Genomic DNA, 57451 nt, shown 5'->3' with positions numbered 1-57451 from the left:
ACCACCGTGCGGACCCTGGTCGACCAGGCGGACGACGCGTTCGCCGGGCGCACCTACCCGGAGCTCGTGGCCGACCGGGACGCCCGCCAACTCGCCGTTCTCCGGGCTCTTGCCGGGTCGTGAGTCTCGGCCTGCCAGTCCGGGCGCGCGCCGGCCACCTCCTCGCTGGCCTGCTGCGCAGCGGTCTGAGACCTTCCGTATCGCATATTTTACCTATAGGATTTGCCGGCAAGGCTGCTTCACTTGAAGGTCATGGGGTTCGGCTATGGGCTTGCTCGACCGCGTGCCGCCGCTCGGCGCGGACGCCTTCCGGGCGTTGATGCGCCGGCTGGCCGCGACGGTCACGGTGGTGACAGTGCCCGGCTCGCCGCCGGTGGGGTTCACCGCGACGTCGTTCACGTCGGTGTCGTTGCGGCCGCCGCTGGTGTCGTTCTGTTTGGACCGGGGCTCGTCCAGTTGGCCGACGGTGGAGCGCGCGGCGTACGTCGGTGTGCACCTGCTCGCCGACGGCCAGCACGAGGTGGCCAGGACGTTCGCCACCAGCGGTATCGACCGGTTCGCGGTGCATGGCGCTTGGCGGCTGGGGCCGTACGGGGTGCCGCTGCTGGACTCGCCGGCGGCGTGGCTGCTGTGCCGGGTGACGAGGCGGGTGCCGGCCGGTGACCACGCGATCGTGCTGGCCGAGCCGCTGCAGGGCCAGCACGATCGGGGTGGCGCTCCGCTCGTCTACCACATGGGCGGGTACTCGGCCGTCGGGCCGCCCTCGCAGCGGTCGGCGGCCTGATCCGCCGGTTCAGGGGGCCGGTGGTGGGCTCTGCCGGAATCGGGCGGTGACGGTGCGACCCTTGCGGAAGCTGGGTTTCCTGACGATCGGGCTCTTCGACGGTGCGGATCCGAGGCCCGGGCACGAGTCGACCTTGGAGGTCATCGAGCTGGGGGAGCGGCTCGGCTTCGACAGCGCCTGGGTGCGGCACCGGCACCTGCATTACGGCATCTCGTCGCCGGTGGCGGTGCTCGCGGCGGCTTCCCAGCGCACCAGCCGGATCGCGCTCGGCACCGCGGTGATCCCGCTCGGCTGGGAGAACCCGTTGCGGCTGGCTGAAGACCTCGCCACCGTCGACGTCCTCTGCGGCGGTCGGCTCAACCCGGGCGTCAGCGTCGGCCCGCCGATGCACTGGGAGCAGGTCAAGCAGACGCTGTACCCGGACACGGCAGACCACGAGGACTTCGGCTATGGACGGGTACGCCGGCTGCTGGAGCTGATCCGCGGCGAGCCGGCCGGGGGCTTTCGCGGGGTGGAGGGATTCGAGGTCTTCTCCGACCGCGTCCAGCCGCACTCGCCGGGTCTGGGCAGCCGGATGTGGTACGGCGGCGGAAGCTTGCGTTCGGCGGAGTGGGCCGGCGAGCACGGGATGAACTTTCTGACCAGCAATGTGGTCAGGGCCGAGGAGTCGGAAGACTTCGCCGCGATCCAGCTCTCCCACATCCAGGCGTTCCGGGCGCCGGAGCTCGAGTGGGCGGATGATCGCGGCTGAACGGCCGGACCTCATCGCGTGCCCGGCGAAGGCCGGGCGGGAGACGTGTGGGAAGTGGCTTCGACTACGGACAGAGGCCGCTGGCGACGCGCCCGAAGTCGATGGCGCGCCGCGAGGTCAGGAAGACCGTCGATGGCATACCCGTAATATTCCTACGGGCGATGTAGGAATAGCAACGAGTTTCCACTGTCTGGGATCTTGAACGGGTACGTTGGCCGTTGGCCCCCGCGGCTGTGTCGCGTGTGGCGGTGTCGCTGCCGCGGACGGGCGCGGAGCCGGGCGACGGTAAAGTGGCCGGGTCGGCCGGATGAATCGGTGGTACGTGATGATGGGCTCCGGATGGCGCTGAACGCGGCCGCTGCGCCGGCGTGGCGGGACGTGTCGGTCGACGGGTTCGCGGAGCGGATAGCGAGCCGGACCGCGTCGGGTATCGCGAACGAGGTGCGTAGCGAGATCCACGCCGGGCGGATCAGACCCGGCACCCGGCTGCCGGCGATCCGGGACGTCGCGCGGGCGCTGGAGGTGAGCCCGACCACCGTTCAGGAGGCGTGGAACCAGTTGACCCGGGCCGGCATGCTGCGCGCCTCCGGGCGGCGCGGCACGCTGGTGCTGCCGGTCGGGAGCCGGGTGGAGGTCCAGACGCCCAGCGGCGTGCTCTCCGTCGACCGTGCCGACGGCGAACCCGACCCGGCGCTGTTTCCGCCGCTGGAGCAGGCGGTCCTGGCCGGGGTGCGGTCGCCGGACCTGCACGCGTTCGACTTCGCGTTCGTGACGCCGGCGCTGCTGGGCGCGGTCCGGCGCACGTGGCCGTTCCGGGCTGAGGCGTGGACCACCGCGGACGGCGGCTGGCACGGCAACTTCCTGGGTGTGCAGGCGGTGCTCACAGCCGGCCGGCCGGTGGCGGTCGAGCAGCCGACGATGATGCGGACGCTGACGCTGCTCGACCACCTGAAGGTGCCGATGATCGGGGTCGACTGGGACGGCGAGGGGCCCAGCCCGGCGATGCTCCGCGCGGCGTTGCGGCGGGGCGCCCGAGCGTTCGTGTACCAGCCGAGGGGGCACGTGCCGACCGGGGGCCGGGTGACCGAGCAGCGGCTCGAGGAGTTGGCCGAGGTGCTGGCCCGCCACCCCGAGGTCCAGGTCTTCGAGGACGACACGCTCGGCCCCCTGCTCGCCGGGCGCGACCTGAGCCTCGGTGCGCTGCTTCCCGGGCAGGTGCTGCGGCAGCGCTCGTACTGCGCCGCCTTCGGTCTGGACCTGCGCACGTCGGTGCTGGCCGGGCCGGAGCACCTGGTGCGCGCGGTGAACCGGATCCGTGGCATGTCCGGCGTGTGGAACAGCCGGGTCCTGCAGGACGCACTCGCCCACCTGCTGCGCGACGGCGACACCCGCCGGCTCGTCGAGCGTGCGGGGCGCCGGTACCGGCGCCGCCGGACGGCGCTGGTCGCCGCCCTCGCCGACCGGGGCGTGCAGGTCGGTGGCGAGGACGGGCTGATCGTGTGGTTGCCGGTCGTCGACGAGGAGCGGGCGTTCACCGGGCTGGCGCACGCCGGGGTGGAGACCAGCATGGGCTCCACCAGCTGGATCAGCCCGCGGCGGCGGGAGCAGCACCTGCGGGTCGCGACCGGCCGGCTCGCCATCCAGACCCTGGAGATCGAGTACCTGGCCGACTCGCTGGCCCGTTTCGCCCGGGCCTGAGCCGCCACCGCGCCGGCGGCTACGCGTGCCAGGCCTCGGCGAGCAGCCGGATGGAGGAGTCGACGTCGTCCGGGTTGTGCGCCGCGGTCGTGACGATCAGCTCGTCCGCGCCGGTCAGCCGCCGCAGCGCTGCCAGCCGCGCGACGACGACCTCCGCCACCCCGGCGATGTGGGTGCTCGTCGGTCGGCGACCAGTGCCCGCTCCCGCTCGCCGCCGCTGCTGCCCAGCGCCCAGACCTCCACGTCGGCGGCGCCGCCGGGAAACGCCGAGGCCGGTGTCCCGTCGCCGGCGCGGTAGCGGCCGGCGAGCAGGCAGCGCAGCGCGGCAACCTGGTCCGGGTACGGCTCCGCCCGCGCCTCCGGCTGCTGCAGCAGCTCCTGCCGGCGCCGCACGGCGGGGGAGGCGGTGATCGCGCCGCGGTCGTAGGGCGCCGGTACGACGACGCCGTCGACGGTCCGGCCGGCCGTTCACCGCCCGCCGCGGCTCGGCGCCGGCCGGGATGTGCGCGAGGTCCAAGATGGACAGTGGTACGCGGGTCACGCGCCGCGTCCGTCACGGACGGCGCTCACCGCGGCGGCGAGCCGGCCGACGGCCTCCTCGATGCCGGCCTCCGGGATGTCGCTGAAGCCCAGGCGCAGGTACCGGTCGTGGTCGCGCCCGCCGGGTACGGCGAACGACGTGCCCCGCGAGAAGCCGGTGCCGTGCGCGGCGGCGGCGCGGTGCAGCGGTTCGAGGGTGACGGCCGGGTCGAGCAGCCGGGCCCAGACGAAGAACCCGCCGTCGGGCCGTTCGGCCTCGACCTGCCCGGCCAGGTGGGTGCGCAGGGCGGTGGCCAGCGCCGCGGCCCGGGCGCCGTGCAGCGCCGACAGGGCGGCCAGGATCCGGTCGAACGCGCCGGCCGGGCGTACGATGCCGAGGATCGCCGCCTGGGTGAACGTGGACGGGTGCTGGTCGGTACGGGCGCGGACGTTCAGCACCGGCTGGACGAGCCAGGGCGGCAGGACCAGCCAGCCGAGCCGCAGGCCGGGGCCGAGCGACTTCGAGAACGTGTTGATCCGCACGACGCGGTCGCTGCCGGCCGGCAGGTCCGGCTCGTCGGCGCCGGCGAACCGGGACGTGCGGTACGGGTTGTCGGAGAGCACCACGAAGCCGAACCGCTCGGCCAGGTCCACCAGCCGGGCGCGGGCGGCGGCGCCGAGCACCCCGCCGGTGGGGTTCTGGAAGTCGGCGACCGTGTAGACGGCCCGCGGCCGCAGCCCCCGCGCCAGCAGCTCGTCCAGCGCGCCGACGTCGAGGCCGTCCCGCCCGACCGGTACCGGCAGCGCGCCGGCGCCGGTGAGCTGGAGCACGCGCAGCGCGATGGGGAAGATCGGGTCGTCGGTGACGACGGTGTCGCCGGCGTCCAGGAGCACCTGCGTGACCAGCGACAGCGCGTGCAGGCCGCCGTTGGTGACGACGATCCGCGAAGGTTCGACCCCCTCGCGGTCCGCCAGCCAGGCGACCAGCTCGTCCAGGCCGCGGGGGCCGGAGTACCGCAGCGCCGGCGCGGCTCGTACCCCGTCGGCGAGCAGCCCGTCGATGCTGGCGCGCAGCGCCGCGGCCGGCAGCGCCTCGGTGGCGGGGTTGCCGCCGAGCAGTTCGACGGCGTCCGGGCGGCGGTCGCCGAGCACGCCCACGAACGCCTGGGGGTTGGTCAGTCTCGACGCGAGCTGGGACAGCCGGTCGTGGTCAGGGGCGGCCATGGGATGCTCCGTTCCTCGGGTGTGGGCGGGTCACGGCACACCGGCCACGCGCGCCCGGTCGGCCGTCCGCGCGAGGTGGTTGACCGCGAGGACGGACAGGACCACGACCAGGCACGGCAGCAGGCTGATCCACCACGCGGTGGCCAGGTAGCCGCGGCCGCCGGCGATGAGGCTGCCCCACTCGGGCGCCGGCGGCGGCGCGCCGAACCCGAGGAAGCCGAGCGACGAGATCGCCAGCATCGCGGTGCCGATGGTCGTGGTGGCCAGGACGATCGCCGGGCCGGCCGCGTTCGGGACGACGTGCCAGAGCACGATCGAGAAGCGCCGCGCGCCGACCACCGTGGCCGCCTCGACGTAGCCGGAGGCCCGGACCCGGAGGACCTCGGCGCGTACGACCCGGGCGAACCCCGGCATCGAGCCGATCCCGACCGCGCACGCGATCTTGGCGGTGCCCGGGCCCAGCGCGGCCACGATCACCAGCGAGAGCAGCAGGCTCGGCACGGCGAGCAGGACGTCGACGAGGCGCATGACCACCGCGTCGACCACGCCGCGGGCGAAGCCGGCCAGCAGGCCGAGGACGGATCCCAGGGCCAGCCCGATGAGTACCGCCGCCAGCGTCGACTGCAGCGACAGGGCGGTGCCGTGCACGACCCGGCTGTACAGGTCGCGGCCGAGCTCGTCGGTGCCGAACAGGTGCGCGGCGCTGGGCGGCTGGAGGCGGTCGGCCGGTACGACGCGCAGCGGGTCGTGGGTCGCCAGCGGTCCGGGTAGCACCGCCCAGGCGGCGACGAGCAGCATGAAGAGTACCGCGGTGGCGCGTCCGGGCAGCCGGACCGCGGCGCGCAGGGCCCGGCGCGGCCAGGCCCGGCGGGGCGCGAGGACGGCGGTGCTCACCGCGCCACCGCGATCCTGGGGTCGAGCAGTGGGTAGAGCAGGTCTACGGCCAGGTTCACCACGATGAAGACGCAGGCGCCCACGGTGACCACCCCCAGGATGACCGGCAGGTCCCGGGCCTGTACCGCGGAGAGCGCCACGCGCCCGAGCCCGGCGCGGGAGAAGACCGTCTCGACCACGATCGAGCCGCCGAACAGTTCGCCGGCGAGCAGACCGGCCATGGTGAACGCGGGCAGCAGCGCGTTGCGGACCACGTGGGCCAGGTGCACTCGTAGCCGCGAGAGGCCCTTGGCCAGGGCGATGTCGGCGTACTCGGCGGACCGCTCGGCCTCGATGCTCTTGGACAGCAGCTGCGCGATCAGCGCCGCCACCGGAAGGCTGAGCGCGAGCACGGGCAGCACGAGCGACTCGAACCCGGACGAGCCGAAGGCCGGCAGCAGCCCCCACTGGAAGGAGACCACCTGCAGCAGGACCAGACCGACGCAGAACGTGGGTACGGAGATGCCGACCGCCGGGACGGTGGCGAGCAGGTGGCGCGGCCCGCGCCGCGGGACGAGCGTGATGGCGACGGCGAGCGCGGCGCCGAGCAGCACGCCGACGAGCATGCCGAGCGCGGCGAGCGTCACCGTCGGGCCGATCGCCTCGCCGAGCATCCGGGCCACCGGGCGTCCAGTGTGGATGGACGTGCCGAGGTCACCGCGGAACACGCCGCCCAGCGCTCGCAGGTACTGCAGGTGCAGCGGCTGGTCGAGCCCGTAGCGGGCGCGGAACTCGGCGAGCGTGGCCGGGTCGACGCTGTTGGTGCTGTCGCTGCCGGCTGCCATGATCTCGGCCGCATCGCTGGGCAGCAGGAAGACGGCGAAGAACGTGAGCGTGTACGCGGCCCAGAGCACGAGGATCGCCTGGCCCACCCGGCGCAGCGCGTACCCGGTCACGGCGCGGCCGGCGGTGCGGTCGCGTACCGGTTCGCGGGCCGGGGCAGGCCGAGCCGCTCGCGCAGCGTGGGTCCGGCGGGCGGGGCGGCGGCGCCGCGCGAGCCCAGCGCGGCCCGCAGGGCGGCGACCGGATCGTCGCCGGCCGGGACGATGACGCCGTCGAGCGCCCCGGCCGCCGCCAGCCGCTCGACGGCACCGACAGTGCCGCCCGCGGGCAGTTCGCCGAGCACGCGGACCTGGTGGCGCGGCCGCCCGGACTCCGCCACCGCCTGCCCGGCCCGCCGCGCGACCGCGTCGCCCGGCGCCGCCGGGTCGACCGCGATGACCAGCACGTCGGCGTGGGCGGTCACGGCGCGGCTGCCCGAGGCGTCGGCGCGCACGGCCACCACCGGGTGCCCCTGCGGCGGGCGAGGCGTGATGGAGGGCCCGGCGATCGAAAACGCCGGCCCGGTGTAGTCGACCCGGTGCAGGCGCCGCCGGTCCAGGTACCGGCCGGTGCGCGCGTCGCGGATGACCGCGCCGTCCTCCCAGCTGTCCCAGAGCCGCCCGACCACGTCGACGACCTCGCCGGCCTCGTCCCACAGCTCCCGCTCCGGGCGGGGCGCGGCGCCGTGCAGCGCGGCCTGCGCCGCGGTGGGCGCGGTGAGCACCAGCCAGCCGGCCCGGCCGTCGCTGAGGTGGTCGAGGGTGGCGAGCCCGGACGAGATCAGCAAGGGCTCGCCGTAGGTCACCGCGGCGGCCGCGACCACCCCGATCCGCGACGTGGCGGCCGCGAGGCGGGCCGCGAGCATGACCGGGTCGGGCCCGACGCCCCGCCCGGCGGCGACGTAGCCGTCGTCGACGAGGACGAAGTCGGCGCCGGCGGCCTCCGCGGCCAGCGCCGCCCGCCGGTACCCAGCGACGTCCACAGTGGACGGTACCGTGGGGTCGTCCAGCCGCAGGCCCACCACGAACCGGTGTTCACCCATCGTGCCGCTCCGCTGCCGCCGTGGCGGCGATCCGTTTGCCGAAGCAGACGCTGACCACCGTGTCCCGCTCGTACGGGCCGAACGGCGGGATCCGCCGCCAGCCGAGCGACTCGTACAGACCGATCGCCTCCGGCTGGCGGATGCCGGTCTGCAGCACCAGCTCTTCGATGCCACGCTCGGCGGCGAGGCCCTCGATCGCGGATATCAGCGCGCGGGCGAGCCCTTGGCGCCGGTGGCCGGGGTCGACGACGACCCGCTTGACCTCGTGGTACCGGCCGACCGTGACCAGCGAGGCGGTCGCGACCGGCGCCACACCCTGGTATGCGACGAAGGTGGCCACCACGTCTTCCGCGCGCGGTGGCGTCACGCGCTGCGCGGACAGGTCGAGGCCCGCGTAGCGGGGCAGGATCTCCTGCGCCATCAAGGCCCGCAGGCGTACCGCGCCGGCGTCGTCCCACCCCACCTGGCGCACCGTGTAGCCGGCGGTCACGACGCCCACCGGTTCGCCGGATAGGAGACGCCGAGGTGGTCGCGGAGCGTGCGCCCCTCGTACTCGCGCCGGAAGATTCCCCGGTCCTGCAGGAGAGGGACGACCCACTGGTAGAAGCGGGTCAGCGCGCCCTGATACGGCGGCATGAGGACGAAGCCGTCGGCGCCCCGGGCCAGAAACCAGCGCTCCAGCTCGGCGGCCACCTGCTCGGCGGTGCCCACCAGCCGCCAGTGCCCGTACGAGGCCACCTCCAGGCCGACCAGCTGGCGTACGGTCCACCGCTCCTCGCGGGCGAGGTCGGCGAAGATCTGGAAGCGGCTGCGCCGGCGTTCGATGTCGCCGGCGGCGGGGAGCCGCTCCACCGGGATCGGCTCGTTGAACCCGATGTCGCTCAGGTCGATCCCGCCCAGCTGGTCGGCGAGGCGGGCGGTGGCGGTCGGTTGGTCGACGAGGTCGAGCAGGCTCTCCCGGATCTCCTCGGCGTCCGCCGCGCTGTCCCCGATGATCGGGCTGACCCCGGGCAGGATCGCGACGTCGGTGTCGGGCCGGCCGTGCCCGCGGGCCCGTGACTTGAGGTCGCGGTAGAACTGCTGGGCTTCGGCCAGCTCCCGCTGGGCGGTGAAGACCATGCTGGCGTGGCGGGCCGCGAGGTCCCGCCCGGCCGGTGACGAGCCGGCCTGCACGATCACCGGGCGGCCCTGCGGGGTACGGCGCACGTTCAGCGGCCCGGCGACCGCGAAGTGGGTGCCGGCGTGGTCGATCGGGTGGATCTTGTCGATGTCGGCGAAAACACCGGCTGCCCGGTCGTGCCGTACCGCGTCCTGCTCCCAGCTGTCCCACAGCTGCTCGACCACGTCGAGGAACTCGGCGGCCCGCTCGTACCGCCCGGCGTGGTCGGGCCACGGCCGGCGCCCGAAGTTCTGCTCGCCGACGCTGGACGTGACCGCGTTCCACCCGGCCCGTCCGCCGCTCAGGTGGTCCAGCGTCGCCACCTGGCGGGCCAGGTTGTACGGCTCGTGGAACGTGGTCGACGCGGTGGCGATCACCCCGATGTGGCTGGTCGCCCGGGCGATCGCCACCGCGGCGGTGAGCGGCTCGAAGTAGAGGTAGGGCGCCTGGACCCGGGTCAGGGCGCGGTTGGGCGCGGAGATGTCGGAGAGGAAGAACGCGTCGAACTTGGCGGCTTCGGTCTCCTGCGCCAGCGCGATGACGAGTTCCGGCGTGCCCCACTGCTCGGTACGGCTGTCGGGCCGCCGCCACGCGCCCTGGTGTACCCCGCCGACGCCGGCGGAGAGCGCGAGATGCAGCTGCCGTCCGCTCATCGGTCCAGCCAGGTGTCGTAGAAGACGAGCCGGGAGGAGGACTCGAAGCGCAGGCCGCGTACGGCGCCGCTGTGCGCGGCGACCTGGGAGAGCTCGTAGACGGGGATCGCGTACGCGCCGGCGATCAGCCGGTCCTGGATCTCGGCGCCGATCGCGGCCCGGGCGGTGGCGTCGGCGGTGGACCGCGCCCGCACGTAGAGCTGCTCCAGCGCGTCGTCGGTCAGCTTGGGTGAGGTCGCCGCCGCCGACGAGAACGCCGACCGCAGGATGTCCAGGTCCGGCCGGGTGAAGTTGCCGAACGTGAAGTTGACGGTGGGGTCCTGCGCCGCCTTGAGGTAGTCGGCGACGGCCAGCGGGCGCAGCTTCAGCTCGATGCCGAGGTCCTTGAGCTGCTGCTGCACCACTGCCAGAACGCTCTGGTTGGTGACCACGCTGGAGATGAAGACGACGTCGAGGCTGAGGCGCCTGCCGTCCTTGGCCCGGATCCCGTCGCCGCCCTTCGCCCAGCCGGCGTCGTCGAGCAGCTTGCCGGCGGCCGCCGGGTCGCTCTTCAACGCCGGCTGCTCGTCCTTGTACCCGGGCGTCGTCTTCGCCAGCACCGACGTGGCCGGCTGGTAGCTGCCGCTGAGCACGGCCGTCAGCTGGCTGCGGTCCAGGCCGGTCTGTATCGCCTTGCGGATCACCGGATCGGCGGCGAACGCCGAGGTCGGCTTCGGGAACAGGGTGTTGACCACACCCGGGTTGGCGCGGGCGAGGAGGCTGAACCCGCCGCTGCCGAACGAGGCCTCGTCGTCCGGCTGCACGTCGGTGACCGCGTCGAGCTGCCCGGACTGCAGGGCGCCCGTGCGTACGCTCGCTTCGCTGACGATGTCGAACTCGACGGAGTCCAGGTACGCCTCGTCGCGGTGCCGAGACACCTCCGAGGGCCACGCGTAGCCGGCCCGGCGGTTGAGGAGGGCCGACTGGTTCGCCGTGTACGACTCGAGGACGAACGGGCCGGTGCCGACGAGGTTGCCCGCCTGGCAGCGCTCCGCCGCGCTCTTCGCGACCGTGCCGGCCGACAGGATGCCGAGCTGCACGACCGAGGTGGCCTGCAGGAAGCCGGCGTTCGGCTGCTTGAAGTCGACCCGTACGGTGTGCGCGTCCAGTGCGGTGGTGCCCTGGTAGCCGGCCAGGTAGCCGGTCACCAGCGACGTGGCGGCGCCCAGGGTGACCACGGTGTCGAAGTTCTTCTTCACGACCTCCGCGGTCAGCGGCGACCCGTCGCTGAACGTCACGCCGTCGCGGAGCGTGAAGGTGAACTGGGTGGCGTCCGGGTTGACCGTCCACGAGGTGGCCAGCCAGGGCGCGGTCGCGCCGGTCTGCGGGTCCAGGTCGGTCAGGCTGTCGACGACCTGCCGGCTGATGTTGATCGACGAGGCGTTGCCGTTCTGCTGGGGGTCGAGGCAGCCCGGGTCGCCGGCGACGCCGATCTTCAGGGCGCCGCCGCGGCGTGGGGTGTCGCTCGCCGAGGACGAGGCGGCGCCGTCGCCGGACGAGCAGGCGACGAGGAGGGTGGCGGCGGCAGCCAGCCCGACGCCGGCTCTGGCGAGCGTCGAGGGTCTGCGGCGTTGGCCGGGACGTGAAGCGGTCACGCGCACGGTGGGTTCCTCACTGAAAGCGGGCCGGTCGCGAGCCGCGAGACTCCGATCGAACCTGTCTAACCTATCGGATTAATATGAAATTATGCCGGCCGAGGGGCCGAACATTTTTCGGGGGTTGTGGTCGAGTGTGCGGCGGGACGGTCCGCGCTGGCGAGCCCGCTCGGAACGGCGGGCACGGGCTCCGGCGCTAGCGACAGTGAGCGCCGCGCAGCCGACAGTCGCCCGTGGTCAGACGCGGGGCACACGGTCGGCTGATGGTCACGCGAGCGACGTTAGCCGAGCGATTTTCGTCGTGTCAACGACTCGCCCGGTGTCCTGGCCCACACGCGACCTGGTACGTAATTCGCCACTCTGGCAGCAATAGCTGTAACAAAGTTTCCGTCGCCGGTGTAACGAAGGGTCGCCGGGACGCGGGGTATCCTTCAGCGCATGCCCGACGCGCCCGCTGCCGGCGAGCCCGGATCGCCACGCCGCCAGATGCACCTGGCGGCGTTCGTCGAGGGCGTCAACCACACCACCGTGTGGCGCGACCCCGCGGCCGGCGACCAGATGGCCTTCGCCTCGTTCCGCCACGCCGCCCAGACCGCCGAGCGCGGCCTGTTCGACTTCTTCTTCCTCGGCCAGGGGCTGCGGATGCGCGAGCAGCGCGGAGAGCTCTTCGAGCTCGACATCGCCGGGCGCCCCGACTCCTTCGCGATGCTGGCGGCGCTGAGCGAGGTCACCGACCGGATCGGGCTGGCCGCCACGGTCAACACGACCTTCTACGAGCCGGCCGAGCTGGCCCGCTCCTTCGGCACGCTCGACCACCTCAGCGGCGGCCGAGCCGCGTGGAACGTCGTGACCTCCTCCGATGCCTTCACCGGCGGCAACTTCCGCCGTGGCGGCTACCTGCCCTACGCCGACCGGTACGTGCGGGCCCAGGAGGTGCTGGCGGCCTGCGCCGCGCTGTGGGCGCCCGCGCCGGCCGCGGCGAGCTTCACCGGCCGGTACGTCGGCCTGCGCGGCGAGCCCGCGATCCCGCCGCCGCCGCAGGGACGGCCGGTCCTCATCCAGGCGGGCGACTCACCCGACGGCCGGGACTTCGGGGTAGCCGTCGCCGACGTCGTCTTCTCCCGGCACAGCGGCCGCGACGAGGGCATCGCGTTCCGCCGCGACATCGACGCCCGCGCCACCGCGGCGGGCCGCGACCCGCGCTCGGTGCTGGTGCTGCCGATCGCCCGGATCGTGCTGGGCGAGACCGGGCGGGACGCCGCCGAGCGGGCCCGCGAGATCGGCTTCGCCCAGATCGGACCCGAGCGCGCGCTCTCCTTCGCCGAGCAGGTCTGGGGTCGGGACCTGCACGACTGGGACCCCGACGGCCCGCTTCCCGACGTCGAGCCGTACGTGCCGGACACGCCGGTCATGCAGGGCCGGGTCCAGTCCAAGGCCGATCCGCGCGCGACCGTCGCCGCGTGGCGGGCCCGGGCCGAGCGCGACGGGCACACGCTGCGCAGCCTCATGGTCGAGATCTACGCCCGCCCCACCTTCGTCGGCTCGCCGAAGGAGGTGGCGACCGAGATGGCGGCGCGGTTCGACGCCGGCGCCTGCGACGGCTACGTGCTCTCCACCCACCTCATGCCGACCGGGCTGGACGACGTCGTCGCCGAGGTGGTCCCGCTGCTGCAGCGCTCCGGCCACTTCCGGTCCAGCTACCCGGGCGGCACCCTGCGCGACCTGCTCTTCGCGGGCGCGGCATGAGCACGTCCCCGCTGCTGTCCATTGAGGACCTCCGCGTGCGGTACCGGGTCGACCCGGCGGTACCGGCCCTCGACGGCGTCGACCTCACCGTGGGCGAGGGCGAGGTCGTCGCGGTCGTCGGCGAGTCCGGGTCCGGCAAGTCCACGATGGCCCGCACCGTGCTCGGCCTGACCCTCCCGGCCGCCCACGTCTCGGGGCGGATCGCGTTTCAGGGCCGCGACCTGCTCCCGCTCGACGCCCGGCGGTGGCGGGAGGTCCGCGGCCGGGGGATCGGCCTCATCGCCCAGGATCCGCTCGCCGCGCTGAACCCGGTCATGCGGGTCGGCGACCAGGTGGCCGAGGCGCTGCTCGCGCAGCGGCTGGTCGACCGGCGCGGCGTGCGCCGCAAGGTGGTCGAGGCGCTCGCGGCGGCCGGGCTCGACGACCCGGAGCCGCTGGCCCGGCGCTACCCGCACGAGCTCTCCGGCGGCATGCGCCAGCGGGTCCTCATCGGCCTGATGATCGCCCTGCGGCCCCGGCTGATCGTCGCCGACGAGCCGACCAGCGCGCTCGACGTGACCGTCCAGCGCGTGATCCTCGACCAGATCACCGCGCTCAACGCCGGCGGCACCGGAGTGCTGTTGATCACCCACGACCTGGCGGTCGCCGCCGAGCGGGCCCACCGCGTCGTCGTGCTCCGCCACGGCCGGATGGTCGAGACCGGTCCCGCCGCCCAGGTCCTCGACCGGCCGGCGGCGGCGTACACCCGCGAGCTCGTCACCGCCCTGCCCGGCCTGACCTCCGCCCGCAAGGTACGCGCACCGGCCCGCACGGACGCCCCGATGCCGCTGCTCTGCGTCCGTGACCTGACGAAGGTGTACGGGCGAAAGCAGCGGGCCACCCGGGCGGTCGACGGGGTCAGCTTCGACGTGCACGCCGGCGAGACCGTCGCCGTCGTCGGCGAGTCCGGCTCGGGCAAGACCACGACCGCCCGGATGGTGCTGCGGCTGGCCGCCCCGACCGCCGGCCGCATCCTCTTCCAGGGCGCCGACATCACCACGCTCGGCGGGCGTGACCTGCGACGGACCCGCCGGCACATCCAGCTCGTCCACCAGGACCCCGCCTCGACGCTGGACCCCAGGTTTACCGTGGAGCGCTGCGTCGCCGAACCCCTGAAGGTCTTCACCTCCGGCACCGCCGCCGAGCGGCGCCGCACCGTCGCGCGGCTGCTCGACGAGGTGGCACTCGGGCCGGAGCTGCTGCGCCGCCGGTCGACCGAGCTCTCCGGCGGGCAGCGCCAGCGGGTGGCCATCGCCCGTGCGCTCGCCTGCCGGCCCGACCTGCTCGTCTGCGACGAGCCCGTCTCAGCCCTCGACGTGTCGGTGCAGTCGCAGATCCTCGACCTGCTCGTGCGCCTGCAGCAGGAGCTGTCGCTCAGCTACCTGTTCATCTCGCACGACCTGGCCGTGGTACGGCAGATCGCCCACCGCGTCGTCGTCATGCGCCACGGCCGGGTCGTCGAGACCGGCACCACCGAGCAGATCTTCGACGCCCCGCGGCACGACTACACCAAGGCGCTGCTGGCCGCGATACCCGGCCGGCCGGCGCACGCCGCCGCGCCGTAGCGCCGCGGCGGGCAGGTCAGCGGGACGGCAGGCCCAGGCGTGCGAGCGTCTGCCGCAGCCGGTGCCGCCCGGCCATGGACGCCGGGCCCCGGAGCCGGGCGAGCACCCGGTCGCTCCAGTTGCCCGGCAGCCCGTACCGGCTGTTGTAGGCCGACAGCCGCTCGTCGTACGCGGCGATGTGCGCGTCCGCGGCGTCGGCGTCGTACCACTCCCGGTGCAGCACCGCGGCCTGCGGCAGGCGGGGCTTGACGCCGGCGGCCTCGGCCGGGTCCGGTGCGCCGACGGCCAGCCCGAAGGCCGCCACCGCGTGCGGCGGCAGCCGCAGCTCGGCGGCGACCTCTTCCGGATGGTTGCGGACCGCGCCGACGAAGACTGTGCCGAGGCCGAGCGAGGCCGCCGCCACCACCGCGTTCTGGGCGGCCAGCGCCGCGTCGATGACGCCGAGGAGGGTGGTCTCCAGGTAGTCCGTGGCGGCGACCCTCGCACCCGCGCGTACGGCCAGCCGGTTGGCCCGGCTGAGGTCGGCGACCCACACCAGGAACAGCGGCGCCTGCGCGACGAAGGCCTGGTTGGCGGCGAGACCGGCCAGCCGGACCTTGCGGGCGTGGTCGCGGACGGCGACCACGCTCCAGGACTGGAGGTTAGCGGAGGTGGGCGCGGACTGCGCGGCCGCGACGAGCGCGGCCAGCTCGTCGTCGGTGACGTCCCGCGTGCCGAACCTGCGCACCGAGCGGTGTGCCAGCTGCAGGCTGATGACCTCGTTGAGGGCAGCGAGGACGGCTGCGGGGTCGCCGTAGCGGACCGCGGCGGACATCAGGCCGGCACCTTGTCGGCGAGCCGCCGGGGCCGGGGTAACGGGAGCCCGAGGCGGCCGCGGAGGGTGGGATGGGGGTACTCCCGCTGGAACAGCCCTCGTTCCTGCAGGATCGGCACCACCAGGGTGGCGAAGTTCTCCAGGTCTACGGCGGTGTCCGCGGGCATGACGGTGAACCCGTCCGCGGTGCCCGCCTCGAACCATGCCTGGAGGTCGTCGGCGACCTGTTCGGCGGAGCCGACGAGGAGCCGGTGCCCGGCACCGCCGGCGCCCCGCTGGATCAGGTCGCGGGGCGTGCGAGGGGCTTCGGCGATCAGCTCCCGGGTGGAGACGCTGAAGCCGGTGGAGAAGGCAGCGGCGGGGACGGTGTCGGGCAGGTCGCCGGCGGTGATCGGGTCGTCCGGGCCGAACACGCCGGCCGGCAGGCCGAGGTTGCGGGTGAGCATCGCGGTCAGCCGCTCGATCGGCAGGGTCGCGTAGAGCTGCCGCTCGCGCCCCCGGGCCTCCCGCTTGGTCGCCGCCACGAGCACGACCACGCCGAGTGAGACCTTGACGTCGTCGGGGTGGCGGCCGGCGGCGGCCGCGCGGCGGCGGATGTCGTCGCGGTACGCGACCGCCCTGGCCCGGGTCTGCGCCACGGTGAACACGACGTCGGCGAAGGCGGCGGCGAGCGTGAGCCCGCCGTCGGAGCCGCCGGCCTGCACGACGACCGGCCGCCCCTGCGGGCCGGCCGTGACCGGCAGCGGTCCGGCGACGGAGAAGAACTCGCCCCGATGGTCGATCCGGTGGATGCGCGACGGCTCCGCGTACCGGCCGCCGCGTTTGTCGGCCACGATCGCGTCGGGCTCCCAGCCGTCCCAGAGCCGGGTCACCACGTCGAGGAACTCGTACGCCCGCCGGTAGCGGGTCTCCTTGTCCGGGTGCTCGGTCAGGCCGAAGTTCGCGGCGGCCGCGGGCGTGCCGGTGGTGACGATGTTGACGGCGGCCCGGCCCTTGGTCACGTGGTCGAGGCTCTGGAAGCGCCGGGCCAGGTTGTACGGCGAGTTGTACGTCGTGGAGCTGGTTACGACGACGCCGAGGTGCGTGGTGATGGCGGCCAGGTGGCCGAGCAGCACGAGCGGATCCAGTCCGGTGCCCGGTGCGTCCTCGATCTCCCCGCGCAGGGCGGGACCGTCGCCGAGGAAGACCGCGTCGATCTTCGCGGCCTCGGCGATCCGGGCCAGCCGCTGAAAGTAGTCGATGTCCAGGTAGGCCAGTGGGTCGACGTGCGGCAGCCGCCACGCGTGCCGGAAGTGGCCGGGCGTCATCAGCGAGACGTTCAGGTGAAAGCGGGTCATCTCAGAGCACGATCTCACGCTGGGTCTGGTACGGGTAGTCGGTGCCGAACCTCTGCCACAACCCGTGGCTCATGCGGGATCGCCTCCACGGTTGCGGCGCAGCGCGGGCGGCTGCAGGGAAGGGGTGTCGCGCCCGGTGTCACGTTCCAGGAAGTGGGTGCCCGGGGCGACGATCTCGTCGATCCGGTCGAGGACGTCGTCGCCGAGCTCGACCGTGGCCGCCTTGAGGTACGCCTCCAGATGCTCCAGCGTGCGCGGGCCGATGATGACGCTGCTGACCGCCGGGTGGTTGAGCGCGAACCCCAGAGCGAGGTCGACGAGGGTCAGGCCGTTCTGCTCGGCGAGCCGGGCGAGCGCGTCGGCGGCGGCGAGCTTGCGCTGGTTGCGCTCCAGGGTGATGTCGAACCGGCCCGGGATCTGCTCGGCGCGCGCCGACCGCGGCTGCGGGCCGCCGATCCGGTACCCGCCGGAGAGCCAGCCGGCGGCCAGCGGGCCGTAGCTGATCACACCGACGCCGTACCGGCGCACGACCGGGAAGACCTCCCGCTCGACGGTGCGGACCAGCAGGGAGTACGGCAGCTGCTCGGTGTGCGGGGCGATCAGGCCGTGTTTCTCGGCCAGCCACTGCGCCTCGACGAGCTGGTGCGCGGGGAAGACGGACGTGCCGTAGTAGAGGATCTTGCCTTGGTGGATCAGGTCGTCGAGGGCCCGCAGCGTCTCCAGCAGGTCGGTGTGCGGGTCGGGCCGGTGTGCCTGGTACAGGTCGAGGTGGTCGGTGCCGAGCCGGCGCAGGCTCGCCTCCACGGCGCGTACGATCCAGCGCCGCGAGTTGCCGGCGTGCCGGGGGTCGTCGCCGATCTGGCCGTGAAACTTGCTGGCCAGGAAGACGTCGTCGCGGCGGCCCTTGAGCGCCTTGCCGAGGATCTCCTCCGACCCGCCCTGGCCGTAGACGTCGGCGGTGTCGATGGCGGTGATGCCGGCGTCGAGGGCGGCGTGGACGATCCGGATGCTCTCGCCCTCCTCCTGCCACCGGCCGAAGTTCATCGCGCCGAGCGTGAGCGGGGTGATCAGCACGCCGGTGCGGCCGAGCACGCGGTCGAGGTTGACGGTCATCGGGTCTCCTTCTCAGAACAGGCCGGTGGTCGGGGGCTCCTCGCCGGTCAGGTGGTACGCGCCCGCGACCGAAGCCTTCCACTGGCGCGGGTTGTGGTTGGCGACCGTGCGGGCGTTGCGCCAGTGCCGGTCGAAGCCGAGGTCGCGGTTGGTGATCGAGCCGCCGCCGACGTCGAAGAGCAGCTCGGCCGCGCGCAGTGCGGACTCGATGGCGATCACACCGGTCTGCGCGACGGTGACGGCGGCCGCCGCGCCGGCGGCCCGCGCCCGCGCCCCGGACAGGCCGCGCAGGCCTTCGAGGGCTTCGGCGGCGAGCAGCACCACCGAACGGGCGGCGTGCGCGCGGGCGGCGATCTGGCCGACCGTCTCGCGCACGTACGGGTCGTCGACGCTCCGGTCCGCGGTGCTGTGCTTGATCGGCCGTGCCTTCTCGCGCGCGAACCAGGTCGCGTCGTCGAGCACGGCGGCGGCGATACCGGCCTCGACCGCCGCCAGGTAGAGCTGGGCGAACGAGCCCAGCCACGGGCTGTCCACCGTGGACATGTCGCGCACCGCGACCTCGTCCGGGAAGGCGCGCACGTCGACCAGCCGGGTGGTCCCGCTCGCGGTCAGCCGCTGCCCGACCGCGTCGAAGTCGTCGAGCCGCTGTACGCCCTCGCGGTCGACCGGCACCGTGAAGCCGAGCACCGTGCCGTTCTCGTCCTTGGCCGAGCCGGAGAACCACGACGCGTACAGCGCCCCGGTCGAGTAGTACTTCTCGCCGTTGATCAGGTATCCGTCGCCGTCGCGCCGGATGGTGGTGTTGACCGATCCGCTGGCTCCTCCGGTGCGCTCGTTGCCGGTGCCGGCGAACAGGTCGCCGTCGCGCAACCGGCGCAGGGTCCGCTCCCGGTGCGGCAGGTCGGGACGGCTGGCCACCTGGTTGGCGGTGAGGAAGCTGCTGCGCAGCGCCTGGGCCACGTTGGAGTCGGCGCGGGCGACGGCGATGACCAGGTCGGCCACGTCGCGTACCGAGCCGCCGGCACCGCCGTCCGCCGTGGCGATGCCGACCAGCGTGATCCGCCGCTCGGCGAGCGCCCGGACCTCCTCGAAGGCGTACGCGCGGGCCTGCTCGCGCTCGCGGGCGCCGGCGGCCAGGCGCCGCAGGATCGGTGCGGCGGCGGCGCGGACACCGTCCACCGTGTACTCCGCGGCCTCGGCGCGGACCGCCTCCGCGGTCACGACAGCACCGCCGCGACCTCCGGCAGGCCGAACGCGGCCCGCAGCGTGGGTGGCGGGGCGGCGGGATCCGTCAGCCGGGGCACCAGCGCCCGCAGCGCGGCCACCACCGCCTCGACGTCACCGGCGGGGACGAGCTCGAAGCCGTCCAGCTGGTCTTCGCCGGCCCAGGCGCGCAGGTCGCCGGCGAGCGCGGCCGGGTCCGCCGCGGTGACCCGCACCCGGCCCAGCAGCGCCACGTCGCTTCGGGACCGGCCCGCGCGGCGCAGCGCCTCGGCCAGCGCGGTGTCCGCACCGGCCGCCCGCTCCCGGTCGACCACGACCACGTCGGCCGAGCGCGCGACCGCCGCGGCGTCGAGCGCGCCCAGGTCCGCGACGATGACCGGCCGCCCCTGTACCGACGACGGGCCGTCCAGCGGGCCGGCCACCCGGTAGAAGGCGCCCTCGTGGTCGACCGGGCGCAGCAGGTCCTGGTCGATGACGACTCCGGCGGCCTGGTCGCCGAGCAGGGCCGCCCGGGGGAAGGACTCCCACAGCCGGGTCAGCACCCAGGCGTACTCGGTCCAGCGCCGGACCGGGTCGGTCGCGGCGGGGTCCGGTACGGTCGCCTCGCTCACCTCGTCGCCCTCCCCGGCGCGCAGCGCCACACCGATCCGGCCGCCGGCGGCCCGGTCGAGGGAGAGCAGGCGGCGCGCGGCGTTGTACGGCGCGTTGCCGGTCGTCGGCACCTCGGCGACGTAGCCGAGGCCACTGTGGACGCCGGCCAGGTACGCGGCCACCACGGTCGGATCGAGGGTGTGGCCGGCGTCGACCAGGCGGATCGCGGCGACCCCGACCTCCTCGGCCACTGCCGCGACCGCCCCGGCGTGCGCGAGCGGCACCGGCCCGCCGACGGCGAGGGTGACCAGGACGGGTGTGCTCACGGGGCGGTCACCTCCAGTCGCGGAAGCGGCAGCCGCCCGCCGGCCGGCGCCGGGGGCAGGCCGAGCCCGAGGTGGTCGCGCAGGGTCGTGCCGGTGTAGTCGGTCCGGAACAGGCCCCGCCGGCGCAGCTCCGGTATCACGTGGTCGGCGAAGTCGTCGAAGCCCGAGGGCAGCACGTCCGGCATCACGTTGAACCCGTCCGCCGCGCCGGCCCGAAACCATGTCTCGATGTCGTCGGCGATCTGCTCCGGCGTACCCACCACTATCCGGTGCCCGCCGCCGCCGGAGAGCCGCTTCAACAGCTGCCCGAGCGTCGGCTTCTCCCGGTCGATGATCGCCTTGACGACCCGGTAGAACGTCTGCGATCCGCCCGCCTCGTCGGGGTCGACCAGCAGCTCGGCCGGGATCGGCTCGTCGTCGGAGAGCCCGTCGAGGGAGATGCCGAGCTGGCCGGCGAGCCGGCCGCGGGCGTACGCGTCGGGAAGCAGCTCGTCCAGCAGCTCCCGCCGGGCCCGGGCCTCCGCCGTGGTGCTGCCAACCACTGTGGACAGTCCAGGAAGGACGACGACCTCCTCGGGCCGCCGCCCGAACGCGACCGCGCCGTCGCGGATCCCGGTGCGGAACGCGCGGGCGTGGTCGAGGTCCTGGTCGGCCGAGAAGATCACCTCGCCGACCCGGGAGGCCAGCCGCCGGCCGTCGGTGGAGCCACCGGCCTGGACCACGACCGGCCGGCCCTGCGGCGAGGTGTGCGTGGTCCGCGCCGCCCAGGCGGCGACCACCTGCTCGGTGAACGCGGCGGCGCGCTGGTAGCGCAGCGCGTGCTCCGGCTCGCCGCCGCGGCCGAAGTTGCGCGCCGCGACCGGACCGGCGGTGGTCACCACGTTCCAGCCGAACCGGCCGCCGCTGACGTGGTCGAGGTCGCCGAGCCGGCGGGTCAGCTCGACCGGGTCGTTGTAGGACGAGGAGAGCGTCGCGATCAGGCCGATCCGCTCGGTCCGGGCGGCGATCCGGGCCAGCACCGTGGTCGGTTCCAGGTTGTTGCCGGTGCGGTGCCGGGTGCTCGGGTCGAGCGACGGGCCGTCGGCCAGGAAGACCGCGTCGAGCTTGGCCCGCTCGGCCTTCTCCGCGATGGCGGTGTAGTGCTCGACGGTGTAGCTGGCGGTGCCGTCGGTGCCGGGAAACCGCCACGAGCCGCCGAAGACGCCCGCGTTGAGGATGTTGACGTTGATGTGCAGTTGACGTGGCACAGGACCTCCTTAACCCGGGCCGGCCAGCGCCAGCCGGGTGCCCGGGATCGCGTCCAGCAGTTCCCGGGTGTACGGGTGCCGCGGCTCGCCGAACACCCGCTCGACCGGGCCGGTCTCCACCGCGACGCCGTCCTTCATCACCGTGACGTCGTCGGCGACCAGGCGTACGACGCCCAGGTCGTGGGTGACGAACACGTAGCTGAGCCCGTACCCGGCTTGCAGGTCGACCAGCAGCCGCAGGATCTGGGCCTGCACGGACACGTCGAGCGCGCTGACCGCCTCGTCGAGCACCAGGATCTCGGGGTTGAGCGCGAGCGCCCGGGCGATCGCGACCCGCTGGCGCTGCCCGCCGGAGAGCTGGCCGGGCAGCCGGTGCAGGTAGCTCTCGTCCAGCGCCACCGCCGCCAGCAGCTCGACCACCCGGGCGGTCCGCTGCGCCCGGCCGGGTGCCAAGCCGAACGCGTGCAGCGGTTCGGCGACGATCCGGCCGACGGTAAACCGCGGGTCCAGCGACGTGAACGGGTTCTGGAAGACGAACTGCAGGTGCCGGCGGATCTCCCGCAGCCGCCCGCGGCGCCGGCCGGTGAGCTCGGTATCTCCGATGTGGACGGTGCCGCGGTCCGGCGCGGTGAAGCCGACCAGGATGCTGGCGAGCGTCGACTTGCCGGCGCCGGATTCGCCGACGATCGCGTGCGTGGTGCCCTTGCGCACGGCGAGGTCCACGCCGTCGACCGCGCGCAGGTCACGGCGCTGGCCCCGGCCGCGCAGCCGGTACGTCTTGGACAGCGCCCGCGCCCGCAGCACGTACGGCGCCTCGGCGCGGACCGGCCGCGCGCCGAAGGAGGCGGCGAGCCGGGTGGGTGCGGCGTCGAGCAGCCTTCGGGTGTACTCGTTGGTCGACTGCTCCAGCACCTGGTCGACCGGGCCTTGCTCGACGATCTCGCCGTCCCGCATGACCAGGATCCGGTCGGAGCGGTCCAGTGCCACGCCGAGGTTGTGGGTGACCAGCAGGATGCCGATGTCGAGCTCCTCGCGCAGCCGTACGAGGTGGTCGAGGATGACCTTCTGGACGGTGACGTCCAGCGAGCTGGTGGGCTCGTCGGCGACGATGATCCTCGGCTTGCCGGCCAGTGCGATGGCGATGAGCGCGCGCTGCTTCATGCCGCCGCTGAGCTCGTGCGGGTACTGCTGGAAGACCCGCTCGACGTCCTTGAGCCCGGCGGTCCGCAGGCTGTCCAAGGCCGCCTGGTGGTGGCGTTCGGCGTTGCCGGGCTTGGGCGCGTTGAACCGGACCGCCTCGACCACCTGCTGGCCGATCTTCTTGACCGGGTTGAGCGAGGTGTTCGGGTCCTGCGGGATGAAGCCCACGTAGTTGCCGCGCACCAGCGCCATCCGCCGGTCGTTCCAGCCGGTGACGTCCACATCGGAGTACGCGATCGCGCCGGACCGGATCCGCGCGGCCGGCGGGAGCAGCCCGAGCGCGGCGTGCACCAGGGTCGTCTTGCCCGAACCGGACTCGCCGACGAGCGAGACGAACTCGCCCGGCTGGACGTGGAGGCTGGCGCCGCGTACGGCGGTCGTCCACTCCCGGTGCCCGGTGCGGTAGTCGATGGCGAGATCGGTGATCCGCAACAGGGGATCGACTGTGCTCATCGGCGGCGGTCCTTCCGGAACGAGGCGCTGATCCGATGGGTGGCGATCACGACGATCGCGAGCGCCACCCCGGGCAGGATCGAGGTCCATGGGTGGACGGCGACGAAGTCGCGCCCCTCGGCGACCAGCAGCCCCCACTCCGGCTGCGGCGGCGGGGCGCCGTAGCCGAGGAAGCCGAGCGAGGCGACGGCCAGGACGGCGGTGCCGACCTCCAGCGCGGCCAGCGCGACCACCGAGTTGAGCGAGTTGGGCACCACATGCCGCAGCATCACGCCCAGCCGGCCGACGCCCAGGCCGTACGCCGCCTTGACGTAGTCCTGGGTCACCACCGAGAGCACCTCGGCCCGCATCACCCGGGCGAACGAGGCGATGGAGGAGATGCCGACGGCCAGGGCGATGTTTTGCGTGGAGTAGCCCAGGACCGAGACCACCACCATCGCGAGCAGCAGGCTGGGGATGGCCAGGAACACGTCGACCACCCGCATGACCGCGGTGTCCACGATCCCACCGGCGAAGCCGGCGACCAGGCCGACGACCGTGCCGATGCCGAACGCGATGACGACGGCCAGCAGCGTGGCGATCAGCGTGGTGCGGGCGCCGTACACGCTGCGGGCGAACAGGTCCCGCCCGAGCCGGTCGGTGCCGAACCAGTGCTCCAGGCTCGGCGGCGCGAAGCTCGCGGTGGTGTCGCCGTCGTACGGGCCGTAGGAGGTGAACAGGTCCGGCACGACCGCCCAGCCGATCACGACCGCCACGACGAGCCAGGAGAGCACCAGCATCGGCTGGCGGACGAGTTCGGCGGCGCGCCCGGCCAGTGAGGGCGCGAACGCGGGCCGCGCGGCCGCCGGCGGGGCGAGCGTCTCCAGTTCGACGGTCATCGCGCTCCTCCTGAGGCGGCCTTGGCGGTGGGGGCCGCGAGCGTGGCCCGCAGTCGCGGGTCCAGCACGGGATAGGTGAGGTCGACGACCAGGTTGATCAGCGCGAAGCTGGCCGCGACGAGCACGACGATTCCCTGTACCAGCGGGAGGTCGAGGGTGTTGATCGCGGTCTGGGTCATCCGGCCGATGCCCTTGCGGGCGAAGACGGTCTCGGTGATCACCGAGCCGGCGATCAGGTTGCCGAACGTGACTCCGGCGATGGTCAGCGCCGGCAGGCTGGCGTTGCGGAAGACGTCCCCGATGACGATCGCGCCGCGGGTCGCGCCCTTCGCCCAGCTGGTGGTGACGTAGCCGGAGTGGAACTCCTTGGCGAAGCTGCGCACGAGCAGCTGCGCGATCGGGCCGGACACCGGGATCGCGAGGGTGACCAGCGGAAGGACCAGGCTGCGCCAGCCTTCGTCGCCGAAGGCCGGAAACCAACCGAGCTGGAAGGAGAAGATCTGCAGGATCAGGATGCCGGAGAGGAAGACCGGCACCGAGACGGAGGTCGAGGGGAGCGCCTCCACCAGGTTGCGTACCCAGTCGTGCCGGGTCGAGGTCGCCACCAGCGCGATCACGAACGCGATGACCAGCGCCAGCACGAGCGCGCCGGCGGCGAGGATCAGGGTGCTGGGCAGCACGTCGAGGATCGCCGCGGTCACCGGCCGCCCGGACTGCACGGAGTTGCCGAAGTCGCCGGTCAGCGCGTGGCCGAGCCGGTCGAGGTACTGCAGGAGCACCGGCTCGTTGAAGCCGTAGTTCTCCGCCACCCGCTCCCGGACCTCCGGCGGGACGGCGTTGATCTCGGCGGGGTCGAAGAGCAGGTCGACCGGGTTCGCCGGCAGCACGAACAGCAGGACGAAGGTCAGGGTGAACGCGGCCCAGACGACGAACAGGGCCCGGCCCACCTTCAGCGCGACGTAGCGGAGCACGGCGTCCTACTTCCCGTTGCTCTTCCAGGTGTCCACGAAGTGGTTGCGGGACTGGGCGTCGAAGATGATCCCGTGTACGTAGCCCGCGTGGGCGATCACCTGCGACGGGTTGTAGACCGGGTTCACCAGCGCGTACTTGTCGAGCAGGATGTCCTGCGCCGCCTTGGCGTACGCGTCCCGCTCGGCCGGGTCGAGCGTGAGCTCCAGCTGGCCCAGGACGCGGGTGACCTCCTCGACGTCGACGCCGGTGGAGTCCTTCGTGAGGTAGGCGCCGTTGCCCAGCAGCGGGCTGTACTGCAGGTTGAGCACGGCCGGGTCGTTGCGCGAACGGTTGGCCGCGGTGATGTTCGCGTCGGTCTTCGCCTTGGCCTGCAGGGCCGCGTAGTCCGGGATCGGCACGACGGTGAGCTGGAGGTCGATGCCGATCTTCTTGAGGTCCTGCTGGATCGACTCGTAGGCGGGCTTGTTGACCACGAGGTTGTTGATGCCGATGAGCTTGACCACCAGCGACCTGCCGTCCTTGACCCGGATCCCGCCGGGCCCAGGGCGCCAGCCGGCCTCGTCCAGCAGCTTCCCGGCGGCCTCCGGGTCGTACCGCAGCACCGAGCCGCTGTAGTCCACGTATCCGCGCACCGAGTCGGCCAGGACCGACCTGGCCACCGAGTACGAGTCGGTCAGCACGGTCTTCTCGATCGCCGCGCGGTCCCAGCCGAGCTGGATCGCCTTGCGTACCGCGATGTCGTTGGTGGGGAACAGCTGCGAGTTGAGGTTGAAGAAGATGGCCGTGCCCGACACGCCCCGGTGGATGATGGTGAAGCCCTGCGCGGTGAGGGGTTTCTCGTCGGTGGTGCCGACGTCGAGGGTGGCGTCGATGGTGCCGGAGGCGAGGGAGCCGGTGCGGACGCTGGCTTCGGGGATGGTGTTGAAGACGATCCGGTCCAGGTATGCCTCGCCGGTGTGGCCGATCGCGGGTGGCGCCCAGTTGTAGCCCTTCCGCTTGACCAGGACGGTCTTGACCTGTTCCTCCCAGGACTCGTACACGAAGGGGCCGGTGCCGATCACCTTGGTCGGGTCGGTGCGTTCCGCGGCGCTGAGCTTCAATGTGGACAGTGACAGGAAGCCCGGCTGCGCGTTGGCGGTGAAGGACGATGCCTGCAGGAAACTGGCCAGCGGCTTCTCGAAGCGGACCACGGCGGTGTACTCGTCGGGCGTGCGCGTCTCGATGTAGCCGGGCAGCAGCACGGCACCGTTGGGGTTGATGTCCAGCGCCTTGTCGCCGCGCACGTACTGGTCGAGGTTGGCCTTGACCACTGCCGCGTCGAACGGCGTGCCGTCGCTGAAAGTCACGTCGTCGCGCAGGTGGAAGGTGAACTCGGTCAGGTCGTCGTTGTACTCCCAGGACTTCGCCAGCCACGGCGTGATCTCGCCGGTCTCGGGGTCCTGCCAGGTCAGCTTGTCGGTGATGTTGTTGCCGATCAGCGACTCGGCATAGTTGGTGCCCCACTGCGGATCCGGGCTGCGCTGGAAGTCGATCAGGGCGAACTCCAGGGTGCCGCCGCGGACCGGCTCGCCCGCGGCGGCGGACGCGTCACCGGAAACGCCGCCGCGGTCGACGGCGAGTCCGATCCCGGCGATGAGGAGGAGCAGGACAGCGGCACCCGCGGCCCAGGGCCATCTGCGGCGGTGTGCCCGTGCGGCGCTTTCGACGGTCTCGCGTAGCTCGGACATGAGCTGCTCCAATGCACGATGCGCGGAAACACTTCGGTGGAAGGCGGATCGAGGTCCGAATTGCCGCGGCGGCCATGCGGCGGCGATCCCGGTGGGCGGTGTGGCAGCGAGTCAGCGCAGACAGAGCACGCTGGCGCAGTGCGCGAGGTCGATCTCGCGTCTGGAGTGAAGGAGCGGCCCGACCATGTTCTATACTATACCTATCGGGTCGATAGGATTTATGTGTGATCCAGGCCACCATTGGTCGCGAGCGGAAGGGTCCCGTCATGAGCCGCGAGTTCCTCTGGTACATCCCGAACCAGGTCGAGCCGGGTCACCACGGCGACGATGTCGTCGTGGGGCACAACAGTCTGGAGACGTTGACCAGTCACGCGTTGGCGGTGGAGAAGTACGGGTGGGGTGGTGCGTTGATCGGCACCGGTTGGGGCCGCCCGGATACGTTCACCGTGGCCACCGCGTTGGCCGTGCGGACCACGACCTTCCAGCCGTTGATCGCGGTCCGGCCTGGCTACTGGCGGCCGGCCAACTTCGCCTCTGCCGCCGCGACCCTGGACCATCTGACCGGCGGACGGGTGCTTGTCAACATCGTGTCGGGTAAGGACAACCTCCCGGCGTACGGTGACAGTGAGGGCGACCAAGCCGACCGCTACGCCCGCACCCGGGAGTTCATCCGCATCGTGCGCCGGCTGTGGGCTGAGGAGAGCGTCACCCACCGCGGGGAGTATTTCAGCGTCACGGACTCTACTGTGGAGCCAAGGCCGGTCAGGGCACCGCGGCTCTATTTCGGAGGCGCGTCAGCGGCTGCGGAGCGGGTGGCCGCTACCGACGCGGACGTGCAGTTGTTCTGGGGTGAGCCGCTGGACGGTGTCGCCGAGCGGATAGAGCGGCTCAAGGGCCTGGGTGAGAAGCTCGGGCGTCAGTTGCCGCCGTTGGAGTTCGGCTTGCGGGTGACCACATTGGTGCGGGACACCACCGAGCAGGCGTGGGCGGATGCGGAGGCGAAGGTCGCGCGGATGGCCGAGAGTGGTGGCAGGTTGCGGGATCCGTCGTGGCGGGCGGCGGTGGGGCAGCAGCGGCTGCTCGACCTGGCCGCGCGCGGAGATGTCCTCGACGACAATCTCTACACCGCGCCCGGGAAGTTCGGCGGGGGCGGAGCGGGCACCACCTGGCTTGTCGGCTCCGCCGAAGACGTGGCGAAGTCGCTGCGCCGGTACCAGAGCCTGGGCATCACCCATTTCGTGCTCTCCGACACCCCGTACCTTCCCGAGATCAGACGCCAGGGCGAGCAGCTCCTCCCGCTGCTGCGCGACCCGGAATGAGGCACCTGAGCGGCGCCTCGGCAGCGGACGCCTCTCCTGCCAGCCCAGGGCTGGCAGGAGGCGGGTCGCACAGCGAGGGATGATCAGCGCTCAGCCGGCCGCGGGCGCCGCTTCGACGGGCAGTCCCGCGTCGCGCCACTGGGCGAAGCCGCCGTCCACGTGGGCGACGTCGGCGAAGCCCTCGGCCACCAGCGCCTCGGCGACCGGCCGGGAACCGTCGACGGAGCCGCAGACCACCACGATCGGCGTGTCCACCGAAACGACGCCGAACACCGCCTTCAGATCGTGGCGGTCGGCGATGATCGCGCCCGGGATGGCGCCGTCCGCCACGCGGCGGGACGCGCTTCGCACGTCGACGAGAAGAGCGCCGTTCGCCACGCGTGCACCGGCGTCGGTAGGGGAGATGAGGTCGGGTGCCTGACTAGTCATGGTCAAATCATACTTAGCCGATAGGAATACGTCCACGGCGTTCCCGCGGATCCGCAAGGTGCCAGGGAATGGCGGCTTTCCGGTCCACCCTGGAGCGGGCCGCGCAAGGGCTCGGCGCCAGCCCGGTCGTCGCCTTCCGGACCACCACCCTGCCGATCATCGCTCCGGCCGTGCTCTCCGCCGCGCTGTTCGCGTTCCTGACCTCGTTCGACAACCTGCTCATCGCGCTCTTCATGGGCGGCCCGTCCACCAAGACCCTGCCGGTGCAGATCTGGAACTCGGTGGTGATGTACGTGGAGCCGGTCATCGCCGCGATCGGCACCGTCCTGGTCGTCGGGCCCCTCGCCCTCGTCGCGCTGGCCACCGGGCTGCGCCGGATGTCCCGTTCCCGGACCCACTGAGCGGCCGGGAGCGCCGCGCCAGGGCACGACCTGGCTGGTCGGCTGGGACCGGGTGTCTCAGGCGAAGAGGCGCCACGCCTCGCGCAGCGTGTGCGCCGCGACCTGCCGGCCTGGGTGGCGGCGGCGAAAGCGGGTGGCGTCGGCCGCCACACTCCAGGCCCGGGCGGTGGCGGTGTGTACGGGGCGTTGACCGATGCCGGGTCGAGCCCGTCGCCGTCGCGGCGGCGATCAGCCTTTCCGCCTCCCCGCGTCCGGCCGCGACGCCGCGGTTCTCGGCGGCTCCGTCCGGGATCCGGGCAAGCGCGGTGGTCGCCACCGCCACTCGCGGAAAGCGTCGAGACATGAGTCTCCCTTGTGGACAAGCAGGAGAGCGTGCGGCATGAATGCACGCGTGTACCACGATGTGGAAGCAGGGGTGATGTGGCGGAGGTGGACCGTCAACGCGGACAGGAACTCGACCACACGCGACCGAAGTCGATGTGGCCGCGGATGGTAAGCCGCACGCCGCCAGGCATGGAGCCAGTGCAGCATCCCTCGCTGTGGCTGTCAACGAACCTTCCGGAGCGTGTGTGGTATCGAACCTCGTGCCCGCGAAGCGTTGACTATTTCCTATCTAACCCATAGGGTTTATGGATCGCGTGCGCCGCCGCGCGGCCAGTAGCACGAGCCGCACGAGACCCCAGGAGCGTCCCATGGCAACACGCCGTACCCTGCTGTCCGCCGCCGTAGGCGCGGTCGCGCTGGGACTGACCGCCTGCGCGGCCGACGACGAGCCGGACGCCGAGCTGGCCAGCGCGCCGCTGCCGGACACGGTGCCCCAGGGCACCACGCTCGCCGTCGGCGACAAGGAGCATCAGAAGGCGATCGAGTTCTCCGGCCTGGCGGACTCGTTGACGTTCGAGGTCAAGTGGGCCAACATCAGCGGCGGCCCGCAGACGCTGGAGGCGTTCCGGGCCGACGCGCTCGACCTCGGCTCGGTCGCCGACATCCCGCCGATCCACTCGCACTGGACCGGCATCCCCACGAAGATCGTCGCGTCGAGGTTTCGCCAGGACCCGCTCAACCATGCCATCTACCGGCTCGGCATCGCGCCTGGCGTCGCGGTCGCCACGCTCGCGGACCTGCGGGGCAAGAAGATCGCGTACAGTCCGGGCCAGGCGCAGGGCGCGCTCGTGCTCCGGGTGCTGCACCAGGCCGGACTGAGCAAGAAGGACGTCGAGCTCGTCGAGCTGCCGAGCACGAACGACGTCTACGGTACGGCGCTGGCCAGCCGTCAGGTCGAGGTGGCACCGATCGGCGGGGTGCAGATCAAGCGCTACGAGGCCAAGTACGGCAAGGACGGCGCGAAGACGATCCCGCACGGCCTGCGCGACGACCCCGGCCACCTCTACGCCCCGATCAGCGTGCTGGCCGATCCGGCGAAGGCGGCGGCGATCCGGGAGTACGTCGAGGTGTGGGCCAAAGCGTGGCGGTGGCGCGAGGCGCACCCGGACGAGTGGATCGAACGGTACTACGTCAAAGACCAGGGCCTCAGCACCGAGGACGGCCGATGGATCGTCGAGAACACCGGTGTGGCCGACATCCCCAGCAGCTGGACCGAGGCGATCGCCCGGCATCAAGAGACGATCGACCTGCTCGCCAAGGAGACCGGCAACAAGCCACTCAGGGCCGAGGATCTCTACGACCGCCGGTTCGAGACGGTCGCCGCCGACGCGCTCGGCGCGGGAGGCAACCCATGAGCGTCCTCACACCGGCAAAGCCGGAAACCCGCCCGGGTATGCCCGAGCCGGCGCGTCGGCGACGCCGGCTCGGGCCGGGCCGCCCGATACCCTTCGGCGCCGCCATCGGGCCGCTGCTGCTCCTGGCACTGTGGACGGTGGGTTCGGCGACCGGATGGATCGACTCGCGTACCCTGTCGGCGCCGTGGACCGTCGTGACGACGGCGGGCGACCTGATCGCGGACGGCCGGCTGCAGGACAACCTGGCGGTCTCGGCGCGCCGGGCCGCCCTGGGACTGGTGATCGGCACGGTGATCGGCGTCGTACTGGCCGTCGTCTCGGGGCTGAGCCGCTGGGGGGAGGCGGTCGTCGACGGTCCGGTGCAGATCAAGCGGGGGATCCCGGCCCTGGCGCTGGTGCCGTTGCTCATCCTGTGGCTGGGCATCGGCGAACAGATGAAGGTCACGACCATCACGCTCGGCGTGCTCGTCCCGGTCTACATCCACACCCACAACGGGCTGCGCGGCATCGACAGCCGGTACGTCGAGCTGGGCGAGTCGCTGCGGCTGCGCCCGAGCGTCTTCCTGCGCCGGATCGTGCTGCCCGGCGCCCTGCCCGGCTTCCTGCTCGGCATGCGTTTCGCGGTCGTCGCCGCGTGGCTGGCTCTCGTCGTGGTGGAGCAGATCAACTCGACCAGCGGCATCGGGTACATGATGGACCTCGCCCGGGAGTACGGGCAGACCGACGTCATCATCGTCGGCCTCGTGCTGTACGGCATCCTCGGCCTGCTCTCCGACGGCGCGGTCCGGCTCGTACAGAGGAGGGCGCTGTCATGGCGACGCACGCTGGCGGACTGACCGCCGCGCCACCCCGCACCGTCCGCGTCGAGCGGCTGGTCCGCGGCTTCGGCGACCGCACCGTCCTGCACGGGCTCGACCTGGAGATCGCCGACGGCGAGTTCGTGGCGCTGCTCGGGCGCAGCGGCTCCGGCAAGAGCACGCTGCTGCGCGCGCTGGCCGGACTGGACCGCGACGTCGCCGGCTCCGGCACCGTACTCGTGCCGGAGAACTCTTCGGTCGTCTTCCAGGACGCCCGCCTGCTGCCGTGGCAGCGGGTCCTGCCCAACGTCGTGCTCGGGCTGCGCGGCCCGGACGCCGACGCCCGCGGCCGGGCCGCGCTCGCCGAGGTCGGGCTGGCCGGGCGCGAGCGGGCCTGGCCGAACGAGCTGTCCGGCGGCGAGCAGCAGCGGGTGGCGCTGGCCCGCTCGCTGGTCACCGAGCCGGAGCTGCTGCTGGCCGACGAGCCGTTCGGCGCGCTGGACGCGCTGACCCGGATTCGCATGCACGGGCTGCTGCGCGAGCTGTGCGCCCGGCACCGGCCGGCCGTGCTGCTCGTCACCCACGACGTCGACGAGGCCATCGCCCTCGCCGACCGGGTGCTGCTGATCGACGGGGGACGCATCGCGGTCGACCAGAGCATCGAGCTGCCGGCGCCGCGCTCGCACCGGCAGCCGGCCTTCCTGGGGTACCGGGAGTCGCTGCTGGAGGCGCTCGGCGTCCAGGAAGCGGGGAGGTAGCCGTGCTGCACCTCAACGCGTTCCTGATGACCGTCGGCCACCACGAGTCGGCCTGGCGGTTTCCGGAGAGCGGCCTGACCGCCGCGTGGGACGTCGCGCACTACCGGCACCTGGCGCGGGTGGCCGAGCGGGGCAGGTTCGACTCGGTCTTCTTCGCCGACGGGCCCTCGCTCCAGGGCGACGTCCGCCACCGGCCGGTCGGGCGGCTCGAGCCGACCACCCTGCTCGCCGCCCTCGCCGGCGCCACCGAGCACATCGGACTGATCGCGACCGCCTCGACCACCTACGAAGAGCCGTACAACCTGGCCCGGCGGTTCGCGACCATCGACCACATCAGCGGCGGCCGCGCCGGCTGGAACATCGTCACCACGGCCGGTAGGGAAGCGGCGCAGAACTTCGGCCTCGACGATGTGCCGGCGCATCGCCACCGGTACGAGCGGGCGGCCGAGTTCGTCGAGGTGTGCCTGCGACTGTGGGACTCCTGGGAGGACGACTTCCTCCTCGGCGACAAGGAATCCGGGCGCTACGCCGACGGCGACCGGATCCACACCATCGACCACATCGGACGGTTCTTTCGCGTCCGCGGGCCGCTGAACGTGCCGCGTACGCCGCAGGGACATCCACTGCTCGTTCAGGCGGGGTCCTCATCGGACGGTCGGGAGTTCGCGGCCCGCTACGCCGAGGCGGTCTTTACCGCCCAGCAGACCCTCGCCGAGGGCCAGGCCTTCTACGCCGACCTCAAGGCACGCGTGGCCGCGGCCGGGCGTGACCCCGACCTGGTCAAGATCCTGCCCGGCATCGTCCCCGTGCTCGGCCGCACCGAGGCCGAAGCGGCCGAACGCGCACACGAGCTCGAACGCCTCCAGGTCGCCGAGTACGGCCTGCGCCAGCTGGCCAGCCTGACCGGCATCGAGGTGACCGAGGCCGACCTCGACAAACCGCTGCCGGACGGCGGTGTCGACGTCACCGAGGTACAGGGCGCGCAGAGCCGGTTCGCGCTCGTCACCGACCTGGCCCGGCGCGAGGGCCTCACCGTCCGGCAGCTGCTGGGCCGGCTCGGCGGCGGCCGCGGGCACCGCACGGTCACCGGTACACCGGCGGGGATCGCGGACACCATGGAGGAGTGGTACACCTCCGGCGCGGCCGACGGGTTCAACGTCATGCCGCCGCTGCTCCCGTCCGGCCTGGAGGAGTTCGTCGACCACGTGGTGCCGATCCTCCAGCGGCGCGGCCTGTTCCGTACCGCCTACACCGGCAGCACGCTGCGCGACCACTACGGCCTGCCACGGCCGGCGAACCGGTTCGCGCCGACACCCGCCGCACCATAGAGGTGCGAGCGGGCCGGTGAGCCCGCTCGCACCTTCCGGTCAGGCGCGTAGCGGGGCGAGCGCACTCGACCAGGCGACGACGTCGTCGAGGGTCGCCGTCAACGCGGCGACCTGGTGCGGCTGCGGGGTCAGGGTCACGAAGTTCTCGAAGTCGTTGTGGAACAGCAGCCCCACTTGTGCCCGGACCGTCGCCAACTTCACCTCGGCGGCGACGAGCCGCAGGTGCTCGACGGCGCGTACGCCACCCGAGACGCCGTAGCTCACGAAGCCAGCCGCTTTGTTGTTCCACTCGGCGAAGAGGTAGTCGATGGCGTTTTTCAGTACGCCGCTGGTCGAGTGGTTGTACTCGGGTGTCACGAAAACGAACCCGTCGAACCCACCGATCACCTCGGCCCACGCCTTCGTGTGCGCGTTGGCGTAGCTGCCGGCCGACGCCGGCACCGGCTCGTCGAGGTGCGGAAGCGGGTGGTCGGCGAGGTCGACCAGCTCGAACTCGGCGTCGTCCCGGTCCTTCGCCGCGGCGAGTACCCAATCCGCGACGGCCCGGCTGTAGCGACCCGGCCGTACGCTCCCGACGACGATGGCGATCCTTGTCATTTCCAACTCTCCTTAGGCGGATCTATCGTGACGACGACCGTCACGTCGGCGTGAGCACTCCGGTGCGGCGGTTGATTCCCAGCTGGCAAGGGGCACTATTTAGTGCGGTACGCACGTCGAGTTTCCTATTGGGAGAGGGCGCAAAAAGGCCGATGGACTCTGGTACGAATGTCTCCGCCACATGTGCGGACGAGCGTCTCTCGTCGGTGTTGCGGGGTCTGCGCACGATGATCGGCGACAAGTGGTCTCTCGTGGTCATCGCAGCGCTGGTCGAAGGAGAGCAGCGGTTCACGACGATCCTGCGAAACATCGACGGCATCTCCCGCCGGATGCTCGCCAAGACTCTGCGCGACCTCGAACGCGACGGCCTCGTCAGCCGCGTCGTCCACGCCGAGGTTCCGCCACGCGTCGAGTACGGCCTCACCGCGCTCGGCCGCACCCTGCTCGACCCGATCGACGGCCTCATCCGGTGGGTCGACGAGCACGGTCACACGGTGCTCGCCACCGCGCCGCGGGAGGGGCAGCCGCGAACCCCTGAAGACCGTCAGCCTTCGGTAACTCGGGCGATGGATGAGGCGTACGGCGACCGGCAGGTGTTCGCCGAGAACTGGAAGGCGATGGTCCGTCGCCGCCGAAGGGCAGTAGGGAGTGCGCTGTCGCGAGTGAGATGGCGATCAGTAGGAGTGCGAAGCTGCCGATGAGTGTGGCCCGCGATCCGAGGAGGGCGAGTAGCCCGCTGACGGTGATGACGCCGAGTGCGGTCGCTGTCCGCAGTAGTGCGAAGATCTCCGCTCGGCGCCGCGGTGGTGCGAGCTCGTCGAGGGCCAGTGAGTAGAACGTGGCCAGGATCGGCAGGAAGAACCCGACGACGGCGGCGCCCGCGAGAGTCGAAGCGATGTGCCCTCCGATCCGACCTCGACGGCCGCGACCGCTCCTCCGGTCGCGGTGGCGCAGAACAACCAGAGGAGCACCGCGCGAGGTATCCGCTGTCGCGCACCGACCGAGTCGTCAACGTGCAGCCCGCGAGCCTCGGGAATGCTCGGCATCAGGAGCATCGGTCCCACACCGAGCGAGGTCATTACCACCATGGCCCACACCGGCGAGACCGCGCCGAGCAACGATGCGAGCACGGGAGACAACGCGAAGGTGATCTCGTTCAGCGTCGCCGCCACGCCCAGCGCGCGGGGAAGTCTGCCTGGCTCCACCAGATAGTTGAGCAGTGTGCAGCGCCGGTATCGAGGCCGGTACGCCCACACACGAGCTGACACTGGAGATGTGGAACAACGTCATCGCCACCAACCTGACCGGCACCTTCCTCGCGTGCCGGGAGGCGATCAAGGCCTTCCGACGAGCGAAACGGCCCGGGTCGATCGTCTGCATCTCCTCACCGTGGAGCTTCGTCGCACCCAGAAGGGGCGCCGCAGCCGCGTACGCCTCCTCCAAGGGCGGCATCAGCTCGTTCGTGCGCGCACTGGCCGTGGAATACGCGAGCGCCGGCATCCGGGTCAACGCCGTCACGCCGGGGGCGACCGAGACGCCGCTGATGTGGGCCAACGTGACAGGCGATCAGATCGAAGCGGTGCGCACACAGATCGAACGCGAGGTGCCGGTCGGGCGCCTCGCGTCGGCCGCTGAGCCGGCCGCCGCCATTCTGTGGCTGCTCAGCTCCGCCGCCGGCTACGTCACCGGCGCCAACCTGACCTGTGACGGCGGGGCGCTCGCCACCGGAGTGCTGACCGTCTGAGCACGCCCGAACCGGTCCGACCTCGTGCGGCTCACGGTGACGGCCTCGGTCGGGCGGCTCGACCATCCCTTGTAGACAGACAGCGGATGGGGCCGACCAACACGAGTTGACCCCTTGGCCGGCCTGGCTGCCCGGCTGATGGAGGAACGCGAGGGGCGTGGGCGGCTCCGCCCCAGTCGGCGCGGGCGGCGAAGTCGTTCCGCAGGTCGGCGACCCGGCGGGTCTGCGGGAAGGAGCGATCGTCCACACCGGTGAACGGGTTGAGGTCGGTGGTGTCGATCCAGCCCGTCGACACCACGGCGGCGGCACCCACGGCCACCAGCTGTGCAGCTTCATGCCGCTGCGCGACAGCATCGCCGGCGACCCACGCCGCACGATCGGCCTCACCGGCGACCAGAGCGTCACCCTGCACGCCCACCAGGACCAGCACATCGACCCGGACGCCCTGGCCGGGGTCCTCGACCAGCCGGCACGGCGGGTATGGACCGGGGTGCGATTCGGTGGCCAGGAATCGCTGGAATGGCTCGACCTCTACCTGGCCTGCGTGCTGCCCGACGCGATCAGCCGCATGCTCGTCCAGCAGCCGGCCGTCGACGCCGGGCTGGTCGACCCCGCAGGGTGCCATGGCCACCACCGACCGGGCCAGCCACGCGTGCCTGACCCTACGCGCCAGCACCGGCGGTGACGGCACCAACCGGTACGAGGTCGGCATCATCGGCCACGGACCCGACGGCGACCACCTCGCCGCACACGTCGCCGACCAGGTCCGCCGCTGGAACGACGACCACCGCGACCGCCCGGGCCGCCCGACCCCGCGGTGGCCTTGAGGAGGTACGCGCGGGCTGGAGGAGGCGGACGAGTTCCGCAGCGCCCGACGCCTGCACGAGATTGCCGGCCGGGACTGCATCCAAGGCCCCGCATGGTCTCGGTGGGGGTTCGGGGTGGGTTAGCTGAGCGGGCGGGTCCAGACGTCGGCGATGGACGGGTCGTAGTAGGCGGGGTCGCCCTGGTGCTCGAAGCGGATGCGGATGGTGTCGTCGGTCGCGGCGAGCGAGGCGGGTACCACGAATTCGTAGGTCTCGGTGCCGGTCCCGCCGGCGTGGTCGAAGGTGCGCAAGAGCACCTCGGTGCCGTCGACGTAGATTTTGTAGCGCTTGACCTGCGCCTTGTCGTAGGTCTCGATGGCGCGGACCACGAACGGCTGGCCGGGCGTGACCGCCATGTCGAACTCGAACTGCGAGAACGGCGTCAGGTGGCCGGCGTACCGGCGGGTGAGTCCGGCCTCGGTGCTGGCGCCTGAGGAGGGCGACGCGGTCAGGTTGTGCGTCTGTTCTGACGTGGCCAGGCCGAGGTCGACGTGGTCGATCGCGTCGTCCACGTTCGGTGCGATGGCCACCCGGACGGTGCCGGCGCCGGTCGCGAGTGTCTCGCCGTCGCTGACGAAGCGGGCGGTCAGCGGTACGTCTTCGACCGCTTGGCGGGCGTCGCGCGGCACGGCGACGGTGAAGGTCGCGGTGTGGGTCTGTCCGGGCGGTATGGTCGTCGCCGTCGGTGCGGGCGCGCTCCACCCCGGCGGCAGGTCGAGCTCGACCCGGCCGGCGACGGCGGCACGTCCGACGTTCCGGATGACCGCGCGTACTGTGACGGGCTGTCCGGGCCGGGTTTCCGCGGGCGCCGCGGTCACGGAGTCGACGACGGCTGGCGAGTCGACCGTCAGCTCGAACGGTTTCGCCAGTGTGAGCGTCGCGTCGTCGAAGACGTACACCGCGACGGCGGTGCCGGCGGCCGGGCCCGGTTTCTGCCGGTACGGCACGTGGATGGAGAAGCCTTTCGCGGCGGAGTGGCCGGGACGCAGCTGGTTGGTGAGCCGCGCGCTGCCCGGGGTGGCCGTCCAGCCGTCGGGCAGCCCGGTGATGGTGGCCCGCACGTTGTTGAGGCGGCCGGCGCCGCCGTTCGCCATCCTGACCGTCACCGCCGCGGTGTCGCCGGGACGGAGCACGGCGTCGGGCGGCGCGGCGGTTAGGTCGAGCGTGAGGAGGTCGGCGACGGCCACGCCGAGCGCGTCCCGAACCGCCAGGACGGCGGCGGCCAGCCGGGCCCGGTCGGTCAGGCTGAGCGCCTGGTGGCGTGCGGCGGCGTCGAACGCCTCGATCTGGCGGTGTGCCGCGGCGAGGTCGCGCGCGGCGCCGAGGACGTCGCTGTGGAGCAGTTCGTCGAGCGACGCGCGGGTGTGGGCGCGTGCCGCCGCGGAATAGCCGTGCAGCTTTCGAGCTTGGCCGGCGTTCAGCTTCCCGGCTGCCCGGAGCTCTTGGACGAGCGTGGTCAGTTCGTCGGTTCGGTCGATCGCGGCACCGGCCAGCCCGCGCCGCTCGTCGACGACGAAGGTGTAGTGGCCTGAGCCGACCTCGACTTGGACGGTCCCGCCGCTGTGCCGCACGTTGCGGACGCCGTCCGCGTCGGCGACCGGGACGCCGCGCTCGGTGACCGCCCATGCGTTCCGCGCCGGCAGCTCAACGGTGGCCCGGGCGCCGACTGGCACGGTCGCGCGGAGGGTCAGCGTGCGGCCGGTTCGTTTCCAGTCGCTGGTGACCGGGCCGTACGGCGTCTGCGTGGTGGCTTTCGCCCAGGCCAGCTGCTTGGTGACCTTGGGCGCGATGGTGAGGTCGTCGTATCCGGTCTCCGCGGAAGCCTGGATGCCGGCCACGTCGTGGAAGTACCAGTCGTCGACCGTGCCGAGGAAGTAGTGGCCGCGCGACCGTGCCTCCAGCGCCCAGTGCTCCCACATCGTGGTCGCGCCGTTCTCGACCATGTAGCCCCATGACGGGTACGTCGTTTGCTGGGCCAGTTGCAGCGCGACGTCGGCGTACCCGGCATCGGTGAGCACCGGCAGGAGGTACTTCGTGCCGAGCACGCCGGTGTTGAGGTGCATGCCCTTGGCCCTGATGTCGGCGACGACGCTGTCGGCCACCCGCTTCGCGGTGCCTTCGTCGGGGGCCAGCCCGAAGGCGAGTGCCAGCACGTTGTGGGTCTGCCGGTAGCCGCGGTCGCCGTTGCCGCGGTAGAAACCGTCCGCGCGGTTCAGGAAGGTGTCGTTGAACGTGGCCTTCACGGTTGCGGCGTGGCCGGCGAACGCGGCGGCGTCGGCGGCCCTGCCGAGGTGGCGCGCGGAGCGTTCCATTGCGGTCAGCATCGCGTAGAGGTATGCCGTGCCGGAGACGCGGACGTCCTCGGGGGCGTTGCCGCCGGCCGGGCTGGCCTCCGGGCTGACCCAGTCGCCCAGCCGCGGATTGGCCACGATGCCGTTCGACGACCTGTTGAACTCGAGCTCCACGTAGCGTTTCATGCCGTCGTAGAGCTCGGTCAGGACGCGGTCGTCGCCGCCGTACTGGTAAAGCCACCACGGGATCATCACGTACGCCGAGTGCCATGGCGGGTTCACACCCCACTGGCCCCAGTCGCCCGAGCTCGGCGCGATCACCAGCGGTGCGCCGTTCTCGTCGCGGGTCTCGTGGACGTCGCGCATCCACTTCGCGAAGAGCTCGTGCACGTCGAGGTTGAGCATGAACATTTCGGCACCCACCGAGGCGTCGCCGGTCCATCCATTCTTCTCGAACATCGGGGTGTCGGTCGGTATCCCGTGGATGTTGTTTTTCATGGTGTTCACGACCGCGCGGTGGACCTCGTTCATAGTGGCGTTCGCGCTCTCGAACGAGCCGGTCTCGGCGGCGTCGGTGTGCACGGCCTTGGCGGTAAACGCGTCCGGCGGCGGCTGGCCGCCGGGCCAGCCGGTCACCTCGATGTACTGGAAGCCCTTGTACGAGAAGCGCGCCTGCCACGACTCGGGCGCGCCGGTGCCGGCCAGGATGAACCGGTCGGTCTGGAAGCCGGACTGGAAGCCGCCGTTGTTGGAGAAGTTCACGCGGCCGTTGGGGAGCAGCTTCTCCCCGTACTGCGCGCGGATCGTGGTGCCGGCCGGGCCCTGGGCGGTGAACTCCACCCAGCCGGCGAGCACCCGCGGAAACTTGACCACCCAGACGCCGGACACCGGCTGCGTGATCTCGACGGCGGGCAGCGACCCGGTGACCCGGATCGGCTGCTGGCGCTGGTGTACCAGCACGCCCTTCGGTCCCCGGACCTCGCTTGCCGCGGCCCACGCCCGGTCGTCGAAGCCGACCGTGTCGTAGCCGTCCTGCAGCTTGCCGGCGTCGTACGTCTCGCCGGCGTAGAGGTCGTCGAAGACCGTCGGGCCGTCGGCGACGGTCCACGAGTCGTCGGTGACGACGTCCTGGGTGCTGCCGTCGGCGTACTCCAGATGCAGGACCGCGCGGACCACCGGGTCGTCGTGCCATGGTGGCGAGTCCCACCGCCACACGTTGCCGCCGGTCATGCCGTAGAACCCGCGGCCGAGCTCCATGCCGATCGCGTTGTCGCCCCGCTCGAGATGGTCGGTGACGTCGACGGCCGCGTACTGGACAGTGTCGTCGTAGTCGGTGAAGCCCGGCGAGAGTACGCCGTCGGTGACCCGGTCGCCGTTGAGGAAGACCTCGGCATAGCCGCCGGCGGCGTAGTAGAGCGTGGCGTCGATGAGCTTGCCGTCGACCGCGAACTCCTTACGCAGCAACGGCGCCGGGCGCACGTCGGCACGCGGCGGGCGCACGTTGCTGCCCCACGGGCCTTGGCCGTAGGGCGCCTGTACGACCGCGTTGCCCCACGCGCTGTCGTCGTACGACGGCGCCTCGAACCCGGCCGGGACGGTCTTGCTGGCCTTCCAGTCGGTGCCGGTGGCGAATACCGTGGTGCTGCCGTCGGTGTAGGTGATCCGGACCTTGGCGACGAGACCGGCTGGCGACCCCGCGCCGTTGTCGGTGCGGACCGCGAACACGTTGCGTTCCGGGGCGAGGTCGACCCGGAACAGCCGCGACTGCTGCCACTCGTTTTCGGCGCCCTGCGTCTCGCCGAGCAGTGTGCCGTTGACCCAGAGCCGGTACAGGTCATCGCCGGTGATCAGGATCTCGGCGGTCCGGGCGGTCTTGCCGGCCGGCGAGGTGCGGACGGTGCGGAACGCCCGCGGCTCCGCGGGCGCGACCGGCGTCGTCGCCTCCGGCGTCCAGATCCACGCGGCTGCGCCCAGATCCAGCTGGTCTGTGTCCTCCGTGCGGGCGTTGCCGATCCACGCGCTGCCTGCCCAGTCCCGTTCGTCGTACAGGCCGGTGCGGAAGCGGCTGGTGGCACTGGCGGAGCCGACGTTGGTCCTCGTGTCGACCCGCCAGACGTAGTCGGTGGCGGGGGCGAGGTCGGGGCCGGCGTATGTCACGTCGACGGAGCGGTCCGAGGCCGTTGTACCGCTGTCCCACACAAGGTCGCCGGCGTTGAGCCGCGACGGGCTGGTGGCGACGCGTACCCGCCAGGACGCCTGCTCGACACCGCGGCGATCGGACTCCGTGACCCACGAGAACCGCGGTCGCTCGACGTCGATGCCCACCGGCTCGGTCTTGCGCTCCACCTGCAGGTGCGATAGCAGGACCGCCGGACCGGCGGTGACGGCCGGGACGTGCGCACCGGCGGACTGGACGCCGATCTGTGAAGCCAGCAGGCAGATGATGATGACCAGGGGCAGGGACCGTCCGGACCAAGCGGATGCGGGCACGGATGCCTCCCCAAGCGTTGGAACGTTTCAGTGATTGAAGCACGATCACTGTTCAGGCGCCATATCCGCAACCGGATCCGGGCATCGGCAACGCCACCGCTTCACTGCGACGCCGCGTGCTACGTCCCGTCACCGGCTCAGCGCCGGCCAGACACGTCGAGGCCTTGTTTGCTGTCCCGGCGCAGGCAACCCCGGTCGAGTACCCACGAACCCGCGCCGCTGCCAACGGGGAGCACAGATCGTGGCGTGGGCAAGGCTAGGCCCTGTTTCGAAAATCCTTGCCGGGCTGCGCCGGGTCCAGACGACGACCGGCGGCGCCGGGCGTAAGGCCGCATACAACACCGGTGTGCGACCTTGCGCCCGGCTTGCCGGATCGCCGCCTGGACTCCGGCTCGCCTCGACAACTCTTTTGAAACAGGGCGGTGGCCACTGACCTTGGCCGGCTTCGCCGGCCCGGGTGACCAGCGGCCGAAGGCCGCCGGTCACCCGGTGAACGTTGGTGGCCACCGCACTAGCCGGCTGCGGGCAGGCCGAGGTCGTGGAGGACGGCGGTCACCCGGGCCGTTTCCGCCGCTATGAAGGTGCCGAACGCGTCGCCGGCCAGGTAGGCGTCGGTCCAGCCGTTGCGGGACAACGCGTCTCGCCACGGGTGCGAGCCGTGCAGTTGCTCGACCGTGCCGTGCAGGGTGTCCTGGGCCCGGTCGTCGAGGCCGGGTGGGGCGACGAGCCCGCGCCAGTTGGCGAAGACGACGTCGGCGCCGGCCTCGCGGAGCGTGGGCGCGTCCACGGCGGGTACCGGTGCCGGGCTGGTGACCGCCAGCACCCGCAGCTGACCCGAGCGCACCTGGTCGGCGGTCTCGCCCAGCCCGGACACGCCGAACGCCACGTCGCCCCGGAAAACGGCCGCGAGCAGGTCACCGCCGCCGTCGAAGCTGGCGTAGCGGACTCGGGGAGGCGCGATGCCGATGCCCTTCGCGGTCAGCATGAGCGCGAGGTGGTCCGGGCCGGCAGGGCTGGAGCCGCCGCCGGCGACTGTGTCGCGTGGATCGGCCCGCCACGCGGCGACGAGGTCGGCGAAGGTGCGGTATCGCGATGCCTGCGGCACCACCACGAGCGCGGGTTCCTCGATGAGCCGCGCTACGGGCGTGGTCTGTCCGAGTGTCGCCCGCGCCCGTTCGGTCTGCTGCGCGCCGACCACGCCCAGTCCCATCAGCATCAGCAGGTCGCCGTTGCCCCGCTCGTACACCAGCCGTTGCAGGCCGACGGTGCCGCTCGCCCCGGGCAGGTTGAACACCTCCGGGTCGCGGACCAGCCCGGCCGCGTCCAGTGCCTGCGCGACGGTGCGAGCGGTCAGGTCGTACCCGCTGTCGGGCGCGTTGGGCACCATGATTCGCAGGTCGGCGGGTCCGGACCACTGATCGCCGCAGCCGCCGACCGTCAGCGCGGCGGCCGCGGCCATCAGTGTGCGGCGCCGCATGCCACCCCCTTGCCTTCGTGCCCGTCCTGGCAGTTTGCTGTTTCCACCATGTTGCGCACCAGCCCACGCCGCCGCCCGTGGCGGCTCTCGCTCGCCCGGCAGTTCCTGCTGCTCCAGCTCGGCATCGTGCTGCTGGTCGTCGGCGCGGTCGCGGCCGTCTCGGTGGCCCAGGCCGACGCCCGATTTCGGTCCGGCGAGGGGCGCCAGCTGCGGTCCGTCGCCGAGACGGTGGCGGCCAACGCGACGGTACGGCAGGAGCTGGCTGAGGCGTCAGTCAACTTCGAGCGCCTCTCGGCCGAGGCGGAGGCGGCCCGCAGCGTCTCCGGCGCCTCCTTCGTGCTGATCGCCGACTCAGGCGGGACGCTGCTCACCGGTCTGGACCGCAGCCGCCCGGTGCCGCTCGGCGTGAGCACGGTCCGTTCCGGAAAGTCCTGGGTCGGCGTGGTCGGCGACGCGCTGGTCGCCCACGTGCCGGTGCTCGACGAGGGGCGCGAGCTGGTCGGGCTGGTCGCGGTCGGACAGCAGTACCCGACGTGGCCGGAGCAGCTCGCCGACGCCGCGACCGACCTGCTGACGTACCTGCTGCTGGGCGCGGCGCTCGGGGTGCTCGGGTCGTGGCTGCTGGCCCGCTGGGTCAAGCGGCAGACGCTCGGCCTGGAGCCGCGCGAGATCACCGGACTGGTCGAGCAGCGCGAGGCCATGCTGCACGGTATCCGCGAGGGTGTGCTGGGAAGCGACGCCGCCGACCGGGTAACGCTGGTCAACGACGAGGCGATCCGCCTGCTCGACCTGCCCGAAGACGCGGTCGGCCGGTCGCTGCACACGCTCACGCTCGAGCCGCGGCTGCTCGACGTGCTGACCGGCGAGGCCGCCGGGGCCGACCAGATCGGCCTGCGCGCCGGCCGGGTGCTGGTGCTCAACCGGATGCCGGTAATGCTGCGGGGCCGGCAGGTCGGCGCGGTGACCACGCTGCGCGATCGTACCGAGCTGACCGCCCTCCAGCGCGAGCTCGACTTGAGCCGGCACACCACCGACACGCTGCGGGCGCAGGCGCACGAGTTCACGAACCGGCTGCACACGATCGCGGGGCTGATCGAGCTGGGCGAGTTCGACGAGGTCACCCGGTACATCAGCCGGGCCAGCCGGTCGCTGGCCAAGCTGACCAGCGACATCACCTCCCGGGTGCCGGATCCGGCACTCGCCGCGCTGCTGATCGCGAAGTCCAGCCTCGCCTCGGAGCAGGGCATCGAGCTGCGCGTGTCGGCGCGCTCGGTCCTGCCCGAGGTCGACGACGCGCTCTCGGCCGACCTGGTGACGGTGGTCGGCAACCTCGTCGACAACGCGTTCGACTCGGTCGGCGCCGGCGGGTGGGTCGAGGTCTCGGCCGCCGTGGACGGTGACGATGTCGTCGTCGTGGTCCGGGACTCAGGCCCGGGGATCGCGGCGGAGCTGGCCCAGGAGGTGTTCGCGCAGGGGTACACGACCAAGGTCGAGCACCACGGCCTCGGCCTGGCCCTGATCCACCTGGTCTGCGTCCGGCGCGGCGGGTCGGTGGCGGTGGATGGCTCGACGTTCACCACGCGGTTGCCTCTCGCCACGGCGGTGCGGTCGTGATCCGGGTGCTCGTGGTCGACGACGACTTCATGGTGGCGAAGGTGCACGCGGGCTTCGTCGCCCGGGTGCCGGGCTTCGAGGTGGTCGGCAGCGCGCATACCGGCGCCGAGGCACTCACCGAGGTCACCCGCCTCCGCCCCGATCTGGTCCTGCTCGACATCTACCTGCCCGACATGTCCGGCCTGGACGTGCTCCGCGGCCTCCGCGACGGACCGGTCGAGGCCGACGTGATGGCCGTGACGGCCGCCCGCGACGTGGACACGGTGCGCACCGCACTGCGCGGCGGGGTGGTGCACTACCTGATCAAGCCGTTCACGTTCGACACGCTCCGCGAGCACCTGGCGCGGTACACTGCGGCCCACCGCCAGCTCGCCGCGCGTGGGGAGGTTGGGCAGGACGACGTCGACCGGCTCTTCGGCGCGCTGCGGCCGGCCCAGGTCAGCCTCCCCAAGGGGCTCACGCCGCCGACGGCCGCGCTGGTCGGGCGGGTGCTGCGCGACTGCGACGCCGACCTGTCCGCGGCCGAGTGCGCCGAACGGGCCGGGCTGTCGCGGGTCAGCACCCGCCGCTACCTGGAGTACTTCGTGGCCGCCGGCAAGGCCCAGGTCCGGCTGCGCTACGGCGGCACCGGCCGCCCGGAGCGCCGCTACCACTGGCTCGGCTCGCCCTAATCGTCTTCGCCGAGCGTGACCTTCGCCGGCACCCGGTCAGCGCGGCCATGGGCGAGCAGCCGCGGGGCGTACGGCACGACCAGTGCCAGCACCGCGAGGGACAGCAGAACCACCGTCAGCGGGCGGCTCACGAACACGCCGAAGTCCCCATTGGACAGACTCAGCGCCCGCCGGAACTGTTCCTCCATCATCGGTCCCAGGATGAGCCCGAGGATCACCGGCGCGATCGGGAAGTCGTAGCGGCGCATGAAGAAGCCGGCCACGCCGATCGCGTACGCCAGCAGCACCTGGAAGACGCTGCCGGAGACGGCGTACACGCCGAGGGTCGCGAAGACCAGGATCGACGCGTACAGCACCGGCCGCGGGATCCGCAGTACCTTCACCCACAGCCGGATCAGCGGGAGGTTGAGCAGGAGCAGCAGCACGTTGCCGACGTACAGCGAGGCGATCAGTGCCCACACCAGCGCGCCGCCCTCGTCGAAGAGGTCGGGCCCGGGCTGCACGTTGAAGATCTGAAACGCGGCCAGCATCACCGCGGCGGTAGCCGAGGTGGGGATGCCGAGCGTGAGCAGCGGCACCAGCACCCCGGAGAACGACGCGTTGTTGGCCGCCTCCGGACCGGCGACCCCCTCGATGGCGCCCGTGCCGAACTCGTCGCGGTGCGGGGAGCGCCGCGACTCGTACGTGTACGACAGGAACGTGGGCAGCTCCGCCCCGCCCGACGGCAGCGCGCCGAACGGAAAGCCCAGCGCGGTGCCGCGCAGCCACGGCCGCCACGAGCGGCGCCAGTCCTCCCGGGTGAGCCAGGCGAAGCCACGCGGCGGTTCGAGCGGGGCCACTGTGGACGGTACGTCGGTCGGCCGGCTGGCCAGGTGGAGTGTCTCGCCGATCGCGAAGAGCCCGACGATGACCACCACGATGTTGACGCCGTCGAGCAGGTTGACCGACCCGAACGTGAACCGTGCCTGGCCGGTCAGCGAGTCGATCCCGACCAGGCCGAGAAACAGACCGAGCGTGAGTGAGAGCAGCCCGCGCACCATCGACCGGCCGACAAGTGCGGTCACCGCGACCAGCGCGAGCACCGCGAGGGCGAAGTAGTCGGCGGCCCGGAACATCACGGCGAACCTCGCCATCGGCGCGGCGAGCACGCTCAGCAGGACCGTCGAGATGGTACCGGCCACGAAGGACCCGATCGCCGCCGTCGCGAGCGCCGCCCGGGCCCGGCCGCGGCGGGCCATCTGGTACCCCTCGATGGAGGTCGCCACCGACGCGGATTCGCCCGGCGTGTTGAGCAGGATCGAGGTGGTGGAGCCGCCGTACATGGCGCCGGCGTAGATGCCCGCGAACATGATCAGCGCCCCGGTCGGCGAGTCCAGGTTGAAGGTCAGCGGCAGCAGCAGCGCGATCGTCAGCGCTGGCCCGATGCCGGGCAGCACGCCGACGAGCGTGCCGACGGTGACGCCGATGACGGCGAAGAGCAGGTTTTCCGGGGTGAGCACCGCGGCGAAGCCGTCCAGCAGCGCGCTCATAGCGGCAGCACTCCCGCCGGCAGCTGGATGTCGAGAAACCGCGTGAACGCCAGGTAGATCGCGAACGACAGCCCCAGCGCCACCACTACGTCGCGAAGGATCACCGCGCGCACCGGGCGGTCACCGAGCAGCCGGGCGGCGGCCACGAAGAACGCCGCGGTCGCCGGCACGTAACCGACCACTGTGTACTCCAGTACCAGCGCGTACCCGACCAGCGCGGCCAGCAGACCGGCCGGAACGAGCCAGGACGCCCGCGGCGCCCGCTCGACGCGCTCCGCCTCGGTGTATTTTCCGGCCCATGTCTGGATGGTGTACGCCGCCGCGAGCACCACCCAACCGCCGGTGACGATGAGTGGAGCCAGCCGTGGACCGTCCACTGTGACGCCGGACTGGGCCGCGTCGCGGATCGCCCGTACGAGCAGCCCGGCGCCGGCGAGCACTACCACCGCGGCGGTGATCCGCGGGCCGAGGGGGCGCCCGCCGGGGGCGGCGGGGGGCACCGTCCCCTCCGGACGTTCGTGGGTGAGCGCGGTCATGCCCCGGCCAGGCCGATCTCGGTCAGCACCGCCGTGATCCGGGTGGTCTCCGCGTCGAAGAAGACCTTCGCCTCCTCGCCGCTCTTGTAAAAGTCGTCCCAGCCCTGCTGGGTCAGCGCGTCCTTCCACGCCGGCGAGGAGTGCAGCTTGTCCACCATGGACACCACAGCCTGCCGCTGCGCGTCGCTCAGCCCGGGCGGGGCCACGACGCCGCGCCAGTTCATCAGCTCGACCGGGTAGCCGGCGTCCTTGATGGTCGGTGCCGGGGTGCCGGCGCCCGCGTCCACACCGGACGCGCCGGACACCGCGAGCGCCCGCAGCTGCCCGGACTTCACCAACTCCTTGAACTCGCTGACGCTGGAGACGCCCACGCCCAGGTCGCCGGAGAGGAGCGCCGCCTTGGTCTCGCCGCCGCCGGAGTACGGGATGTACTTGGCCTGCTTCGGATCCACGCCGGCGGCCTTCGCGAGCAATCCGATCAGGATCTGGTCGGTGCCGCCGGCCGAGCCGCCGCCCCACTTGATCGCGGTCGGGTTGGCCTTGAAGTCTGCCACCAGGTCCTGCAGAGTCTTGTACTTCGACCCGCTCGGCACCACGACGACCTCGGCCTCGGCGGTGAGCGTCGCGATCGGCGTGGTCTGGGTGAGGTTGACCGCCGACTTGTTCGTCACCACCCCGCCCACCATCACCAGCCCCGTGATCATCAGCCGGTGCGGGTCGGCGTTGTGCTTGCTGACCAACTGCGCCAGCCCGACCGTACCGGCCGCACCAGTCACGTTGTCCACCTCGACCGGCTGCGCACTGAGACCGCCGTCCTTGAGCGCCTTCTGCATGGTCCGTGCGGTCAGGTCCCAGCCGCCGCCGGGCGCGGCCGGCGCCATGATACGGATCGCGCTGGTCGGATACTCCACCGTCTTCTGCTCGCCGGAGGTACCCACGTCGTTGCCTCCCTCGGCGCAGCCGACCGCGCCGAGGGCGAAGGGAAGGGATGTGGCCAAGGCGAGCGCGCCGGCCCGCAGCCGGGCACGCGGAATCTTCGTCGTCACCGCAGGTCGCTCCTGTCCGTCCGTACGCGTCAGGGAGGTTGCGCACGCGTTACGGGCATCCTGCGAGAGCCAGTGACCCCGGTCACCCTTTCGGACGGAGAGTGCGTTGTGGTCCTTTTGGTCACAGCTCCCGCAGGCCGGCACCGCGCTCCGCGGCTCGCGCCGCAGCGGGCCCGATCGCGGCATTGCCCGCCGCTCGCGGTGCTACGGGGGTGACGGACGCGGGTGGGGCCATCTGCCGACGTTGTCCCACAGCCGAGCCGTGCCGTCGTTTCCGGCGCTGGCGACGATGCTGCCGCGCGCAACGCGTCCACGCCGGTCAGCAGGCCGGCCGGCCCGGCGTACACCGCCGAGACCAGCAGCGGCGACCCATCGAACAGCAGCGGACGAACCCGCCCGTCGGAGCCGAGCAACGCGGCCACCGTATGCGACGTCCCGAAATCGACGCCGAGCCGGGATGCAGTCATGTTCATCGAACGGACGGGTCGTGCAGCAGACGCTCTACGATCCTGATCAACACTCGGCCGGGTAGGCGATGGGGGCCGTAGCACTTGATCCTGCCCGACCCGTTGATGAGGCTCCCGCACGGCGGGCGGCACGGCTGTTCTGGGTGTTCTATCGGTCGGGCGTGTGGTGTTGCGGTGGTGTGCGGCCCGTCCGGAACACCGGTTCGCCGGCCATCATCCGGTCGAAGATTTCGCGGTAGTTGAAGCACTCGGAGTCGAGTACTTCGTCGACCAGCAGGGCGCGCAATCGACGCGTGGTGTGGGGGTCTTCGGTCCGCTGGTAGGTCATCACGTCGAGGTGTAGATCGGTGGCTATTCGGGTGGTGCGCAACCGCCGAGGCCACTGGCGCGACATCCATTGCCTGCACTCGGAACCAAGAACCTGGTACAAAGCCCGAGCTTGAGCGGTGCCAAGCGCCGGCGGCCGCCGCACGTGCCGGCAGTGGTGTGCTCACTGGCGGGGTGGTGCGGTCTGGGTCGCGAGGCGGTCCTGTAGGCGGGCATGCCGGAACTGGTACCGCGGGCCGACGGCGCGCAGGACGTGCTTGCTCCGGGCGTCCTCCAGGAAGCGCAACAGCCGCAGTGGACCGTCGCCGGTCACGCGCAGCCAGATGGAGACCAGAAACGCTCGCCACACTCGGGACATCGTCACTCCGAACCCAAGGCCGAACGCCACGCTGAAGGCGAGCCTGCGGGCTGACGGCACTCCGCTGACGAGAGTCCAGCCCAGCCCTACCACCGCCCCGACCAGCAGCCCGTAGCTGAGGTCTCGCCGCCAGCAGGTCAACGGGTCCAGGACGCTCAGGTCGGTGCCGGTCGGTCGGGCCGCCGCGTACGCGACCAACAGCGCCAAGGCGAAGACCGCGGCGGTGACCATCGTGTGGACCGGGCTGGGCACCTGCTCGCCGGGCGCTGCAACGAAGGTGAACCGCAGCCGTGCGAGGGCGAACTCCGCACCGGCCAGCAGCGGCCACAGCAGGATGGCGGTAGGGGCGGCCAGCGCGCGCAGCCGGTGGAAAGCCCACGCGCGAGGCTCGTCGGTGGGCCGGCCGAACATCAGGTCGCCGGCGTGGTGGGTGAGCAGACCGGTGGGCATGCCGAAGATCAACCCGCCGACGATGCCGGCCGCGATCGGGGTGGGGATGGCGCCGATGCTGTCGCCGATGCCGATGAGCGTGCCGATCGTCCCCGCGATGATGAGCGTCATGGCGAACTGGGGAAAGGTAGGTACCCAGCGGGCGAGGCGCCACCAGGCCAGGTCGCGATCGTTCGCCTCGTCCATCCGTCGGGCGAGCCGGCCGAGCCAGTGCCGCGCTTGGTCGACCGTGTACCGCGGCGGCGGGCCGTCGGTGGCGGGATCCGGGGAGTAGGCGTTGGGCAGGATGGCGTCGAGCAGGTACTCCTCGACCGCCTTGCGGGTGCGACGGCCCGAGCCGAGCAGGTCGCCGAGCAGGTCGCCGCGCCCATACAGGTCGCGGACCAGGCTGAGCATCAGCGGGGTGGTGGTCAGGGTCCTGGTGAGGCCGTCACGAGATCCGCCGCGCAGGCGCCGCAGCAGCCGCTGCCAGGCCGGTGGCGCAGGGCCGGCGTGACAGCTTTCCAGATAGTCCGCGGCCTGTGCCGCCGTGGGCGACTTGAGCTCGAGGGTCGCCGCTGCGAACAGCAGGCCCTGGTTGGTGACTACGTCTCTCATCTCGTCGCGACGGCTGAGCACGATGATCCGCTGTGCCGTCAGCGAGTTCAGCTTTCGCAGGGCGGCCGGGCGCAACCGCTGCGGCAGCACGTCGAGGCTATCGAGGACGAGGGCGACGCGGCCGGTCGCCAGCAGTTCGTGGACCACCGCCGGCCCGAACTCGGTCGAACGCAGGAAGGGATAGTCGCGCAGCAACCCGGACGCGGCCCAGGACAACGCGTCCTGATCGCCCGGGTTCCAGCCGTGCAGGGTCAGCATCACCGGTACCGGGGTGCTGGTCCGGTCGGCATCGGGCAGGGTGTCGCGGTGTGCCAGTGCCCGCTGCACCAGCAGCAGCGCGGCGCTGGTCTTGCCCGCTCCGGCGTCGCCCAGCAGCACCACCCGCCCCGAGGCCACGCCGCCGTATACCCGGTGCAGATCCGCCAGGTTCCCGCCGTCGAGGTCGTCCGGCTCCACTGTGCTGATCCCCGGCACGGCGGGCGGGTGCTGCGCTGTCCACACCGGCGTGGCCGCGACGTGCCTTGCGGAGCCGACCCCGCGGTCCGACCACTGCCAGTCCAGCGGGATCGGCGTAGGGAAGTGCAGCCCGCGTTGCTCCACTTCGAATCCGACGCGGATCCCTACGGCCACGGCTAGCCGCTCGACCGCGCGGTCAACCAGTTCCGGGGAGGCCGGCCGGCGCCGCAGCCGCTGCCACAGCCAGGGCAGGGCCGATATGGCCAGCGCCAACACGGCCGTGAGGGTCTGGGTGGCGGCGGCGTGTTCGGGACGCCGAAGCCACAGAAGGTACCCCGCAACGCCGACGCCGGCGGCCACAACCCCGAAAAGGACGGCAAGGGGAATCCGCCGGCGCCCATCGGACATGATGAGCAGATTAGCCGGGCCCGCTACTGCGGAGGCAGCGCACCTGGCCCGGTTGGTCCGCCACGGCCACGCCGCGCGGGCCAGGGCGATGCGCCACAGGGCGTTGTCGGCCGGCCGGTCTCCGCCTCGCTGGGCGGAACACGTCCCAAGGCCGGCGGCTGAACGACGGCCGAGGTGCGGGCATCGGGTGTCAGTTGGCCAGTTGCGGAGGATAGCGTCGAGGGCGTCCAGGGTTCTGGGCCAGGCTTACGTAGCCGTGGAGGGTGCCGTGCGGCATGGCGGACCGCATCGGTCTGTGTGGGTTCGGCCAGCTTGGTTGGCTGAGGACCGTTCACCGTGGGCTGGGAGCCGAGGACACCGGCGCGGGTCGGTCCCGCTTGGTGTTGCTGCGTCGTTCCTTCGGCGCGCCTGTCGAGGATGTCTGGGAGGCGGTGACCGACCCGGTCCGGCTTGAGCGCTGGTTCTATCCGGTCAGTGGTGACCTTCGCCTGGGCGGTAAGTATCAGTTGGTGGGGAATGCGGGTGGCGAGATCCGGACGTGTGATCGGCCCAATCTGCTGGTGGTTACTTGGGAGTACGACGGCGGTGGCTCGTCCGACCTGGAGGTGCGGCTCACGGCCGAGGGTGATGGCGAGGAGTCGACGCTGGTTGGGCTCAGGCACACTGCCGTGCTTCCCTTCGACGACGACTTCTGGCTGGCAAATCTCGGCCGGTTCGCGCCTGGTTGGGATCATGGGTTCTGCCGCTTGGATGCGTATCTGCGCGGTGAGCTGGCCGGGGACGACTTGCCCGACGAGTTGTCGATCGAGGTGCAGCGGTTGTGGGAGCTCGCTGGCGCGGAGTGGGTGGCGGTGGGTGCTGCTTGGCGGGAGGGCTGAGCCGACGCCGGCGGGTGGCCCTGATCCGGCTCCGGGGCCGCTTGGTGCCGGTGGTGCCGTCGCGCGGGGTGTCAGCTGTTCTGTGCCGCGATTTGCAGCAGGTTGCCGCAGGTGTCGTCGAGGACGGCGACGGTTACCGGGCCCGTGACCGTCGGCTCCTGGGTGAATCGTACGCCGGCTGTGCGGAGCCGTTCGTACTCGGCGGTCACGTCCTTGACGGTGAGGACGGTGAATGGGATGCCGTCGTCGTAGAGTGCTCGCTTGTAGGTCTGTGCGGCTGGGTGTTGGTCGGGCTCGAGCACCAGTTCCGCGCCGTCGGGGTCTTCCGGCGACACTACTGTCAGCCAGCGGAAGTCGCCGGCTGGGATCTCGGTTTTCTTTACGAAGCCGAGCACGCTGGTGTAGAAGTCCAGGGCCTTGTCTTGGTCGTCGACGTAGACGCTTAGGTGTCCGATGCGCATTGGTTTGAGCTCCTAACGCTTGTAGGTCCGCGGAATGGGGGATGTGTCCGGGGTCGATGAATGTCTACCGTGCCCCTCGCGGTGAGTCCCTTGCCGCTGCGCTCCGGCAGATGGTCGAGGATTGGGGACGGGTGTGCGTTTGTACAGGTCGCCCACTTTTCGGGACGATAAATAAGTCGTGACTTGTATGTCAACCTCGCCCCCCGCGTGTCGCCGGCCAGTGGGCCGGGAAGCGTCGCGACACCACGTCTTTCTCAAGCGACGCCACCCGCGGCACGGGTCGGCGCGCCGGCGAGCCGGACCGGACCGCCCTGGCAGGTCGTGCCCCCCGGGTGGGATTCGAACCCACACTGTCGGAGGTGTCAACGCTGCCTTTCGTTTGTCTTTCAACGCTCGTCATTGGACACTGCTGAGCTGGGAAAACGCAAGATTCTGGTGGGTGACTGTTGTCGGGGATGGTCATCGGTTGGCAGGGTTTTCGGGGGTGAACGGGGGGTGCTCAAGTGCCCGTTGCGGGCGGTTGGGCGGGATTCCCAAGGGCGGCCAGTCTCCCTGCCCGCGACGGCGTGCTGACCCTGGCATCCGCGCCGCCACGTCTCGACACGGCCAGAGAAGGAGGTCCGCTCGCTGGCCGACCTCATCGCCGACTGGCGTCATCGGGCAGGCCCGCATGGGCTGACGCGACCACCCTTCGCGACAGTGGCCCGTGTGGCAGCGATGCTCCAGGTCTTCCTGGTGCGGATCTACACCTTCGTGCTATCGGATGGGCCGCCGGGCTGAAGTTGGTCGCGGAGGGCTTTTCGTACCGTGTTTTCGACGGCTTGCAGCGACAGTCCTTCTTGGACGATCAGGATGGCGGCGGGAGCGGATCCCGATCGGTCTTCGAACAGGTGGTGCACGGTGGCGAGGGCGGCGTCGATTTCGAGCTGTGGGTCGGTGCACTCGCGGCGTAGCCATCGCCGCAGCACACGATTGTGTGCGGCGACGACGGATGCGGCCATGAGTTCCGCGCGTAGCTCCGAGGACTCGGAGCGATCGCCCCAGGCGCTGATGAATCGCCGGAAGAGCTGCTGGTATCGGGCTGTGCTGGCGAGCTCGCGTTCGCGCAGCGCTGGGACGGTGGAGGTGAGTCGGTAGCGTTCGCGGGCCCGCTCGCCCTCGGAGACGTAGTGGAACAGGACCAGCCGCACCGCGTCCGAGACCGCCGCGATCGCCGACTCCGCACTGGAGGACGTCAGGCGCTTGCCGATGGCGGCCAGCAGGCTCTCGTGGTCGGGAAAGATGACCGCTTCCTTTGAGCCGTACCAGCGGAAGAAGGTGCTGCGGCTGACACCGGCGGCGGCGGCGATGTCGTCCGCGCTGGTGGCGTCGTAGCCAGTCGTGTTGAAGAGCCGGAACGCGGCATCCGCGATCGCTTCCCGTGAGCTGGCCATGCCTCCTCATTCCCTCCAGCCGAACGCTGGACATCATGACGTATGAGCCATAGTCTCAGATTTTGCGACCCAGTTTCAGCGGGTGGGCGCGCCGTTACAGGAGAGGCTCGGGTGAGTGGATGAATATCGTCGTACTCGTCAAGCAGGTGCCCGACTCCAGCGCGGAGCGCGTCCTGCGCAGTGACGACAACACGGTCGACCGCGGGTCGGCGAGCAATGTCATCAACGAGATGGACGAGTACGCCATCGAGGAGGCGTTGCGGGTCCAGGAGGCGCACGGCGGCGAGGTCACGATCTTGACGATGGGCCCGGCGGGCGCGTCGGAGTCGATCCGTAAGGCGTTGTCGATGGGCCCGGACCGGGCGGTGCACGTGCTCGATGACGCGCTGCACGGTTCGTGCGCGCTGGCCACCTCGAGGGTGCTGGCGGCCGCGCTGGGCACGCTGAAGCCCGACCTCGTGCTCTGCGGCGCGGAGTCGACCGACGGTCGGGTGCAGGTGATGCCGCACATGCTGGCCGAAAGGTTGGGCGTCGCGGCTCTCACCGGTGCCCGCAAGCTCACCGTCGATGGCACGTCGCTCACGATCGAGCGGCAGACCGAGGAGGGGTACGAGGTGGTGGCTGCCTCGACCCCCGCGGTCGTCTCGGTGTGGGACACGATCAACGAGCCGCGCTATCCGTCGTTCAAGGGGATCATGGCGGCCAAGAAGAAGCCCGTGCAGACGGTTTCGCTGGCCGATCTGGGCATCGCGGCGAGCGAGGTGGGCATCGAGGGCGCCACCTCGGCCGTGGTCGAGCAGAGCAAGCGGCCGCCGCGTTCGGGTGGGCAGAAGGTCAACGACGAGGGTGAGGGCGGCGTCAGGCTGGTCGAGTTCCTCGCGTCCGAGAAGTTCGTCTGAGGAGAGCTCAATGGCTGAGGTTCTGGTCGTCGTCGAGCACTCCGGCGGCGAGGTCAAGAAGGTCACCCTGGAGATGCTCACTCTCGCCAGAGAGTTGGGCACGCCCGCGGCGGTCGTCCTCGGTGGCCCCGGTGCGGCCGCGCCGCTGGTCGACAGGCTGAGCGAGTACGGCGCGGTGAAGGTCTACGCCGGCGAGAGCGAAGACCTGCAGGGCTTCCTCGTGGCGCCGAAGGCCGCTGTGCTCGCCGACCTGGTGCGTTCGGCGCAGCCCACGGCGGTGCTGCTCGGCTCCACCCAGGAGGGCAAGGAGATCGCCGGCCGGCTCGCGGTGAAGCTCGACAACGGGCTGCTCACCGACGTCTCCGCGCTGGATGCCAACGGCACGGCGACGCAGACGGTGTTCGCCGGCTCCACGATCGTGAAGTCCCAGGTGACCCGCGGGCTGCCGCTGGTCACCGTGCGCCCCAACTCGCTCACCCCGGCCGCCGCCCCGGCGACGGCCGAGGTGTCGCCGCTGGAGGTCGCGGTCGGCGACTCGGCGAAGCTGGCCCGGGTGGTCGAGCGGAAGGTCGAGCCCAAGGGGGCACGGCCCGAGCTCACCGAGGCGTCGGTGGTCGTCTCCGGCGGCCGTGGCGTGGGCAGCGAGGACAACTTCAAGCTGGTCGAGGAGCTTGCCGATCTGCTCGGCGGCGCGGTCGGCGCGTCCCGGGCCGCGGTCGACTCGGGCTTCTACCCGCACCAGTTCCAGGTCGGGCAGACCGGCAAGACGGTGTCGCCGCAGCTGTACATCGCGTTAGGGATCTCCGGCGCCATTCAGCACCGCGCCGGCATGCAAACCTCGAAGACGATCGTGGCGGTCAACAAGGACGCTGAAGCGCCGATCTTCGAACTCGCCGACTACGGCATCGTCGGCGACCTGTTCAAGGTCGTGCCACAGGCGGCCGAAGAGATCCGCAAGCGTAAATAGCGAGGTGCGGTCTTCGACGCACATCCTCTTGACGGTTCACGAAGACTCTTGACGACTCACGAAGACGGGAAATGTCTGGCTCATGGTCGAGGTAGTCGTAGCGCCGGATCTCCACACCACCGCGGGTAAGCTCGCCGACCTTTCGCGTCGGGTGGATGAGGCGGTGCATGCGGGTTCGGTTCGGGCTGTGGAGAAGCAGCATGCGCGGGGGAAGAGGACGGCGCGTGAGCGGGTCGCGATGCTGTTGGATGAGGGTTCGTTTGTGGAGTTGGATGGGTTGGCTCGGCATCGTTCGACGGCGTTCGGGTTGGATAGGACCCGGCCGTATGGCGATGGTGTGGTGACTGGTTATGGCACGGTCGATGGGCGGCCGGTGTGTGTGTTCGCGCAGGATTTCACGGTCTTTGGTGGGTCGTTGGGGGAGGTGTTCGGCGAGAAGATCGTCAAGGTGATGGATTTGGCGATGAAGACCGGGTGTCCGGTGGTCGGTATCAACGACTCCGGTGGTGCGCGGATCCAGGAGGGTGTGGTCAGCCTGGGTCTGTATGGGGAGATCTTTTTCCGTAACGTGCGGGCTTCCGGTGTGATCCCGCAGATTTCGCTGGTGATGGGGCCGTGTGCGGGCGGGGCGGTCTACTCTCCCGCGGTTACCGATTTCACGGTGATGGTCGATCAGACCTCGCACATGTTCATCACGGGCCCGGATGTCATCAAGACGGTCACCGGTGAGGATGTGGGCTTCGAGGAGTTGGGCGGTGCCCGTACCCATAACACTCGTTCCGGCAACGCGCACTACCTCGGCACGGACGAGGAGGACGCGATCGACTACGTCAAGGCGCTGCTGTCGTACCTGCCGTCGAACAATATGGACGACGCGCCGGCGTTCCCCGCCCCGTCCTTTTTGGATGTTGGTGAGGAGGACCTGGTGTTGGACACGCTGATTCCCGACTCGGCCAATCAGCCGTATGACATGCACCGGGTTGTCGAGCATGTGTTGGACGATGGTGAGTTCCTGGAGGTGCATGCGCTGTACGCGCAGAACATTGTGGTCGGCTTTGGTCGGGTCGAGGGGCATCCGGTCGGTGTGGTCGCCAACCAGCCGATGCATTTCGCTGGCTGCCTTGATATCGCCGCGTCGGAGAAGGCGGCCCGTTTCGTGCGCACCTGCGACGCGTTCAACATCCCGGTTTTGACCTTTGTGGACGTTCCTGGTTTCCTGCCCGGTACGGGTCAGGAGTGGGAGGGGATCATCCGGCGCGGCGCCAAGCTCATCTACGCGTACGCGGAGGCCACGGTCCCGAAGGTCACTGTCATCACCCGTAAGGCGTACGGCGGCGCGTACGACGTGATGGGCTCCAAGCACCTCGGCGCCGACCTCAACTTCGCGTGGCCGACCGCGCAGATCGCGGTGATGGGCGCGCAGGGCGCGGTGAACATCCTGCACCGCGGTGCGCTGTCCGATGCGGACGATCCAGCGGCGCTGCGGGCCGAGCTCGTCACCGAGTACGAGGACACGCTCGCCAACCCGTACATCGCGGCCGAACGCGGCTACGTCGACGCGGTGATCCAGCCGTCACAGACCCGCGTGCAGATCGTCCGCGCGCTGCGGACCCTGCGCACCAAACGCGAGACCCTGCCCCCCAAGAAGCACGGCAACATCCCCCTCT

General features: G+C 71.6%; 52 protein-coding genes (1 of these 52 cut by a window edge). 22 read left to right on the top strand and 30 right to left on the bottom strand.

Annotated elements, in window-relative coordinates; genetic code table 11:
* The 4 genes from RB614_RS11470 to RB614_RS11455 all read left to right on the top strand — a co-directional run.
* Positions 1–123, top strand: the end of a protein-coding gene (locus tag RB614_RS11470; protein ID WP_308712415.1) for a 3-hydroxyacyl-CoA dehydrogenase NAD-binding domain-containing protein. Its footprint begins 810 nt before the window's first position; the window shows 123 of its 933 coding nt (coding positions 811–933); the start codon falls outside the window, past its left edge; it ends in the stop codon at positions 121–123.
* 142 nt (positions 124–265) lie between these two features.
* Positions 266–784: a flavin reductase family protein gene (locus RB614_RS11465; protein ID WP_308712414.1), complete on the top strand. Its 519-nt coding sequence runs from the start codon at positions 266–268 to the stop codon at positions 782–784.
* 61 nt (positions 785–845) lie between these two features.
* Positions 846–1535, top strand: a complete 690-nt coding sequence (locus RB614_RS11460; RefSeq protein WP_308712413.1) for an LLM class flavin-dependent oxidoreductase — start codon at positions 846–848, stop codon at positions 1533–1535.
* Positions 1536–1874: 339 nt separating this feature from the next.
* Complete coding sequence (locus RB614_RS11455) at positions 1875–3233, top strand: aminotransferase class I/II-fold pyridoxal phosphate-dependent enzyme (RefSeq protein WP_308712412.1); 1359 nt, start codon at positions 1875–1877, stop codon at positions 3231–3233.
* A 19-nt stretch (positions 3234–3252) separates the two neighbouring features.
* Here RB614_RS11455 and RB614_RS11450 read toward each other — a convergent pair whose 3' ends face one another.
* The 9 genes from RB614_RS11450 to RB614_RS11410 all read right to left on the bottom strand — a co-directional run bounded on the left by RB614_RS11450 (position 3253) and on the right by RB614_RS11410 (position 11219).
* Complete coding sequence (locus RB614_RS11450; RefSeq protein WP_308712411.1) at positions 3253–3393, bottom strand: hypothetical protein; 141 nt, start codon at positions 3391–3393, stop codon at positions 3253–3255.
* Entirely contained in the window at positions 3348–3626 is a 279-nt protein-coding gene (locus RB614_RS11445) for a hypothetical protein (RefSeq protein ID WP_308712410.1), read from the bottom strand. Before RB614_RS11445 ends, RB614_RS11450 begins: the two co-directional genes overlap by 46 nt.
* A gap of 144 nt (positions 3627–3770) precedes the next feature.
* Positions 3771–4976 (bottom strand): aminotransferase-like domain-containing protein, encoded by a 1206-nt coding sequence (locus tag RB614_RS11440; RefSeq protein WP_308712409.1) that lies wholly within the window; start codon positions 4974–4976, stop codon positions 3771–3773.
* 30 nt (positions 4977–5006) lie between these two features.
* Positions 5007–5870: an ABC transporter permease gene (locus RB614_RS11435; protein WP_308712408.1), complete on the bottom strand. Its 864-nt coding sequence runs from the start codon at positions 5868–5870 to the stop codon at positions 5007–5009.
* A complete protein-coding gene (locus RB614_RS11430; RefSeq protein WP_308712407.1) occupies positions 5867–6805 on the bottom strand; it encodes an ABC transporter permease in 939 nt (312 codons plus the stop codon). The genes RB614_RS11435 and RB614_RS11430 overlap by 4 nt, the downstream gene beginning before the upstream one ends.
* Entirely contained in the window at positions 6802–7773 is a 972-nt protein-coding gene (locus RB614_RS11425; protein WP_308712406.1) for an LLM class flavin-dependent oxidoreductase, read from the bottom strand. The genes RB614_RS11430 and RB614_RS11425 overlap by 4 nt, the downstream gene beginning before the upstream one ends.
* Positions 7766–8272, bottom strand: a complete 507-nt coding sequence (locus RB614_RS11420) for a GNAT family N-acetyltransferase (protein ID WP_308712405.1) — start codon at positions 8270–8272, stop codon at positions 7766–7768. Before RB614_RS11420 ends, RB614_RS11425 begins: the two co-directional genes overlap by 8 nt.
* The gene (locus tag RB614_RS11415) at positions 8260–9585 is read right to left on the bottom strand and encodes an LLM class flavin-dependent oxidoreductase (protein WP_308712404.1); all 1326 of its coding nucleotides are present in this window, start codon (positions 9583–9585) and stop codon (positions 8260–8262) included. The genes RB614_RS11420 and RB614_RS11415 overlap by 13 nt, the downstream gene beginning before the upstream one ends.
* Positions 9582–11219: an ABC transporter substrate-binding protein gene (locus RB614_RS11410; protein WP_308712403.1), complete on the bottom strand. Its 1638-nt coding sequence runs from the start codon at positions 11217–11219 to the stop codon at positions 9582–9584. The genes RB614_RS11415 and RB614_RS11410 overlap by 4 nt, the downstream gene beginning before the upstream one ends.
* Before the next feature lie 438 nt (positions 11220–11657).
* Here RB614_RS11410 and RB614_RS11405 point away from each other — a divergent pair, with 438 nt between their 5' ends.
* Both RB614_RS11405 and RB614_RS11400 read left to right on the top strand, forming a co-directional pair.
* On the top strand, positions 11658–12965 hold the full coding sequence (locus RB614_RS11405; RefSeq protein WP_308712402.1) for an LLM class flavin-dependent oxidoreductase: 1308 nt from the start codon (positions 11658–11660) through the stop codon (positions 12963–12965).
* Entirely contained in the window at positions 12962–14569 is a 1608-nt protein-coding gene (locus tag RB614_RS11400) for a dipeptide ABC transporter ATP-binding protein (RefSeq protein ID WP_308712401.1), read from the top strand. Before RB614_RS11405 ends, RB614_RS11400 begins: the two co-directional genes overlap by 4 nt.
* A 16-nt stretch (positions 14570–14585) precedes the next feature.
* On the opposite strand, the gene RB614_RS11395 is transcribed toward RB614_RS11400, so the two are convergent.
* The 10 genes from RB614_RS11395 to RB614_RS11350 form a co-directional block, all read right to left on the bottom strand.
* Positions 14586–15383, bottom strand: coding sequence for a nitroreductase family protein (locus tag RB614_RS11395; RefSeq protein WP_308712400.1), 798 nt, complete (start codon positions 15381–15383; stop codon positions 14586–14588).
* On the bottom strand, positions 15383–16720 hold the full coding sequence (locus tag RB614_RS11390; RefSeq protein WP_308712399.1) for an NtaA/DmoA family FMN-dependent monooxygenase: 1338 nt from the start codon (positions 16718–16720) through the stop codon (positions 15383–15385). The genes RB614_RS11395 and RB614_RS11390 overlap by 1 nt, the downstream gene beginning before the upstream one ends.
* 69 nt (positions 16721–16789) lie before the next feature.
* Entirely contained in the window at positions 16790–17833 is a 1044-nt protein-coding gene (locus tag RB614_RS11385) for an aldo/keto reductase (protein ID WP_308712398.1), read from the bottom strand.
* 12 nt (positions 17834–17845) lie between these two features.
* Positions 17846–19054, bottom strand: a complete 1209-nt coding sequence (locus tag RB614_RS11380) for an acyl-CoA dehydrogenase family protein (RefSeq protein ID WP_308712397.1) — start codon at positions 19052–19054, stop codon at positions 17846–17848.
* On the bottom strand, positions 19051–19974 hold the full coding sequence (locus tag RB614_RS11375; RefSeq protein ID WP_308712396.1) for an LLM class oxidoreductase: 924 nt from the start codon (positions 19972–19974) through the stop codon (positions 19051–19053). Before RB614_RS11375 ends, RB614_RS11380 begins: the two co-directional genes overlap by 4 nt.
* Positions 19971–21221 carry an LLM class flavin-dependent oxidoreductase gene (locus RB614_RS11370; RefSeq protein ID WP_308712395.1) on the bottom strand — a complete coding sequence of 417 codons (1251 nt, stop codon included), beginning with the start codon at positions 21219–21221 and terminating at the stop codon, positions 19971–19973. Before RB614_RS11370 ends, RB614_RS11375 begins: the two co-directional genes overlap by 4 nt.
* 9 nt (positions 21222–21230) lie before the next feature.
* The gene (locus RB614_RS11365; RefSeq protein WP_308712394.1) at positions 21231–22874 is read right to left on the bottom strand and encodes an ABC transporter ATP-binding protein; all 1644 of its coding nucleotides are present in this window, start codon (positions 22872–22874) and stop codon (positions 21231–21233) included.
* Entirely contained in the window at positions 22871–23752 is an 882-nt protein-coding gene (locus RB614_RS11360; RefSeq protein ID WP_308712393.1) for an ABC transporter permease, read from the bottom strand. Before RB614_RS11360 ends, RB614_RS11365 begins: the two co-directional genes overlap by 4 nt.
* Positions 23749–24723: an ABC transporter permease gene (locus RB614_RS11355; RefSeq protein WP_308712392.1), complete on the bottom strand. Its 975-nt coding sequence runs from the start codon at positions 24721–24723 to the stop codon at positions 23749–23751. Before RB614_RS11355 ends, RB614_RS11360 begins: the two co-directional genes overlap by 4 nt.
* Before the next feature lie 6 nt (positions 24724–24729).
* Positions 24730–26451 (bottom strand): ABC transporter substrate-binding protein, encoded by a 1722-nt coding sequence (locus tag RB614_RS11350; RefSeq protein ID WP_308712391.1) that lies wholly within the window; start codon positions 26449–26451, stop codon positions 24730–24732.
* Between the two features lie 266 nt (positions 26452–26717).
* Here RB614_RS11350 and RB614_RS11345 point away from each other — a divergent pair, with 266 nt between their 5' ends.
* Positions 26718–27770: an LLM class flavin-dependent oxidoreductase gene (locus RB614_RS11345; RefSeq protein WP_308712390.1), complete on the top strand. Its 1053-nt coding sequence runs from the start codon at positions 26718–26720 to the stop codon at positions 27768–27770.
* Between the two features lie 90 nt (positions 27771–27860).
* Here RB614_RS11345 and RB614_RS11340 read toward each other — a convergent pair whose 3' ends face one another.
* Entirely contained in the window at positions 27861–28199 is a 339-nt protein-coding gene (locus tag RB614_RS11340) for a rhodanese-like domain-containing protein (RefSeq protein WP_308712389.1), read from the bottom strand.
* Between the two features lie 68 nt (positions 28200–28267).
* Here RB614_RS11340 and RB614_RS11335 point away from each other — a divergent pair, with 68 nt between their 5' ends.
* The 5 genes from RB614_RS11335 (at position 28268) to RB614_RS11315 (ending at position 33222) form a co-directional block, all read left to right on the top strand.
* Positions 28268–28600 (top strand): ABC transporter permease, encoded by a 333-nt coding sequence (locus RB614_RS11335; protein ID WP_308712388.1) that lies wholly within the window; start codon positions 28268–28270, stop codon positions 28598–28600.
* A gap of 692 nt (positions 28601–29292) precedes the next feature.
* On the top strand, positions 29293–30339 hold the full coding sequence (locus RB614_RS11330; RefSeq protein WP_308712387.1) for an ABC transporter substrate-binding protein: 1047 nt from the start codon (positions 29293–29295) through the stop codon (positions 30337–30339).
* On the top strand, positions 30336–31175 hold the full coding sequence (locus RB614_RS11325; protein ID WP_308712386.1) for an ABC transporter permease: 840 nt from the start codon (positions 30336–30338) through the stop codon (positions 31173–31175). Before RB614_RS11330 ends, RB614_RS11325 begins: the two co-directional genes overlap by 4 nt.
* The gene (locus tag RB614_RS11320; RefSeq protein ID WP_308712385.1) at positions 31151–31894 is read left to right on the top strand and encodes an ABC transporter ATP-binding protein; all 744 of its coding nucleotides are present in this window, start codon (positions 31151–31153) and stop codon (positions 31892–31894) included. Before RB614_RS11325 ends, RB614_RS11320 begins: the two co-directional genes overlap by 25 nt.
* Before the next feature lie 2 nt (positions 31895–31896).
* Positions 31897–33222 (top strand): LLM class flavin-dependent oxidoreductase, encoded by a 1326-nt coding sequence (locus RB614_RS11315; RefSeq protein WP_308712384.1) that lies wholly within the window; start codon positions 31897–31899, stop codon positions 33220–33222.
* Positions 33223–33261: 39 nt separating this feature from the next.
* Here the strand turns inward: RB614_RS11315 and RB614_RS11310 are convergent, their stop codons facing one another.
* A complete protein-coding gene (locus RB614_RS11310) occupies positions 33262–33819 on the bottom strand; it encodes an NADPH-dependent FMN reductase (RefSeq protein ID WP_308712383.1) in 558 nt (185 codons plus the stop codon).
* Positions 33820–33971: 152 nt separating this feature from the next.
* Between RB614_RS11310 and RB614_RS11305 the strand changes: the two genes are divergently transcribed.
* From RB614_RS11305 to RB614_RS11290, 4 genes are all read left to right on the top strand, one after another.
* Positions 33972–34520: a winged helix-turn-helix transcriptional regulator gene (locus RB614_RS11305; RefSeq protein WP_308712382.1), complete on the top strand. Its 549-nt coding sequence runs from the start codon at positions 33972–33974 to the stop codon at positions 34518–34520.
* Between the two features lie 518 nt (positions 34521–35038).
* Entirely contained in the window at positions 35039–35563 is a 525-nt protein-coding gene (locus RB614_RS11300; RefSeq protein ID WP_308712381.1) for an SDR family oxidoreductase, read from the top strand.
* 157 nt (positions 35564–35720) lie between these two features.
* Positions 35721–36248 carry a hypothetical protein gene (locus RB614_RS11295; RefSeq protein ID WP_308712380.1) on the top strand — a complete coding sequence of 176 codons (528 nt, stop codon included), beginning with the start codon at positions 35721–35723 and terminating at the stop codon, positions 36246–36248.
* Positions 36187–36390 (top strand): hypothetical protein, encoded by a 204-nt coding sequence (locus tag RB614_RS11290; RefSeq protein WP_308712379.1) that lies wholly within the window; start codon positions 36187–36189, stop codon positions 36388–36390. The genes RB614_RS11295 and RB614_RS11290 overlap by 62 nt, the downstream gene beginning before the upstream one ends.
* A 119-nt stretch (positions 36391–36509) precedes the next feature.
* Here RB614_RS11290 and RB614_RS11285 read toward each other — a convergent pair whose 3' ends face one another.
* Together RB614_RS11285 and RB614_RS11280 are read right to left on the bottom strand one after the other, a co-directional pair.
* Complete coding sequence (locus RB614_RS11285) at positions 36510–41210, bottom strand: family 78 glycoside hydrolase catalytic domain (RefSeq protein WP_308712378.1); 4701 nt, start codon at positions 41208–41210, stop codon at positions 36510–36512.
* A 511-nt stretch (positions 41211–41721) separates the two neighbouring features.
* Positions 41722–42687 carry a Bug family tripartite tricarboxylate transporter substrate binding protein gene (locus tag RB614_RS11280; RefSeq protein WP_308712377.1) on the bottom strand — a complete coding sequence of 322 codons (966 nt, stop codon included), beginning with the start codon at positions 42685–42687 and terminating at the stop codon, positions 41722–41724.
* Positions 42688–42735: 48 nt separating this feature from the next.
* Here RB614_RS11280 and RB614_RS11275 point away from each other — a divergent pair, with 48 nt between their 5' ends.
* Both RB614_RS11275 and RB614_RS11270 read left to right on the top strand, forming a co-directional pair.
* Positions 42736–44301, top strand: coding sequence for a sensor histidine kinase (locus tag RB614_RS11275; protein WP_308712376.1), 1566 nt, complete (start codon positions 42736–42738; stop codon positions 44299–44301).
* Positions 44298–44972 carry a response regulator gene (locus tag RB614_RS11270; protein WP_308712375.1) on the top strand — a complete coding sequence of 225 codons (675 nt, stop codon included), beginning with the start codon at positions 44298–44300 and terminating at the stop codon, positions 44970–44972. The genes RB614_RS11275 and RB614_RS11270 overlap by 4 nt, the downstream gene beginning before the upstream one ends.
* Here RB614_RS11270 and RB614_RS11265 read toward each other — a convergent pair.
* From RB614_RS11265 to RB614_RS11245, 5 genes are all read right to left on the bottom strand, one after another.
* Complete coding sequence (locus tag RB614_RS11265) at positions 44969–46501, bottom strand: tripartite tricarboxylate transporter permease (RefSeq protein WP_308712374.1); 1533 nt, start codon at positions 46499–46501, stop codon at positions 44969–44971. The two genes, RB614_RS11270 and RB614_RS11265, sit on opposite strands and share 4 nt — an antisense overlap.
* Positions 46498–47037 carry a tripartite tricarboxylate transporter TctB family protein gene (locus RB614_RS11260; RefSeq protein ID WP_308712373.1) on the bottom strand — a complete coding sequence of 180 codons (540 nt, stop codon included), beginning with the start codon at positions 47035–47037 and terminating at the stop codon, positions 46498–46500. Before RB614_RS11260 ends, RB614_RS11265 begins: the two co-directional genes overlap by 4 nt.
* Entirely contained in the window at positions 47034–48083 is a 1050-nt protein-coding gene (locus RB614_RS11255; protein ID WP_308712372.1) for a Bug family tripartite tricarboxylate transporter substrate binding protein, read from the bottom strand. Before RB614_RS11255 ends, RB614_RS11260 begins: the two co-directional genes overlap by 4 nt.
* A gap of 615 nt (positions 48084–48698) precedes the next feature.
* Complete coding sequence (locus RB614_RS11250) at positions 48699–48920, bottom strand: hypothetical protein (protein ID WP_308712371.1); 222 nt, start codon at positions 48918–48920, stop codon at positions 48699–48701.
* Positions 48921–49040: 120 nt separating this feature from the next.
* A complete protein-coding gene (locus tag RB614_RS11245; protein WP_308712370.1) occupies positions 49041–51014 on the bottom strand; it encodes a hypothetical protein in 1974 nt (657 codons plus the stop codon).
* A gap of 407 nt (positions 51015–51421) precedes the next feature.
* Between RB614_RS11245 and RB614_RS11240 the strand changes: the two genes are divergently transcribed.
* Positions 51422–52024 carry an SRPBCC domain-containing protein gene (locus RB614_RS11240; RefSeq protein WP_308712369.1) on the top strand — a complete coding sequence of 201 codons (603 nt, stop codon included), beginning with the start codon at positions 51422–51424 and terminating at the stop codon, positions 52022–52024.
* A 71-nt stretch (positions 52025–52095) separates the two neighbouring features.
* Here RB614_RS11240 and RB614_RS11235 read toward each other — a convergent pair whose 3' ends face one another.
* Both RB614_RS11235 and RB614_RS11230 read right to left on the bottom strand, forming a co-directional pair.
* Complete coding sequence (locus RB614_RS11235; RefSeq protein WP_308712368.1) at positions 52096–52485, bottom strand: VOC family protein; 390 nt, start codon at positions 52483–52485, stop codon at positions 52096–52098.
* 743 nt (positions 52486–53228) lie between these two features.
* Positions 53229–53918, bottom strand: coding sequence for a TetR/AcrR family transcriptional regulator (locus RB614_RS11230; protein ID WP_308712367.1), 690 nt, complete (start codon positions 53916–53918; stop codon positions 53229–53231).
* A gap of 119 nt (positions 53919–54037) precedes the next feature.
* Between RB614_RS11230 and RB614_RS11225 the strand changes: the two genes are divergently transcribed.
* The 3 genes from RB614_RS11225 to RB614_RS11215 form a co-directional block, all read left to right on the top strand.
* On the top strand, positions 54038–54817 hold the full coding sequence (locus tag RB614_RS11225) for an electron transfer flavoprotein subunit beta/FixA family protein (RefSeq protein WP_308712366.1): 780 nt from the start codon (positions 54038–54040) through the stop codon (positions 54815–54817).
* A 10-nt stretch (positions 54818–54827) separates the two neighbouring features.
* On the top strand, positions 54828–55784 hold the full coding sequence (locus RB614_RS11220; RefSeq protein ID WP_308712365.1) for an electron transfer flavoprotein subunit alpha/FixB family protein: 957 nt from the start codon (positions 54828–54830) through the stop codon (positions 55782–55784).
* An 82-nt stretch (positions 55785–55866) separates the two neighbouring features.
* On the top strand, positions 55867–57451 hold a 1585-nt coding region (locus RB614_RS11215), incomplete at its 3' end, for an acyl-CoA carboxylase subunit beta (protein WP_308712364.1).

The sequence above is a fragment of the Phytohabitans maris genome (assembly GCF_031085175.1).
Lineage (GTDB): Bacteria > Actinomycetota > Actinomycetes > Mycobacteriales > Micromonosporaceae > Phytohabitans > Phytohabitans maris.
This window is presented reverse-complemented; position numbering and strand designations above follow the sequence as displayed.

Coding starts and splice junctions, on each gene's coding strand:
- RB614_RS11465 (WP_308712414.1), top strand. CDS start 266: ATGGGCTTGCTCGACCGCGTGCCGCCGCTCGGCGCGGACGCCTTCCGG.
- RB614_RS11455 (WP_308712412.1), top strand. CDS start 1,875: ATGGCGCTGAACGCGGCCGCTGCGCCGGCGTGGCGGGACGTGTCGGTC.
- RB614_RS11440 (WP_308712409.1), bottom strand. CDS start 4,976: ATGGCCGCCCCTGACCACGACCGGCTGTCCCAGCTCGCGTCGAGACTG.
- RB614_RS11425 (WP_308712406.1), bottom strand. CDS start 7,773: ATGGGTGAACACCGGTTCGTGGTGGGCCTGCGGCTGGACGACCCCACG.
- RB614_RS11415 (WP_308712404.1), bottom strand. CDS start 9,585: ATGAGCGGACGGCAGCTGCATCTCGCGCTCTCCGCCGGCGTCGGCGGG.
- RB614_RS11405 (WP_308712402.1), top strand. CDS start 11,658: ATGCCCGACGCGCCCGCTGCCGGCGAGCCCGGATCGCCACGCCGCCAG.
- RB614_RS11400 (WP_308712401.1), top strand. CDS start 12,962: ATGAGCACGTCCCCGCTGCTGTCCATTGAGGACCTCCGCGTGCGGTAC.
- RB614_RS11395 (WP_308712400.1), bottom strand. CDS start 15,383: ATGTCCGCCGCGGTCCGCTACGGCGACCCCGCAGCCGTCCTCGCTGCC.
- RB614_RS11390 (WP_308712399.1), bottom strand. CDS start 16,720: ATGACCCGCTTTCACCTGAACGTCTCGCTGATGACGCCCGGCCACTTC.
- RB614_RS11385 (WP_308712398.1), bottom strand. CDS start 17,833: ATGACCGTCAACCTCGACCGCGTGCTCGGCCGCACCGGCGTGCTGATC.
- RB614_RS11365 (WP_308712394.1), bottom strand. CDS start 22,874: ATGAGCACAGTCGATCCCCTGTTGCGGATCACCGATCTCGCCATCGAC.
- RB614_RS11360 (WP_308712393.1), bottom strand. CDS start 23,752: ATGACCGTCGAACTGGAGACGCTCGCCCCGCCGGCGGCCGCGCGGCCC.
- RB614_RS11350 (WP_308712391.1), bottom strand. CDS start 26,451: ATGTCCGAGCTACGCGAGACCGTCGAAAGCGCCGCACGGGCACACCGC.
- RB614_RS11345 (WP_308712390.1), top strand. CDS start 26,718: ATGAGCCGCGAGTTCCTCTGGTACATCCCGAACCAGGTCGAGCCGGGT.
- RB614_RS11340 (WP_308712389.1), bottom strand. CDS start 28,199: ATGACTAGTCAGGCACCCGACCTCATCTCCCCTACCGACGCCGGTGCA.
- RB614_RS11335 (WP_308712388.1), top strand. CDS start 28,268: ATGGCGGCTTTCCGGTCCACCCTGGAGCGGGCCGCGCAAGGGCTCGGC.
- RB614_RS11330 (WP_308712387.1), top strand. CDS start 29,293: ATGGCAACACGCCGTACCCTGCTGTCCGCCGCCGTAGGCGCGGTCGCG.
- RB614_RS11325 (WP_308712386.1), top strand. CDS start 30,336: ATGAGCGTCCTCACACCGGCAAAGCCGGAAACCCGCCCGGGTATGCCC.
- RB614_RS11320 (WP_308712385.1), top strand. CDS start 31,151: ATGGCGACGCACGCTGGCGGACTGACCGCCGCGCCACCCCGCACCGTC.
- RB614_RS11310 (WP_308712383.1), bottom strand. CDS start 33,819: ATGACAAGGATCGCCATCGTCGTCGGGAGCGTACGGCCGGGTCGCTAC.
- RB614_RS11305 (WP_308712382.1), top strand. CDS start 33,972: ATGGACTCTGGTACGAATGTCTCCGCCACATGTGCGGACGAGCGTCTC.
- RB614_RS11290 (WP_308712379.1), top strand. CDS start 36,187: ATGGCCACCACCGACCGGGCCAGCCACGCGTGCCTGACCCTACGCGCC.
- RB614_RS11280 (WP_308712377.1), bottom strand. CDS start 42,687: ATGCGGCGCCGCACACTGATGGCCGCGGCCGCCGCGCTGACGGTCGGC.
- RB614_RS11275 (WP_308712376.1), top strand. CDS start 42,736: ATGTTGCGCACCAGCCCACGCCGCCGCCCGTGGCGGCTCTCGCTCGCC.
- RB614_RS11265 (WP_308712374.1), bottom strand. CDS start 46,501: ATGAGCGCGCTGCTGGACGGCTTCGCCGCGGTGCTCACCCCGGAAAAC.
- RB614_RS11260 (WP_308712373.1), bottom strand. CDS start 47,037: ATGACCGCGCTCACCCACGAACGTCCGGAGGGGACGGTGCCCCCCGCC.
- RB614_RS11240 (WP_308712369.1), top strand. CDS start 51,422: ATGGCGGACCGCATCGGTCTGTGTGGGTTCGGCCAGCTTGGTTGGCTG.
- RB614_RS11235 (WP_308712368.1), bottom strand. CDS start 52,485: ATGCGCATCGGACACCTAAGCGTCTACGTCGACGACCAAGACAAGGCC.
- RB614_RS11230 (WP_308712367.1), bottom strand. CDS start 53,918: ATGGCCAGCTCACGGGAAGCGATCGCGGATGCCGCGTTCCGGCTCTTC.
- RB614_RS11225 (WP_308712366.1), top strand. CDS start 54,038: ATGAATATCGTCGTACTCGTCAAGCAGGTGCCCGACTCCAGCGCGGAG.
- RB614_RS11220 (WP_308712365.1), top strand. CDS start 54,828: ATGGCTGAGGTTCTGGTCGTCGTCGAGCACTCCGGCGGCGAGGTCAAG.